The sequence below is a fragment of the Mycobacterium sp. IDUB_28 genome (assembly GCF_055419285.1).
In genome coordinates this window covers 1-55,602 of record NZ_JBVAXK010000011.1, presented here as the reverse complement: position 1 = coordinate 55,602, position 55,602 = coordinate 1, and the positions used below count along the sequence as shown (strand labels likewise).

Sequence of the window (55,602 nt, the reverse complement as noted above, 5' to 3'; positions counted from 1 at the left end):
CTCTCCGAGCGCGAGGATGTCGAAGCGCTGATCCGCGCTGTGCGGCGCACCCGCGAAATCATGGCCACCGAACCGATCGCGTCCGCCCTCGGACCGGAGCTGCTGCCGGGTCCCGGTACGGACCTCGAGTCGTGCATCAGGCAGACCGCGATCACCACCTACCATCCGGCCTGCACTGTTGCGATGGGCACGCACCCCGAGAGTCCCCTCGACGAGCATCTGCGGGTGCGCGGCGTCGACAATCTGCGGGTCGCCGATGCATCGGCGCTACCCCGGATTCCGCGCGCGAATACCAATGCTGCCGCCATCATGATCGGCGAACGCTGCGCGGACTTCCTGCTCGCCTGATCAGACGCGTCGGATCCGTCCGAGTGGTGCGCTGATTGCGGGGTTCCATTCGTTCGCGCGAGCGACCCCACAAGTACGGTTTTCGCGGCGTTTTACCGTACTTGTGGGGCCGCTCGGCAAGGGAAACTCACCGCGCGACGTCTCACCCCTCCCTCAGGGTGGCCAGCAACCGCCGGGCCGCACCGACACGGCGCACCGCGGTGCCGGTGAGCAGGTCCAGCGCGCATTCCGGATCGGCCGGCGGACCCATGTGTCCGCAGCCGCGCGGGCAGTCCTCGATGGCCTCAGCGAGATCGTTGAACGACTTCAGCACGTCGTCGGGTTTGATGTGGGCCAGGCCGAACGATCGGATGCCGGGGGTGTCGATCACCCACCCCCCGTTTTGCAGCGGCAGTGCGACCGACTGGGTCGAGGTGTGCCGGCCCCGCCCAATGTCGGTGACGTTGCCCACCGCCCGATCCGCCTCGGGCACAAGGCGATTCACCAGTGTCGACTTGCCGACTCCGGAGTGCCCGAGCAGCACTGTGATCGTGTCGTCGAGCAGGTCTGCCACCGCGAGCAGAGGGTCGTCGACGCCGGCGACGACCACGGTGAGGTCCAGGTCGACGTATTGTGCGGCGAACGGTTCGGGTGGGGCGAGGTCGGTCTTGGTCAGGCACAGGATCGGCGTCAGCCCGCCGGTGTAGGCGGCGATCAGTGCGCGATCGACCAGGCCGGTGCGGGGTGGCGGGTCGGCGAGTGCCACCACCATGAGCAGTTGGTCGGCGTTGGCCACGATCACGCGTTCGGTGGGGTCATCATCATCGGCGGTGCGCCGCAACACCGTTCGCCGCGGACCCCGCCGCACGATGCGGGCCAGGGTGTCGGTGCGCCCGGACAGGTCGCCGACGATGTCGACGTCGTCACCGACCACGATCGGGGTGCGGCCCAGTTCGCGCGCCCGCATCGCCGTGACCCTGCGATCGGGTTGCCCGCCCAGCACGCACCCCCAGCGGCCGCGGTCGACGCTGACCACCATGGCGGCCTCGGCGTCGGCGTGCTGCGGACGGGTCTTGGTCCGGGGCCGCGATCCCTTGCCGGACCGGACCTTGACGTCGGACTCGTCGTAGTCGCCAGTTCTCAAGCGCTGCTTACCATTTCGGTCCACAGTTGGGGAAACTCCGGCAGCGTCTTGGTGGTGGCGCCGATGTCGTCGACCGTCACGCCGGGGACCCGCAACCCGACGATCGCGCCGGCCATTGCCATCCGGTGATCGGCGTAGGCGTGCCAGAGCCCGGGTTGCAACGGACCGGCGGTGATCACCAGGCCGTCGTCGGTCTCCCGGCAATCACCACCCAGGCGGTTGATCTCGGTGCTCAGGGCGGCCAGCCGGTCGGTCTCGTGCCCGCGCAGATGCGCGATCCCGCTCAGATGCGACACCGATCCCGGCGCCGCCAGCGCCGCCAGCGCCGCCACCGAAGGCGCCAGTTCGCCGACGTCGCGCAGGTCGATGTCGAACCCGTCGTACCCGGGGGAACCCTGCACCTCCAGAGCCGAATCACCCTGCTCGACAACCGCATTCAGCTTGGCCAACACGTCCAGGATGTGCTCGGCGGGTTGCACGCTGGTTGCCGGCCAGCCGGTGATGCGCACGGAACCTCCGGTGACCACGGCGGCGGCCAGGAACGCGACCGCGTTGGTCAGGTCCGGCTCGACCTGCCAGTGCCGGGCCTGCACCGTGCCCGGATGCACGTGCCAACGATTGCCCACCGAGTCGTCGACGTCGACGCCGGCCTGGCGCAGCATCGCCACCGTCATCGCGATGTGCGGCGCCGAGGGCAGCGACTCACCCGTGTGCTGCACGGTCAGGCCGTCGGTGAACGACGCCCCGGACAGCAACAGGCCCGAGACGAACTGCGAGGACGCCGAGGCGTCAATGGCCACCGTCCCGCCGGCCACCGAACCACTGCCCTGCACGCGGAACGGCAACCCGGTCCCGTCGACCGGCACGCCGAGACCCCGCAGCGCATCCAGCAGGGGCGCGATGGGTCGGGAACGAGCCTGCTCGTCGCCGTCGAACGTGACCGGGGTGGCGCTGAGTGCGGCCAGCGGGGGGACGAAGCGCAGCACGGTGCCGGCCAGCCCGCAGTCGATGCGGGCATCGGGGCCGGGTTCGATGCGGCCGTCCACCGTCAGGTCGGTGCTGGTGCCGTCGACGCGCAGGCCCAGGGCTCGCAGCGCCCCGATCATCAGGTCGGTGTCACGGCTGCGCAAGGCTCCGGCAATGGTCGACGTGCCGGCGCCGAGCGCCGCCAGAATCAAGGTGCGATTCGTTTGCGACTTCGAGCCTGGGACGGTCACGGTCGCGTGCACCGGGGCCGGTGCGGACGGGGCCTGCCATGCGCTCACCGCTCCATCATCTCGTGTCGGTGGCTTCTGCCAACATGGAGATATGTGTGGACGTTTTGCAGTCACCACCGATCCGGCACTGCTGGCCGAGAAAATCAAGGTGATCGACGAAGCGACCGGTACCTCCGAGCGCAGTTCGGAGCCCAATTACAACGTGGCACCCACCACTGCCATCGCGACCGTGGTGACCCGGCACGACGAGCCGGACGACGAGGCCACCCGCCGGGTGCGGTTGATGCGCTGGGGCCTGCTGCCGCCCTGGGTGAAAGCCGGCCCGGACGGTGCGCCGGACACCAAAGGCCCCCTGCTGATCAATGCCCGCGCCGATAAGGTCGCCACGTCGCCGGCCTTCCGCGGCTCGGCAAAGAGCAAACGCTGCCTGGTCCCGATGGACGGTTGGTATGAATGGCAGCCCAATCCGGAGACCGGCAAGTCGCCCAAGACACCGTTTTTCATGCACCGCAACGACGGTGAGCCGTTGTTCATGGCTGGGCTGTGGTCGGTGTGGAAGCCAGACAAGCAGGCGGATCCGCTGCTGAGCTGCACGATCATCACCACCGACGCGGTCGGTGAACTGGCTGAGATCCACGACCGGATGCCGCTGATCCTGGCCGAGGACGGGTGGGATGCCTGGCTGGATCCGGACGCACCGCTGGACCCCGAACTGCTGGCCCGTCCGCCGGACATCGGCGGCATTGCGGTGCGCCAGGTGTCGACGCTGGTCAACAGCGTCCGCAACAACGGGCCGGAGCTGTTGCAGCCGGCCGAGTCGCAGCCTGGGCAGATGACTTTGCTGTAGGCGCGTCCTCGTGACCATGCGGCGCCTCCTGGCGGGCTCAGGATTGCCGATCAACGCAGCACCGTGCCACCGTCGATGTTGATCACCTGCCCATTGATCCACTCGCCTTCCGCGGATAACAGAAAGGCGACCAAGGCCGCGATGTCATCGGGAGCGCCGACGCGGTGTCCTCGAATCCGTTGGAGTGCACCGGCTTGCAGTTGTGACCACTGCGGGGCGGCACGGATCGCGTCGGTGGCGGTGAAGCCCGGTGCGACGGCGTTGCAGCGGATCCCCTCCTTGCCCCACCGGGCAGCGACGTGTCTGGTCAGTGCGCCGATGCCGGCTTTGGCGGTGGCATAGGCCGGACGCGCGGGCTCGCCCTGGAAGGCCGCCGCCGACGACATGTTCACGATCGCCCCGCCGCCCCGGTCCAGCATGTGCGGGATGGCGTACTTCATGGCAGCGACGTACCCACGCAGGTTGACCGCCATGACGCGATCCCACACGTCGAACTCGATGTCGACGACGTCGGTGTCGGCGCGCAAGGTCGACATGTCCGCACCCACGTTGAACAACAGGTCGACACCACCGAAAGTCGTTGTTGCGCAGTCCATCAGCGCGGCCACGGAGTCCGTGTCGGACAAGTCGAAGACAACATGCGACGCCGTACCGCCTGCCGCGACGATGCGCTCGGCGGTCTGCCGGGCGGCACCGGCGGCGACGTCACCCACCACCACCGGGCATCCTTCGTCGCCCAGCCGTGCCGCCGTCGCCGCCCCGATGCCCGTGGCGCCGCCCACCACGACAGCGACCCGGTCGGCCAGGCCGCGCAGTCCCATGGTTACCCCTCTCGGGTCTTGACTTTCACCTTCAGGACTGTAAAGGATCGCACCTCATGGCTGAGATCGATCGAGCGCGGCCCGGGTTCGGCGACTGGAGGACGACCGAGTGAATTCAGTCAAGTTCGACTTCACCGGGGCCCACGTCCTGGTCACCGGCGGCACCAGCGGGATCGGCAACGGTATCGCCGCGGCCTTTGCCCAGGCCGGCGCCTCCGTCACAGTCACCGGAACGCGCACTGCACCAACCGAATACGACGCCGACCTCAGCTCCTTCGCCTACCGGCAGTGCCGCATTCAGGAGGCCGACTCCGTCGACGCACTGGTGAACTCACTGGGCGAATTGGACATCCTGGTCAACAACGCTGGCGGCCCCTACCCGGCGGGTGACGAATACGATCCCGACGGCTACATCGCATCGGTGGCGCAGAACATGTTCGGTCCCATGCGGCTCACCATGCGTTGTCACGAAAAGCTTAAGTCCAGCAATGTGTCCGGCGGTGCCAGTGTGGTGAACATCGTATCGATGTCCGCCTTCCGTTCAGCGGTGTTCGTTCCCGGTTACGCCTCAGCGAAGATGGGCCTGCTTGCTTTGACGATGAATCTGTCCCGCCGCTGGGCCGACGACGGCATTCGCGTCAACGCGGTCGCGCCCGGGCTGATCGATACCCGGATCACGCAGCCGGCGATACAGATCCCGCAAATCCGGGACGTCGAGATCGGCTTTCACACCCCGCTCGGCCGGCCGGGGACCCCCCGGGACTGCGCAGGTGCAGCGCTGTTCCTGTGCACCGATGCCGCTTCGTACATCACCGGCAGCACCATCGCCGTCGACGGCGGATACCTGACAGTGTGAACGGCATCATTTGCTCAGATCGCCAGATCCCAGGTGATCGCGTCGGTCAATCGGAGCAGATCTGCCGGCGCGACCACCACATCCCAGCCCCGTCGGCCCGCGCTGCACAACACCCGGTCCCACTCCACAACTGAACTGTCCACTGCGGTCCGCAGCCGCCTACGCTGACCGAACGGCGAAATCCCGCCGACGACATAGCCACTCGAGCGCTCGGCCGCAGCGGGTTCGGCCATCTTGGCCTTGGCCACCCCGAAAGCGGCCGCAGCAGCCTTCAAAGACAACTTCGCCGGCACCGGCACCACCGCGACCGCCAGCTCAGCGGGCAGCGCGATGATCAGCGTCTTGAACACCTGCGCCGGCGCGATCCCGGTGCCCCGCGACAGGTCGGCAACCATCTCGAACTGCCGAACCTCATGCCGCACACCGGCTTTGACCAACGCCGCAATCGCAGGCGTGGCGGCGCTCAGCTGCCTGAGTACCCCGGCGGGTTGACCCCGTCCACCCAGAAGTCCACACCCAACTGCGAACCCGGTACGCAGTCGTAGACCGACAGGTCGCTGACGCCGGACTCGACCAGCACGTCCTCACACAGCAGCATGTTGCCGGTGTACTCCCGCGACGGCTTGTTCAGGATCACGTATGCGGCATCGGAGTACACCTCGGGCTTGCGGGACCGGGCCATCGCCTCGTCGCCGCCGAGCAGGTTCTGCACCGCGGCGGTGGCCACCATCGTGCGGGGCCACAGCGTGTTCGACGCGATGCCCTCCTCCCGCATCTCCTCGGCAATGCCCAACGCGCACAACGTCATACCGAACTTGGCCATCATGTATGCGGTCGGCTTCAGCCATTCCTTGCCCAGCAGCACCGGCGGCGACAACGTCAGCACATGCGGATTCTCACGGCCCTTCATGTGCGCCAGACACGCCTGCGAGACAGCGTAGGTGCCGCGCACCTGGATGCCGTTCATCAGGTCGAAGCGCTTCATCGGCACCTCGGTGATGGATCCGAGGTTGATGGCCGAGGCGTTGTTGACGCAGATGTCGATGCCGCCGAACTGCTCGACCGCCTTGGCCACCGCGGACTCGACGGACTCCGGGTCGCGCACGTCGCCGACGATCGGCAGCGCCTGGCCGCCGGCCTCCTCGAGTTCCTTGGCGGCGGTGTAGACGGTGCCCGGCAGCTTCGGGTGCGGGTCGGCGGTCTTGGCGATCAGCGCGATATTGGCGCCGTCCTGCGCGGCGCGCTTGGCGATCGCCAGGCCGATACCGCGGCTGGCGCCGGAAATGAACATGGTCTTCCCATTCAGCGACATGGCGTCACACTAACCTCCGCTTCGACCGGCCATTTCTCCGGTGCGTCGCTCCCGTGATGCGCGCAGCGTCACCGCGGTCCGTACCGTTCGCTGATCTCCGCGTCCAGGCGGCGTTCGTGCGTCGGCAACCCGTCGGGCACGTTGGCGCCGCGCAGGACGACGAGTTCCGCGGCGAACGGGTCCAGTTCGTTGATTTCCCGCACCGCGAGCACCGCTGCTTCGGCCTGCATCGATCGCAGCATCCGGCAGCTCCTGCTGGACATCGGCGATCACCGGATCCCGCTGCGCAACGTCGACCCACCCCCGTGCATCCACCTCCAACGCCAGGAAGCGGGCCGTTTGTTCGACCGCCTCGGCCCTTGACCATCCGCTTCGACGAGAAAAGTGGTGCTCAACGTGCCGGGAGCACCTTGCGGGCGCAGGGCGGCTGGAGTGAAGCCCTCCCAGAACTCGCGGCTGACGCTGAGCGCCCATGGCCCGCGGACCTGCCGGGAGACGGTGTGCGTGCCAACTGGCACCACTCGAGTCTTGCAGGATGGCCGGACAACTGCCGACCGGAAATACCTCGACCGATAATGCCGTTGACTGAAGCGACGTTCACATCGGCGTCAGTGAAATCCGTGCCGAGCGGTCCGAGGCAGACACTGTCGGTGGCGGCCTTTAGATTGGGAGAAAGGAACCTGGTGTCAACTGCGACGAGCCTGTTGTGCGACGCGCGGTTGGATCGCTTCCTTGCGAGTCCGGCGGCGCTGGCCGCGTTGCCCGGTCACACCGCAACCGAAGGGACCGTGGTAATCAACATGGCCGACACCGATGGCGAGACCGGACCCTCGGTCGCCGAAAACGGGCCGCCCGCGCGCCAGGAGACCGACGCCGAACTGACGGCACGCTTCGAGCGTGACGCGATTCCGCTGCTCGACCAGCTCTACGGCGGTGCGCTGCGGATGACCCGCAACCCCGCCGACGCCGAAGACCTGCTGCAGGAGACGATGGTCAAGGCCTACGCCGGGTTCCGCTCGTTCCGGGAGGGCACCAACCTCAAGGCGTGGCTGTACCGCATTCTGACCAACACTTACATCAACAGCTACCGCAAGAAGCAGCGGCAGCCGGCGGAGTACCCGACCGACGAGATCACCGACTGGCAGCTGGCCGCCAACGCCGAGCATTCCTCCACCGGGCTGCGCTCTGCCGAGGTCGAGGCACTCGAAGCACTACCGGACACCGAGATCAAGGCGGCCCTGCAGGCCTTGCCGGAAGAGTTCCGGATGGCCGTCTACTACGCCGACGTCGAAGGTTTCCCTTATAAAGAGATCGCCGAGATCATGGGCACCCCGATCGGTACCGTGATGTCTCGGCTGCACCGCGGTCGACGTCAGCTCCGCGAACTGCTGGCCGACGTCGCCAAGGACCGCGGCTTCGTCCGTGGGCAGGCGCACGAGGAGGTGTCGTCATGAGTGACCAACCCGGCGCCGCCGGTTCGTGCTCGAGTAGCCACGACTCCGACCGTCATCTGGGCTGCGCACAGGTCATCGCCCAGATCTGGACCCTGCTCGACGGCGAATGCCAGCCGGACGAGAAGGCGATTCTGCAACGGCACCTCGATGCCTGCCCCGGCTGCCTGCAGCACTACGGCATCGAAGAGCGGATCAAAGAACTGATCGCGATGAAATGCAGCGGTGAGAAGGCTCCGGACGGCCTACGGGAGCGGCTGCGGATCCAGATCAGCCGGACCACGATCGTCCAGGGCGAGTTCTGATCCTCAGGCGTTGGGCCGCTTGCCGTGGTTGGCCTTGCTGTACTTGCGGTCGCGCTTCTTCCGGCCTCGCTTGGCCATGTCTGAACCTCGTTTCGTGAAGCTTCTGGGCAGCTGCTGGGCGGCCAGCGGCCGCTCGATTACCGTCCAGTGTCTCATGCGGACACCGATGCGCTGTCCACCGCCCGCGCGCCGCGGTCGCCAACGGCCTTATGGTTCGATATACAAAGCCGAGAGCAGCATGCGCAGTTGGCCGAGACGAGTGGGGTGATGATGTCCGAGGAGGTTCGCGCCGAGATCGTGGCCAGCGTGCTCGAAGTCGTGGTCAACGAAGGCGACCAAATCGGCCAGGGCGACATCGTGGTGCTGCTGGAGTCCATGAAGATGGAGATCCCGGTCCTGGCCGAAGTCGGTGGAACCGTCAGTCAGGTGAGCGTGTCGGTCGGTGACGTGATCCAGGCCGGCGACCTGATCGCTGTCATCAGCTGACCGAAGCCCATGTCCACTCTCGGTGATCTGCTCGCCGAACACACGGTGCTGCCCGGCAACGCCGTCGATCACCTGCACGCGGTCGTAGGGGAGTGGCAGCTACTGGCCGACCTGTCGTTCGCCGACTACCTGATGTGGGTGCGTCGCGACGACGAGGTGCTGGTCTGCGTCGCGCAGTGCCGGCCCAATACCGCGCCGACGGTCCTGCAGACCGACGCGGTGGGCAGCGTCGTGCCCGCCGACCAATTGCCGCTGGTCTCCCAGACCTTCGCGGCCGGCGTCGGCGTGCAGGAGAGCGACGTGGGTGAACCACACTCGTGGCCGCTGCCGGGCCCGCACGTCGTCGCGTCGCCGGTGCGGTTTCGCGACAACGTGGTGGCCGTGCTGACTCAGCACCAAACCGACACCGCAGCCGAGCGGATGTCCGGCCACTTGGAAACGGCCTACCGGGCCTGCGCTGATGACCTGCTGCACATGATCGCCGACGGCACCTTCCCCGACGTCGGCGACGTCGCCATGTCGCGGTCCACGCCCCGCGCCGGGGACGGCTTCATCCGCCTCGACGTCGACGGCATCGTTGCGTACGCCAGTCCCAACGCGCTGTCGGCCTACCACCGGATGGGCCTGACCAGCGAGTTGGAGGGCCACAACCTGATCAAGATCACCCGGCCGCTGATTTCGGATCCGTTCGAGGCGCAGGAGGTGGCCGAGCACATCCTCAACCTGCTGGCCGGCGGATCCAGCATGCGCATGGAGGTCGACGCGGGCGGCGCCACCGTCCTGCTGCGCACGCTGCCGCTGGTGGTGCACGGGGAGAACGCCGGGGCGGCGATCCTCATCCGCGACGTCACCGAGGTCAAGCGCCGGGACCGCGCGCTGATCTCCAAGGACGCCACCATCCGTGAGATTCACCACCGGGTGAAGAACAACCTGCAGACGGTGGCGGCGCTGCTGCGGCTACAGGCCCGCCGCACCGTCAACGCCGAGGGTCGCGAAGCCCTGATCGAATCGGTGCGCCGGGTGTCGTCGATCGCGCTGGTGCACGACGCGCTGTCGATGTCGGTGGACGAGCAGGTCAACCTCGACGAGGTGATCGACCGGATCCTGCCGATCATGAACGACGTGGCCTCCGTGGACCGCCCGATCCGGATCAACCGGGTCGGCGACCTGGGAGTCCTGGACTCCGACCGGGCGACAGCGCTGATCATGGTGATCACCGAACTGGTGCAGAACGCGATCGAGCACGCGTTCGATCCGACGGCCGCGGTCGGGTCGGTGACGATCCGGGCCGAACGCTCGGCCCGCTGGCTGGACGTCGTGGTCCACGACGACGGACGCGGCCTGCCCGACGGGTTCAGTCTGGAGAAGTCCGACAGCCTGGGGCTGCAGATCGTCCGGACGCTGGTCTCCGCGGAATTGGACGGCTCCCTGGACATGCGGGAAAGCGCCGAGCGCGGCACCGACGTGGTGCTGCGGGTGCCGATCGGTCGACGGGGCCGGTTGCTGCTGTGACTGTGGTCGCACGCAGCAATGCGGCCCCGGAAATCTCCGGGGCCGCATTAGCTGTGAAGTCTGGGTTCAGACTCCGCTTCGGGCTTTCGTCCGGGCGTTGCGGCGCTTGAGTGCGCGCCGCTCGTCTTCGCTCATTCCGCCCCACACGCCCGAGTCCTGACCGGTGTTCAGAGCCCATCCGAGACATTCCGTGGTCACCGGACACCGATTACAGACCAGTTTCGCGTCAGCGATCTGCGCGAGTGCCGGGCCGCTGTTCCCAACCGGGAAGAACAGCTCCGGATCTTCGTCGCGACACACCGCCCTATGGCGCCAATCCATTAGTCTCTACTCCTCACTATGTGCGCAGCACTGCACACGGGCATTTTCTTCTTGGCTGTTAAAGCGTGCGCAAGAAAGGGATTTTCCGTACCTCTGCATATCTCTGTGCATGCAACCTTTTGATCGTTTCACAGGCTCAACAGATGTCAATAGTGTTACGCGGGCTCGTGGGCTATCTCACTTCACCGATCTCTTACCCATACCCTTAACCAGTTGTACTACACTACTCGGCGAATTTCGCCCCACATTTTCGTCGCGAGCTCGTCACAGCTTGATCTGCGCAGGTCACGGACCTGAATTCGGCGGCGGAGCAACCACCGCCAAGGCGCTCGGAACGACCCGGCACGTGATGGAATCGCGCAGACCGAGGTACTCACCGTCGCACTGGAAGGCGGCGGGCGTGGCCATCTTGGTGACGGTCACGTAACTCACATCGTCGTCGCGGATGAGTTGCTTGCCCCGCGGATCGGGACGCTTGGCGAGCAGTTGGCGCAACACCTTGATGGTCGGAATCAGCTTCATGCTGGTGAGCGCGAAGATGCCCAGGCCGGAGTCGAAGCTGCAACCCGGGTTGGTCACCATCGGCCGGTCGTCGCTGTAGGTCCATACGTTGGTGTTGCACACCCAGACGAAGTGCACGCCGGAGACGGGCTCCTTGTCGGGCAATTCCAGGATCAGGTTGGGGTCACGCCGGCTGAACCGCACCGAGACGGGCACCGCGATCCGCCAGTAGTTCATCGGCGTGACCTTGACGCCCCGCTCGCGCGCCGCTTCGACCGCCTCCAGCACCTCCGCGTCGACGCCCATCCCGGCGTTGACCAGAGCCCACATCTCGCCGCAGTCGATCAGGGAGATGCGCCGCCACTGGCGGTGCTGTTCGTACGCGTCGAGCAGGTCGATGAGCTGGTTGGTCGCCTCGGTGGGGTCGCGGTGCATGCCCAGCGCCCGGGCCAGCACGTTGGCTGAGCCGCCGGGCACGATCGCCACCGCCGGCACCGGCCCGGCCGGAGTGGAACCGGGACGGCCGAGCATGCCGTTGACCACCGCGCTCACCGTCCCATCACCGCCGTGCACGACGACCAGGTCGTACCCCTGCGCCGCTGCGGTGTGCCCGAGTTCCTCCGCGTGACCGGGGTGTTCGGTGTTGGCGATGGTGAGCTGTACGCGACTTTCCAGTGCGTGCGTCACCAGCGCCCGGGCGGCCGGAGTGATGCTGGTGGCGATCGGGTTGGCGATCAACATGGCACGCATGAGCCATGAGCTTAAGCGGTATGCGGTGCGGATCACGCTCTACGCTGGCTCTGTGCGCATCCCCGTCCCGCCCACCGTCCGTCGCGCCGGCTTCGTCGTGGCGGCCCAGGGCGCGGCAGCGCTGGTGGTGGCGGTGATCCTGGTGGTCCGTGGTCTGGCCGGGGCCGATCAGCACGTCGTCAACGGGCTGGGCACCGCGGCGTGGTTCGCCGTGGTGGGTGCCGCGGTGCTGGCCGGGGGCCGGGCCCTGGTGACCGGCAAGCGGTGGGGCCGTGGGCTGGCCGTGTTCACCCAGCTGTTGCTGCTGCCGGTGGCCTGGTATCTGGCGGTGGGATCCCACCGGCCGGTGTACGGCATCCCGTTGGGGCTGGTGGCACTGGGCACCCTGGGGTTGCTGTTCAGCCCGCCGGCGGTGCGCTGGGCCGCCGGCGACGATCAGCGGGGTCCGGCCAGCGCGGCCAACTCCGGACCGGACAACCGGTAGGTCGTCCACTCGCGCTGCGGCGCCGCCCCGATCCCGTCGTACAGGGCGATCGCGTCCGCGTTCCAGTTGAGCACCGCCCACGCCAGTCGTGTGTAGCCGTGGGTGCGGCATTCGGCGGCCAGGGTCCTCAGCAGGTCGCGGGCCAGACCGCGGCGCCGGAACGCCGGCCGCACGTAGAGGTCTTCCAGGTAGATGCCCGCCGCGCCGTCCCAGGTGGAGAAGTTGAGGAACCACAACGCCATCGCGGCGAGTTGTCCGTCGACATCGACGACGTGCGCGTGCACCGTCGGCGTGTCATCGAAAAGTGCTGCGGTTATTTGCTTTTCGGTGACGGTGCAGTGCTGGGCGGCATGTTCGAAGGCAGCGAGTTCGTGGATCATGGCGGTGATGTCGGCGACATCGCCCGGTGCGGCGCGACGGATGGTCACTGCGCGACTCCCAACGCATTGAGGATGGTGGCGAATTTCGTGGTGGTTTCCAGGACTTCGTCGTCGGGGTCGGACTCGGCCACGATGCCGCCGCCGGCGTGGGCGAGCGCGGTACGCCGGTCGGCCGAAAGTTGTGCGCACCGAATCGACACCACCCAGTCACCGTCCCCGCGGGCATCGCACCAGCCCACCGCGCCGGCGTAGAAGCCGCGGTCGCCTTCCAGCGCGGCGATCAGCTGGGCGGCCGCGTCGGCCGGCACCCCCCCGACCGCCGGGGTGGGATGCAACGCCAACGCCAAATCGATTGCAGTGGTTGAGGTATCGCGAAGCCGGCCGGTCACCGGGGTGCACAGGTGCCAGACCGCCGCGGTACGACTCAGCTGCGGCTCTGCGGCGATGGTCAGGTCGGTGCACAGCGGCTCCAGCGCCGCCCGCATCACGTCGATGACCAACCGGTGCTCGTGCCGGTCCTTGGCCGATCCGGCCAGCGCGGCGGCGTTGGCGGCATCGGTGTCCGGGTCGGGGGAGCGCGGTGCCGAGCCGGCGAAGGGCCGGCACACCACCCGCTCGCCGGAGCGCGCGACCAGCAGTTCCGGGCTGGCGCCCACCAGCGCGGACCCGACGTAGTCGCCGCCGGCTGCGCTCAGGTCGACCAGAAAACTGTAGGCGTCGGCGTCGGCGGCGACCAGCCTGCGCAGCACCGCGCGGGGGTCGAGCGGCGCGTCGGCGGACAACTGCAACGCCCGGGCCAGCACCACCTTGTGCAGCGGGTTGTCGTCGGCGGCCAGCTGCTCGCGGGCGCGGCTGATCCGGGAGCGGTGCTCGGCGGGGGGCGGCACGGCCGAGTCGATGCGAACCGTCGGCAGCGGACCCGTCGGCCAGTCGGGAAGCGCGCCGACGTGTTCCGGGACCACCAGCGCGGCCGGTCGGGTCACGTCGAATGGCAACGCGCCCAACACTATTGGTGCGGCACCGCAACGCAGGGCCGCTTGGGCCGCCCGCAGATCGTCGTAACGTGCCCGTACGCCGTCGGCAACCAGGGTCCCCCGCGGTCCGATCAGCGCGAAAGGCGGTTCCGGGTTCACGTCAGCGCATTCGGTCGGGGATGACAGCTCAACCCGAGCTGACTGAGCTGCCGGATGCCGTGCTCGAACCCGCACACGGCGATCGTCGCGGTGGGCATGCCGAAGCGGCTGCCTTCGCGCACCGGCAGTTGTACCCACCGGGTGATCACCGCGCGGGAGAAGTGGCCGTGGCTGACCAGCAATACGTCCCGGTTCTGCATGTTCTCCAGCGCCAGAGCAACGGCCCGGTCGGCCCGTTCGCTGACCTGCGCGACGCTTTCCCCGCCGGGGCATCCGTGCGTCCACACCAGCCAGTCGGGGTCCGATTCGTGGATCTGCGGGGTGGTCAGACCCTCGTACTCGCCGTAGTCCCATTCGGCGAGCAGCGGGGTGACCTGATCGATGATGAGGCCGGCCAGGTCGGCGGTGGCCAGCGCGCGGCGCCGCGGGCTGCAGATCACGAACGGGTCCGTCAGGCCGAGGTCGCCGAGTACCACCCCGGCGAACTCCGCCTGCTCCCGGCCGGCGTCGGTCAGCTCGATATCCGTGCGCCCGGTGTGCTGGCCGGATTTCGACCATTCGGTCTCGCCGTGGCGCAACAACAACAGCCGGTGGTTCTGCACGCCCATGCCAGCGATTGTGCCCGAGACACGCCGGGACCCCGCCGGGCCCGCCACCCGAACCAGACGATCTGATACATGCCAGTATGGGCACCATGAGCGACATGCGCGTGCTGGCGGTGGCCAATCAAAAGGGCGGGGTGGCCAAAACAACGACGGTCGCGTCGCTCGGTGCGGCGATGGTGGACAAAGGAAAGCGGGTATTGCTCGTCGACCTCGACCCACAGGGGTGTCTGACCTTCTCGCTGGGCCAGGACCCCGACAAGTTGCCCGTGTCGGTGCACGAGGTGTTGCTCGGCGAGGTGGAGCCCGACGCGGCGCTGGTGGCGACTTCGGAGGGCATGACGCTGCTCCCGGCCAACATCGACCTGGCGGGTGCCGAGGCGATGCTGCTGATGCGGGCCGGCCGCGAATACGCACTCAAGCGGGCGCTGACCAAACTCGCCGACGCGTTCGACGTGGTGATCATCGACTGCCCGCCGTCGCTCGGTGTGCTCACCCTCAACGGGCTCACCGCCGCCGACGAGGTGATGGTGCCGCTGCAGTGCGAGACCCTGGCGCACCGCGGCGTCGGCCAGTTCCTGCGCACCGTCGCCGACGTCCAGCAGATCACCAACCCGAATCTGCGGCTGGTCGGCGCCCTGCCGACGCTGTACGACTCGCGGACCACCCATACCCGGGACGTGCTGCTCGACGTGGCCGACCGCTACGAGTTGCCGGTGCTGGCACCGCCGATCCCGCGCACGGTGCGCTTCGCCGAAGCCAGTGCGTCGGGCTGCTCGGTGCTGGCCGGGCGCAAGAACAAAGGGGCGATGGCCTACCGCGAGCTGGCCGAGGCGCTGCTCAAGCACTGGAAGACCGGTAAGCCGCTGCCCACCTTCAGCGTGGAGTATTAGCCCAGCGCGACCACGGTGTCACCGCGCTGCTCGATCACCCGCGAACCGGACACCACCGGGATCACCGCGGCACTGCTGGGCGATCGCTGCACGTCGATATAGCGACTGGGCTGCCCGCTGACCGGGTCGTAGACGCCGATCGCACCGGTGATCGGCACCAGCAGCCGGCCCGCCATCATCACCCCGGGCCCCACCGGAACCGCCGAATCTCCTGCGGCGATGGTGTAGCGCAGGGTCAGGTCGCCGGCTTCGAACACCAGCAGCGCATCTCCGGTCCACCAGGTGACCAGGCTGCCGGTCGTGGACACCACCGACGACGCCGACGGCGGACCGTCCAGCGGCAGGCTTACCACCCTGGCGCCCGTCTCATCGACCACGTCGACGTGCGGCTGCGGGGTCGGCAGGTACACCGCGGTGCGGTTCTGCGAGACCACCAGCACCCGCGCCCCGGTGCCCGGCCGCACGCCGGCTTCCTGCACCACCTGCTGCTGGGGTTCGTCGTCGTCCTTGCCGGGACGCAGCAGCAGCAGGCGCAGGTCGGCCTGGTCGGCGCACGATTCGAGGACCGACACCGCCGATGAACTCGCCGCGGCGGATTCCAGCGTGCAGCCCGAGTGCAAACCCCGCGCCGACGGTTTGACCCGGGCGTCGGTCTCGCCGTACGCCAGCATCCGGACCATGTCCGAGCGCCACATCTCCAGCCGGGTGCTGCCCGCCGACAGGATGGCGGTGCCGTCGGAGGACAGCCGCACCTGCGGATCGGCATAGCTGCTGCGGGCAGGTCCGCGGCGGCCGGTCGATCCGTCGATGGTGCTGACCTGACCGCAGCCGCGGTCGTCCCGGTAGACCGCGACGGCGTAGCGATAGATCCAGGTCACCCCGCACAGGTCGGTATCGCGCGAGTAGCTCCACAGTGGCTGACCGGTGGTCAGGTCGCGCCCTTCCACCAGGCGTCCAGCGGCGGTGGTCACCGTTCCACCCACCACCACCGGAACCCGGGTCGCCGCACTGGGTGCGCTCCAGAGCTCATGCAGCGTGGTAGGAACCTCACGGACGGGCGTGGGCGCGGTTGCGGGGGTGGCCGCCGGCCGGCTGACGGTGGCCCGCGCGTCGCTGGTCCACCAGATCAGCCCCGCCGCGACCGCGACGACGATCGCAATGGTCGCGGCAGCCACGATGTCGGCCTTGGTTCGGCGCTCAGGTCGGACCATGCGCTGAGTATGGCTGTGCTGGTCGGCTAGATCGTCGAAGGGGCGGCATCGGCCGGCTTGCGACGACGCCGCCGCCGCCGGGCCGGCGAGCTGGACGTGGCACCGGAGGTCGTCCCGGGTGCCGCGGGCGCGCCCGGGTCGTCAGCAGCGTCACCGCTCGCGACGGGATGCCCGGTGACCGGCTTGCCGCCGCGGGTGCGCTTGCGTTTGGTGGTGCGACGGGGGGGACGGCTGGAACTCTCGTCGCCGGCTTCGCGGCGCTTGACCGGGGCCTTGCGCGGTTCGCCGACGGCGCCGCCCGTCTCGGCCGGGATGGACAGCTCGGTGTACAGGTGCGGGGAGTTGGAGTAGGTCTCGGCCGGGTCGGGCGAGCCCAGGCCCAGTGCCCGGTCGATCGCGGACCAGCGTTCGAGCTCGTCCCAATCCACCAGGGTGACCGCCACGCCGGTGCGTCCGGCGCGGCCGGTGCGTCCGATCCGGTGGACGTACATCTTCTCGTCCTCGGGGCACTGGTAGTTGATGACGTGCGTGACGTCGTCGATGTCGATACCGCGGGCCGCGACGTCGGTGGCGACCAGCACGTTGATGTCGCCGGAGCGGAATGCCTTGAGGGCCTTCTCGCGCGCGATCTGTCCGAGGTCACCGTGCACGGCGCCGACGGCGAAACCGCGCTCCTGCAACTCGTCGGACACCTTCTGGGCGGTGCGCTTGGTCCGGGTGAAGATCATGGTCGCGCCGCGGCCGCCGGCCTGCAGGATGCGGCTGACGAGTTCGATCTTGTCCAGCGCGTGGGCGCGGTAGACGAACTGCTCGGTGGTGTCGTGCACGGCCAGCGAGTGCGGCGCCTCGGCGCGGATGTGGGTGGGCTGGACCATGAAGGTGCGGGCCAGCGTGATGATCGGATCCGGCATGGTCGCCGAGAACAGCATCGACTGCCGGTCGGCCGGGATCTGCCGCAGAATGCGTTCGATGTCGGGCAGAAAGCCCAGGTCAAGCATCTCGTCGGCTTCGTCGAGCACCAGGACGGACAGTCCGCCCAGCTGCAGGTGGCCCTGCTGGCACAGGTCGAGCAGCCGGCCCGGCGTGCCCACCACGACGTCGGCGCCCTTGTGCAGCGCTTCGATCTGCGGCTCGTAGGCCCGGCCGCCGTAGATGGAGACCACCGCCAGCGGGCGCTGCGCCCCGTCGGCGACCTCGGGGTCTTTCGGCGCGGTCAGATACTTGGCCGCGGTCGCCAGGTCGTTGGTGACCTGCAGGCACAGCTCGCGGGTGGGCACGACCACCAGGGCGCGCGGGGCGCCGGTCAGTGGTCGCGTCGCGGTTTCGGAGGTGACGCGCTGCAGCAGCGGCACGCCGAACCCGAAGGTCTTGCCCATGCCGGTACGGGCCTGGCCGATCACGTCTTCGCCGTCGAGCGCGAGCGGCAGGGTCAGTTCCTGGATGGCAAAGGGCGTCTCGATGCCTTTCTCGGCGAGTGCGCGAACTATTTCGTCGCGCACTCCGAGCTGGGCAAAGGTGAGTTCAGGGGCATTTTTGAGTGCGGTCATACGCGGGTTGAAACCTTCCGGTGAAGTAATCGAACTGGTTCGGATTAGTTCGTGCTCTGTCTGTGTCGCGGTTCACGCGCGCACGAAATCCGATTCCGACTACTTCGCCGGGCCCGCGCTCCTGGTCGATCTTTGGGCGGGCGGCTACGTGCACGCACATTTCCTCGGCGGTGGCAGCACAGATTCAGCCACTACCAGTTATCCATGATACCTGCTCATCCGGCGTGACCCGTACTCTTCGGAGCCGGCCTATTAGAGTGTTGCCATGCCTCCACCTTCATCTGCCGACGAGGTGGCGGATTCGCCCGGATCTCAGCTCTCCGCCGATCATCCCGGCGTCAACGAGCTGTTCGCGCTGCTCGCATACGGCGAGGTGGCGGCGTTCTACCGGTTGACCGACGAGGCGCGGATGGCGCCGAATCTGCAGGGCCGCATCTCGATGGCCAGCATGGCTGCCGCCGAAATGGGGCATTACGAACTGCTGCGCGACGCGCTGGAGAGCCGTGGTGTCGACGTAGTCCGGGCGATGTCGAAGTACGTGTCCGCGCTGGAGAACTACCACCGGCTGACCACTCCGAGTACGTGGCTGGAAGCTCTGGTGAAGACCTATGTCGGGGATGCGCTGGCCGCCGATCTGTATCTGGAGATCGCGGGCGGCCTGCCCGACGAGATCGCCGACGTGGTCCGCGCGACGTTGTCCGAGACCGGGCATTCCCAGTTCGTGGTGGCCGAAGTGCGCGCCGCGGTGACCTCCAGCGGCAAACAACGCAGTCGGCTGGCGCTGTGGTCCCGCCGGTTGCTCGGCGAGGCGATCACCCAGGCTCAGTACCTGCTGGCCGACCACGATGAGCTGGTTGACCTGGTACTTTCCGGCGGAGGCGGGCTGGGTCAGCTCGGCGCGTTCTTCGATCGGCTGCAGAAGACGCACGATCAGCGGATGCACGAACTCGGCCTGAGCTGAGCGGGTTCAGCGGGTGCAGGTGGCCAGCGCCGAGTTGTTGGCCGAAGCTTTGACCAACTGACCCTGGGCGTTGACGATCGAGCAGTTCAGCTGGCCGTAGATGCTGGTCGCGATCACCGATTCGGTCTGCACGCCCGGGTTGAGCACGACCATCTTGGACCAGGGCAGGGCCACGTTGAACTCGGTGACCGGGAATCCGCGCGCGTCGGTATAGACGATGTTCACCAGGTCGAACATCTGCTTGGTGCCGGTGACGCTGTAGATGACGGTGCGCGGACTCAGGGCGGCTCCCGGCGGGGTGGTGGTCGGCAGCGGCGCCGCGGTGGGCAGCCTGGTCGGCCCGATGCTGGGCGGCGCCAAGGTGGTGACGGTCTCCGGCGGCAGTTGTCGCGTCGTCGGCGGGTTGGTCGGTGCCGGGGACATGGTGGGCGGGGAGGGCCGGGATGTGGTGGAAATCACCGACTTCGGTGTCGGGGCCCCGACGGTGGCCTTGGTGGTCGCGCTGTCGCCGCTGTTGATGATGACCGCGGTGGCCACGGCGCCGACAGCTGCCACCGCGCCGACCAACAGAGCGGCCGGACGCCACCGGTTGTCGGCCGGCCAGGCCCACTCGTCGTCCCCGTCGTCCCAGGTCTCGTCGGCGTCCTCGTCTTCGACGTATCCGTCGCCGTCTTCGACGTAACCGTCGTCGTCGGCTGGGTAGCCTTCCTCGTCCGGGAAGTCTTCGAGGTCCCGGAAGAAATCGTGGAGGGTGTTACGTATGGTACTGATGTTGCCGATGGTATCGATGTGATTCGGGTGCGGCCCGGATCCGGGGGCGGTTAGACCGAATCGTGACGGGTTCGTTCGCTTACCGCGAACTGCGAGTCGGGGGGCGCGGGGCGGGGTAGGTCAGACCCGTCCACTAGCCTGCTGCAGAGAGACGCCTGCGACGGATACGCCAACGGAAGGGGCCTGCGTGGAGGTCAAGATCGGAATCACGGACAGTCCGCGCGAGCTGGTGTTCTCCAGCGCGCAGACGCCGGCTGAGGTGGAAGAACTGGTCGGCGCGGCGGTGCGCGACGAAGCGGGTGTACTGGCCCTCAACGACGAGCGCGGACGCCGGTTCCTGGTCACCGCGGCCAAGATTGCCTACGTGGAGATCGGGGTCGCCGATGCGCGGCGGGTCGGCTTCGGCGTCGGCGCGGAGGTCGCGGCCAAGGCGGACAGCGGGGCCAAATCCTAGGAGCGGGTGAGCGGCACGTGCGACAGACCACCCCAGGCGAACTGCACGGTCCCGTCCACGGCAGCTGACTTCGAAATCGGTCGATCGGAGTCCAGCCAGTACCGCGCGCTGTCCACGCTCATGCCGACCAGGCCGACGGCGATCATCCGGGCGCGGTGCGGGTCCAGTCCCGAGTCCTCAGCGATCAGCGCGAATACCGCGTCGATGCACGACTCGGTCGCCACCCGCACCTGCGCGGCCACCTCGGGCTCGGTGACGTAGTCGTTCTCGAAAATCAGTCGATAACCCTGACTGTCGTGTTCGATGAAGTCGAAGAACGCCTGCACCGCTGAATGCAGCCGCTGCCGGTTGTCGGTGGTCCGGTCCAGCGCCTGCTGCACGCCGGACACCAGATTGTCCACGTGCCGGTTCAGCACCGCCAGATACAACTCGAGCTTGCTGGAAAAGTGCTGGTAAAGAACCGGTTTGCTGACGCCGGCGCGGTCGGCGATCTCGTCCATCCCGGCGGCGTGGTAGCCGCGGTCGACAAACACGTCGCTGGCGACGATCAGCAGCTGACCGCGACGTTCGTCGCGCGGCAGCCGGCTGCCCCGCCGGTTGGAGGGGGCTGCGCCTTCGCCCGGCCGGACACCGTCGGCCGATCGGACAGCGCGTCGCGGCGCCGCCTTGGCGAGATCGCTCATCACTCCCTCAATCCATTGGTGGTGCGCCCATTTTGCCATCCCCGAAGGCGCGCAGTGTTTCGCAAGAAGACTACTACCTGCGGCGTCCGGCCGATCCGAACCGGTGTCACAGTGCGTCCCAGCACCTGACCGAGGGCGGTTTTCGGGCGCGCCAGGGCCGGATGCCACCGGCAGCTGTGCCATTCTGGGGAAATGACGTCGCCGCGGCCAGATCGCAATACCGGTCGGGTGCCGGTGCTGCGTGACGACTGGCGCGAGCCGCTGCGGGCTCAGCGCGACCCGCTGGGTCAGAGCGCCGGACGGGTCCGCGCCGACCGCGACCGTCCGCGCCAATGGCGCAAGCAATCCTGGCTGGGGCGGTTCGTATCGACCTACGGTTGGCGCGCCTACGCGCTGCCGTTTCTCACGGTGCTCACCCTGGTGGTGGCCTACCAGACGGTGACGGGTACCAATACGCCGCGGCCGTCGGCCAGTTCGATCCACAAAGACCCGCCGACCATCGGCGCGGTCGGCACCTCGATTCTGGACATGCCGCCGCGGGGCCTGGCCGCTTTCGACGCGAACCTGCCGACCGGCACGCTGCCCGAGGGTGGTGCGTTCACCCAGGCCGGCGACAAGACCTGGCGGGTGATTCCCGGCGCCACGCCGCAGATCGGGCAAGGCACCGCCAAAGTCTTCCGCTACACCGTCGAGGTGGAGAACGGTCTGGACCCCACCATGTACGGCGGGGACGACGCGTTCGCCCAGATGGTCGACCGGACGCTGGACAACCCTAAGGGCTGGACACACAACCCGCAGTTCGCGTTCATCCGAATCGACAGCGGCAAGCCGGACTTCCGGATCTCGTTGGTCTCGCCGATGACGGTGCGGGTGGGCTGCGGATACGAATTTCCGCTGGAAACGTCGTGTTACAACCCGTCATTCGGTTCAGACCGCGAATCGCGCGTCTTCATCAACGAAGCCCGCTGGGTGCGCGGGGCGCTGCCGTTCGAGGGTGATGTGGGTTCCTACCGGCAGTACGTGGTCAACCACGAAGTCGGTCACGCCATCGGATACGTGCGGCACGAGCCGTGCGACCAACAGGGCGGTCTGGCGCCGGTGATGATGCAGCAGACGTTCTCCACCGCCAATAACGACGGGGCCAAGTTCGATCCCGATCAGGTCAAGGCCGACGGCAAAACCTGCCGGTTCAACCCCTGGCCGTTCCCCATCGCTTGAGTCGTTTTCCATCGTCGGCCATGGGGACGCGCCTAATCTGAGTCATGTGTCGTCATCGCTGCCGCCATTGGTCGAACCCGCCGCTGAGCTGACCCGCGAGGAGGTGGCCCGCTACAGCCGCCACCTCATCATTCCCGAGCTAGGGGTGGACGGACAGAAGCGGCTCAAGAACGCCCGGGTGCTGGTGATCGGCGCCGGCGGGCTTGGGTCGCCCACGCTGCTCTACCTGGCCGCGGCCGGCGTCGGCACCATCGGCATCGTCGACTTCGACGTGGTCGACGAATCCAATCTGCAACGCCAGGTCATTCACGGCACCGCCGATGTCGGGCGCCCCAAGGCGCAGTCGGCCCGCGAATCGATCGCCACCATCAACCCACTGATCGACGTGCGGCTGCACGAATTCCGGCTGGAGGCCGACAACGCGCTCGAGCTCTTCGCCCAGTACGACCTCATCCTGGACGGTTCGGACAACTTCGCCACCCGGTATCTGGTGAACGACGCCGCCGTGCTGGCGGGCAAACCCTACGTCTGGGGGTCGATCTACAGGTTCGAAGGCCAGGCGTCGGTGTTCTGGGAGGACGCGCCGAACGGACTGGGCCTGAACTACCGCGACCTGTATCCGGAGCCGCCACCACCGGGGATGGTGCCGTCCTGCGCCGAAGGCGGTGTGCTGGGCATCATCTGCGCATCGATCGCATCGGTGATGGGGACCGAAGCGGTCAAGCTGATCACCGGGATCGGTGAGACGCTACTGGGCCGGTTGATGATCTACGACGCGCTGGAGATGAGCTATCGCACGATCAGGATCCGCAAGGACCCGTCGACGCCGACGATCACCGAGCTGATCGACTACGAGTACTTCTGCGGCGCGGTGTCCGACGACGGCGCTGCCGCCGTCGCGGGCTCGACCATCACCCCGGCCGAGCTGCGCACGATGCTGGACTCCGGCACCTCGCTGGCCCTGATCGATGTGCGCGAACAGGTCGAGTGGGACATCAACCACATCGACGGCGCCACGCTGATCCCGAAGTCGCTGATCATGTCCGGGGAGGGCTTGTCGCAGCTGCCGCAGGATCGCAAGGCGGTGCTGTACTGCAAGAGCGGCGTGCGGTCGGCCGAAGCGCTGGCCGCGGTGAAGCGGGCCGGTTTCTCCGACGCGGTGCATCTGCAGGGCGGAATCATGGCCTGGGCGAAGCAGATGCAGCCGGACATGGTCATGTACTAGGGCCAGAGTTCGTGCTCACTGAGACGGAGGCCAGGAATGACAGACACATCGCCAGCGCCGGACGCGGGCTCCTCTGACGAGTTCTGCGAAGAATTCGGGTACGAGCCAGAACTCAAACGAACGCTGGGCTCTTTCCAGGTGTTCGCGGTGTCTTTCGCGTTCATCTCGGTGGCGGTGGGCATCTTCGGTACCTACGACGACCTTCTCCGTAATGCCGGGCCGGTGGGAATCTGGACATGGATCGTCGCTGCGGTCGGCCAGTTGCTCATTGCGCTGGTGGTCGCGCAGTTCGCTGCCCGCATCCCACTCAGCGGCTCGTCCTACCAATGGGGTTCGCGGCTGGCCAACCCCAAGATCGGCTGGTTCTTCGGCTGGCTCACCTTTTGCTACCTGATCACCGGGCTGATGGCGATCGACAGTGCGATGTCCAGCACCTGCCTGATGCCGTTGTTCAACATGGCGCCCGACGAGCACACGGCGCGATTGATCGCCGCAGTGGTGATGGTGATCCAGGCCGTGCTTGCGATTGTCTCGACAAAGATTGTCGCGCTGATCAATTCGGCGGCGGTTGCCGTCGAGCTGACGATCGTTGTGGTCCTCGTGGTCGCGCTCCTGGTGGCGGTGGCCGTGACCGGAGACGGCTCGGTCGGCAATCTCACTTCACGAGGCATCACCGCGAACACGACGGACTACTTCGCCTTCGGAGGAGGGTTGATGGCGGTCATGATCGTGGGACTGGGAACGTTGGTGGGCTTCGACTCGGCAGCGAACATGGCCGAGGAGGCCAAGGACCCCTTCCGAAGCGTGCCGCGCGCGATCGTGGGATCGGTGTTGGCGGCCAGTGTGCTGGGCATGCTGTTTCTGATCGCACTGACCATTGCCATCGACAACATTCCCAGGGTCTCGGCCGCAGACTCGCCCGTCGCGATGATCATGCACGACCAACTGGGAGCGGCGACCGAGCGAATATTTCTGTCCGCCATAGCGATTGCCTTCTTCGGCGGGGGGATGGTCACGCTGACCAGTTGCTCGCGCATGATCTTCGCGATGGCGCGCGATGACCGGTTTCCCGCACACCGACTGATGCGACGGGTGAATCCCCGCACGCAGACGCCGATACCAGCCACCATCGTGCCCGTCGTCATCGGGATTGCGGTACTTGCCGTCCTGCCGGGCAACGCTCTGCTGGAGTTGATCACCTCCGGGACGGTTTTCCCGGCGCTGACGTACGGCATGATCGTTGTTCTCTACCTCGTGGTGCGCAACAAATTGGGCCGGCAGGAAGGGGCATTCGACATCGGCCGGTTCGAGCTGCCGGTGGCGATCTTCGCGCTGATCTGGTCGATATGCGCGCTGGTCATACTGCTCTCGCCCGCCGACGCGGTGGTGCCGCTGATTATCGTGACGAGCCTGCTCGGGGTGGGCGGGTTGTACTTCGGTTACCTGATGATCTTCAACCGCCGGGTTCTCGACCACGAACCCGGTGAAGCCACCGTTTTCTCACACTGATCTGCCGGCGGACCCGCCGGCAGATCCGTCCTTCTTGCCGGCGGCCAGAATCCGCTCGGGTGCATTCGGGTGTTAGCTGTGGTAGCTGTGCCAGGCTCTACTAGGCTGACCGGCGTGAGTGTCGAGCCGCCGCCGGAGCACGTGCTCGCGGCGTTCGGCTTGACCGGTACGGAGCCCGCGGCGCTGGGTGCCGCCTGGGAGGGCGGCTGGCGGTGCGGCGAGGTGGTGTTATCCATGGTTGCCGACAACGCCCGTGCGGCGTGGTCGGCCCGGGTGCGCGAGACCTTGTTCGTCGACGGGGTGCGCCTGGCCCGCCCGGTCCGGTCCACCGACGGGCGCTACGTGGTGTCTGGCTGGCGGGCGGACACCTTCGTCGCCGGCACCCCCGAAGCCCGCCATGACGAGGTCGTCTCTGCGGCGGTCCGGCTGCACGAGGCCACCGGCAAACTGGAGCGGCCCCGCTTTCTGACCCAGGGTCCCACCGCCCCCTGGGCTGACGTCGACGTCTTCATCGCCGCCGATCGCGCCGCCTGGGAGGAACGTCCGCTGCAGTCGGTGCCGCCGGGTGCGCGGACCGCCCCGCCCTCGGCGGACGCCGAACGATCGGTCGAGCTGATCAACCAACTCGCGACGTTGCGCAAGCCGACCCGCAGCCCCAACCAGCTGGTACACGGCGACCTGTACGGCACAGTGCTGTTCGCCGGCACCGCCCCGCCCGGCGTCACCGACATCACCCCGTACTGGCGTCCCGCCTCCTGGGCGGCCGGGGTCGTCGTCGTCGATGCATTGTCGTGGGGGGAGGCCGACGACGGTCTCATCGAACGGTGGAACGCACTGCCCGAGTGGTCGCAGATGTTGTTGCGCGCGTTGATATTCCGTTTGGCCGTTCATGCGCTGCACCCGCGTTCCACCGCCGAGGCGTTTCCCGGGCTGGCCCGCACTGCGGCACTGGTCCGGATGAATCTCTAAGTCCTGGAATCGAACTCGTAGCGGACCTCGCTCAGCGCGATCCGTCCCTCGACCGACAACACCCCTTCGGCACGCAGCAGTTCCAGCTGCCGAGACGTCAGATGCCGGGCCGGTCGCCCGGACGCGGTGATCACCCGGTGCCAGGGTAAGTCCGCGGAGTCGGTGCGCATGATCCAACCGACAATGCGTGGACTGGAAAGCCTTGCGGCAGCGGCAATATCACCATAGGTGGCGACCCGGCCCGGGGGGATGGCAGCGACCAGCGAGCGCACCCGCTCGATCTGCTTGTCGGTGATCTGCGTCATCGCTACCGCGTTGTCAACAGCCTGCGCACCAGCGCGGCGACCGCATCGGGCTTGGCGTGCGGCACCATGTGATCGCATTCGTAGTCCACCAATTCGAACTCGCCGCCCAGCCGGTCACGCAATGCGGCGATCAACCCGTCGCTGACGTAGGGCGGTGCGGTCCACGTGGCCCGCACCAGAGTCGTGGGAATCCCGGCGGGTGGCAACACGACGTCGCGAGCCAACTCGCTCCAGTAGGACATCATTGCCGGCAGGCTGATCCGCCAGCCGTATCGTCCGTTGGGTAGTCGGATCGAGTGCTCGGCCAGGTCGGCTTCGAGTACGGCCGGGTCCACGTCGGCCCAGGAACCGCCGGCCTTCTCCTGGCGGGCCTCATCGCGGTCCGGGTAATCGGGGGCGGCCAGCATCGCCTCGGCGATCTGCGACATCCAGTGGCCGTCCAACCCGATCGCCGGGTCGAGCAACAACAGGGCGCCCACCAGATCCGGGCGCGCCGCAGCCAGATGCATCGCCACCGCGCCGCCGAAAGAGTGGCCCACCACCAGCACCGGCGCGTCGGCTTCGGCGTCCAGCAATGCGGCCACCGCCGCGACGTTGGCCTCGATCGTCCACGGCGCGGCCCACGACGACCTGCCGTGCCCGATCAGATCGGGTGCGGCCACGGCGATCTCGGGCACGTAGTTGGCAAAGTGTCGCCAGCGTTCGCCGTGACCGGTCAGCCCGTGCAGCGCCAGCAGCCGGACCGGGCCGGGCGGTCCGAACCGGTGCGCATGAAGGACGGTGGTCACGCGTCGATGATGCCAGGCGGTCTCATCCCGGCATCCGGGCTGGTCAGCGCTACTTGTCGGACCTGCGTGGTTGCATGCCGGTATGTCATACAGCTGGGGCGCGGCGCAGCAACTGGTGCACCCGGATTGGCGCGGCCTGGTGCGCGTGCTGGGTGGCCCCGGAACCGGCAAGAGCTGCCTGCTGGTTGAGGCGGCCGTCACCCGGATCTCCGCAGGCGTGGATCCGGAAGCTGTTCTGCTGCTTACCGGTTCGGGCCGGCTCGGCACGCGGGAACGCAGCGCGGTGACCTCCGCCTTGCTGCGCTCGAGCCACGGTCGGCCCGTCGTGGGCGAGCCGTTGGTACGCACCGTGCACAGCTACGCCTACTCCGTGCTGCGGCGGGCGGCCGAACGTAGCGGCGGGCCACCGCCGCGGTTGCTGACCGGCGCCGAGCAGGACGCTATCGTCCGCGAACTGCTGGCCGGTGACCTCCAGGACGGCGCGTCCTGGCCCGCTCATCTGCTGCCCGCGCTGCCCACCGCGGGATTCGCCAACGAACTGCGAAACCTGCTGGCGCGCTGCGCTGAACGCGGGGTCGAGCCACTCGAGCTCGAACGGTTGGGTGGCTCCTGCGGCCGGCCGGAGTGGGTCGCGGCCGGTCGATTCGCCCGGCAGTACGAGCAGGTGATGTTGTTGCGCGCGGCGGTCGGGACGGCCGCCCCGCAGGCCACCGCACCTGCACTGGCCGCCGCCGAACTGGTCGGGGCGGCACTGGAGGCGTTTGCGGTCGATCCTGAGCTGCTGGCCGCTGAACGTGCCCGGCTCCGAGTGCTTCTGGTCGACGATGCCCAGCAACTCGATCCGCAGGCCGCGCAGCTGGTGCGCGCGTTGGCTGTCGGTGCCGATGTCGCGCTGATCGCGGGTGACCCGAACCAGGCGGTGTTCGGGTTCCGGGGCGGTGATCCGGGGCTGCTGCTGGGCGGTGACCACCCAGCGGTGACGCTGAGCGCCTCACATCGGTGCGCGCCGGGCGTCGCCCGCGCGGTGAGCGGCATCGCGAGTCGGTTGCCCGGTGCTTGCCCCGGCCGGCGCATCGACGGCACCGGGGACGATGGGCGCTTCGGTGGAGTGAGCGTCCGCTTGGCCGCTTCGGCGCATGCCGAAGGCGCGCTGATCGCCGATACCCTGCGACGTGCGCACCTCGTCGACGGTGTGCCGTGGTCGCAGATGGCGGTGATCGTCCGGTCGGTGCCACGCGCCGGCGGGCGGTTGCCTCGAGCGCTCGCCGCCGCCGGTGTTCCGGTCGCGATCCCCGCGACAGGCGGGCCGCTGGCTGAGAAACCCGCGGTGCGCGCGCTGCTCACCGTCCTTCTCGCCGCCGCCGACGGACTCGACGGCGACGACGCGCTGGCACTGCTCACCGGACCGATCGGCCGGGTCGACCCCGTCTCGCTTCGCCAGTTGCGCAGGACGTTGCAGCGCAGGCAGGACGGCACGTTCGCCGAGCTGTTGGTGCAGACGCTCACCGGGGACAAACCACCCGCTCCCGGAGCGCAAGCCGCTGCGCTGCGGCGAGTGCGCGCCGTGCTGGACGCGGCAGTCGATTGCCACCGCAACGGCCAGGATCCGCGCTACACGCTGTGGGCGGCCTGGCACCGGTCGGGTCTGCAGCGGCGCTGGCTGACGGCAATCGAGCGCGGTGGGCCGGCGGGGGAGCAGGCCGCGCGGGACCTCGCAGCGGTGACGGCGCTATTCGACATCACCGACGACTTCGTGTCCCGCACGTCGGGGGCGTCGCTGCGCGGACTCGTCGAGCATGTCGCGGCGTTGCAGCTGCCGCAATCCACCGCCGACCTCACGTCGCCGTCCGAACAGGTCAAGGTGCTCAGCGCGCACGCCGCCCTGGGTCACGAATGGGACCTGGTGGTGATAGCCGGACTGCAGGACGGATTGTGGCCCAACATGATTCCGCGGGGTGGCGTGTTGGCCACCCAGCGACTGCTCGATGAACTCGACGGGGTGGGTGACCATGCGTCGGTACGGGCGCCGCTGCTGGCCGAGGAGCGCCGGCTGCTGGTGGCCGCGATGGGCCGGGCGCGGCGTCACCTGGTGCTGACCGCCGTGGACAGCGCCGACGGCGGTGGACACGAAGCCGCGTTGCCGTCACCGTTCTTTTTCGAGGCCGCTCAGTGGGCGCACGGTGAAGTCGAGGAGCCGCAACCTGTTTCGGCGCCGCGCGTGCTGTCGACGCCCGCGGTGGTGGGCCGGTTGCGGGCAGTGGTGTGTGCACCCGACGGCACGGTCGGCGAGGCCGCACGGGCCTGCGCGGCAACCCAATTGGCGCGCCTGGCGAAAGCTGGCGTGCCGGGCGCGAATCCGGCGGACTGGCACGGTCTAACCACGGTCAGCACCGACGCGCCGCTGTCCAAACCCGACGACACCGTGACGTTGACGCCGTCGACCCTGCAGACGCTCAACGACTGTCCGCTGCGCTGGCTGGTTGAGCGGCACGGCGGGACCAACCCGCGGGAGCTGCGCTCCACTGTCGGCTCGGTGATGCATGCGCTGGTCGCCGAGTCCGGCCGCACCGAGTCGCAGCTGCTGGCGGAGCTGGACCGCGTCTGGCAACACCTTCCGTTCGAGGCGCCCTGGCATTCGGCCAACGAGCTGGCCCGCCACCGCGCCATGATCCAGGCGTTCGTCCAGTGGCGTGCGCAAACACGCGGCGAGCTGACCGAGGTCGGTGTCGAGGTCGGTGTCGACGGGATGCTCGACAAGGAGCACGGTGGGGGCCGCGAGATCCGACTGCGCGGCCGCATCGACCGGCTCGAGCGTGACGCCGCCGGTCGGCTGGTGATCGTCGACGTCAAGACCGGCAAGTCGCCGGTCAGCAAAGACGATGCGCAGCAGCACGCGCAGTTGGCGATGTATCAGCTGGCCGTGGCCGAAGGCATGATGTCCGACGGCGACGAGCCCGGCGGCGCCCGGTTGGTCTATCCCGGTAAGACCGGGGCCTCGGGCGCCACTCAACGCGAGCAGGATCCGCTGACGCCGCAGGCTCGGGAGAACTGGCGCGACCTGATCGGCCGCGCCGCCGAAGCGACGGTCGGGCCGCATTTCGTCGCCCGGCGCAACGACGGCTGTTCGCATTGCCCGGTCCGACCCTCCTGCCCCGCACACGCCGACGGGCCGGCGCAGTGACTCCGCGCTACAGCCCCGCCGAATTAGCTGGTGCGCTGGGCGTTTTACCACCCACCGACGAGCAGGCCGCAGTGATCGCGGCACCGCCGGGGCCGCTAGTGGTGATCGCCGGCGCCGGCGCCGGCAAGACCGAGACCATGGCTGCCCGCGTGGTGTGGCTGGTCGCCAACGGGTATGCCGAACCCGGCCAGGTGCTCGGCCTGACGTTCACCCGCAAGGCTGCCGGTCAGCTGCTGCGCCGCGTCCGGACCCGGCTGGCCCGCCTGTCGAGCCTCAACGCCGACTCGGGGCAAACGCCCCAACCCGCAGCCACCCCGACGGTCAGCACGTACCACGCGTTCGCCGGTTCGCTGTTGCGCGAATACGGGCTGTTGCTGCCGATCGAACCCGACACCCGGTTGCTCACCGAAACCGAGATGTGGCAGCTGGCGTTCGACGTGGTCAACCGATACCGCGGCGAACTGCACACGGAGAAGACGCCGGCCGCGGTCACCTCCCTGGTCTTGCGGCTGTGGGGTCAGCTCGCCGAACACCTCGTCGACACCGGTCAGCTCCGTGATACCCACATGGAGCTGGAGCGGCTGGTGCACACGCTGCCGCCCGGTCCGCGCCAGCGGGACAGCGGCCCCAACCAGTCGTTGCTGCGGATGCTGGCCACGCAGACCGACCGCGCCGAGCTGGTACCGCTGCTGGACGCGCTCCAGGACCGCCTGCGGGCCGACAAGGTCATGGACTTCGGCATGCAGATGGCCTCCGCTGCGCAGCTGGCGGCCGAGTTCCCGCAGGTGGGTCAGGAGTTGCGCAGCCGCTACCGGGTGGTGTTGCTGGACGAGTACCAGGACACCGGCCATTCCCAACGCATCGCGCTGTCGTCGCTGTTCGGTGGCGGCTGTGATGACGGACTGGCGCTCACGGCGGTCGGCGACCCGATCCAGTCGATCTACGGGTGGCGCGGCGCCTCGGCGACCAACCTGCCGCGGTTCACCACCGACTTCCCGCTCGCCGACGGGTCGCCGGCGCCGACCCTGGAACTGCGCACCAGCTGGCGCAACCCGCCCAGCACGCTGCATCTCGCCAACGCCATATCGGCCGAGGCCCGACGCCGGTCGGTCGCGGTACGGCCACTGCGCCCGCGCCCGGATGCCCCGCCCGGAACTGTCCGCTGTGCCCTGCTTGCCGACGTGCAAACCGAGCGCGACTGGATCGCCGACCACATAGCGCAGCGGTACCGGCAGGCCCGCGACGACGGCAGCGCACCACCCACCGCGGCGGTGCTGGTCCGCCGCAACGCCGACGCCGCCCCGATCGCCGACGCGCTGCGCGTTCGCGGAATCCCGACCGAGGTCGTCGGCCTGGCCGGTCTGCTGTCGGTCCCTGAGGTCGCCGACCTGGTGGCCATGCTGCGCCTGGTTGCCGACCCGACCGCCGGCGCGGCCGCCATGCGGGTGCTGTCCGGTCCGCGCTGGCGTCTGGGCGGACGGGATATCGCCGCGCTGTGGCGCAGGGCGCAGGAGTTGGGCGACGCGCCCACCGCACCGGTGAATGCGACCGAACCTGCCTGCGCCGAAGCCATCGCGATGACGGCCGGCTCAGCTGCCGACTCGCCCTGCCTGGCCGACGCCATCTGCGATCCGGGTCCGGCCGCCGGTTACTCCCCGGCCGGCTACGAGCGCATCAACGCCCTCGCCGGCGAGCTGACCGGGCTACGCGGCCACCTCGGATACTCCCTGCCCGATCTGGTCGCCGAGGTGCGCCGGGTATTGGGGCTCGACTGTGAGGTTCGTGCCCGGGCCGCTCTGCCGTGGTCGGGCACCGAGCACCTGGACGCCTTCGCCGACGAGGTCGCCGGCTACGCCGAGCGCACCGGCAACTCGAACACCGCGTCGGTCGCCGGCCTGCTGGCCTACCTCGACGTGGCCGGCGAGGTAGAGAACGGTTTGGCGCCGGCTCAACCCGCCGTCACCCGCGACCGGGTCCAAGTGCTCACCGTGCACGCCGCGAAGGGCCTGGAATGGCAGCTGGTGGCGGTGGCACACCTGTCGGGCGGCACCTTCCCGTCGACCGCGTCGCGCAGCAGCTGGCTCACCGACTCCGGTGAGCTGCCGCCGCTGTTGCGCGGTGACCGCTCCCGAGCCGGCGCACTCGGCATCCCGGTACTGGACACATCGGCGGTGACCAATCGAAAGCAGTTGTCGGACAAGATCGCCGAGCATCGCGCCGCACTCGACCAGCGACGCATCGACGAGGAGCGCCGCCTGCTGTATGTCGCTGTCACCCGCGCCGAAGACACTCTGTTGGTGTCCGGTCACCAGTGGGGTGCCACGGGAATCAAGCCTCGGGGGCCTTCGGAATTCCTCTGCGAGGCCAGGGAGATCATCGATCGTTCCGCCCAGCACGGCCAACCCTGCGGCACGGTCGAACAGTGGTCGCCCGCGCCCGCGGACGGGGAGCGAAACCCGTTGCGGGACAACGTCATCGAGGCAGTATGGCCAGTCGACCCGCTGGCTTCGCGCCGCAGTGACGTCGAACGCGGCGCGGCACTGGTGTCCGCCGCCATCTCCGCCGGGAACCTCCGGACCGGACCGGCCGATGCTGAGGGCTGGGCCGCCGACGTCGATGCACTGCTGGCCGAGCGGGCCCGCGCCGCACAACCCCCCAGCCATCGGCTGCCGAACCAGGTCTCGGTCAGCGGACTGGTGGAACTCGCGCGCGACCCCGATGGCGCCGTGTTGCGGCTGATTCACCGGCTGCCCACCCGCCCTGACCGGCATGCATTGTTGGGCAACGCATTTCACGCCTGGGTGCAGCGTTTCTACGGTACCGAGCTGCTGTTCGACCTCGGAGATCTGCCGGGGGCTGCTGATTCCGACGTCGGCGAACCCGCCGAGCTGGCCGCCCTGCAGACCGCGTTCGCCGCGTCACCATGGGCGGCCCGCACCCCGATCGCGATCGAGGTGCCCTTCGAGATGCCGATCGCCGACACCGTGGTCCGCGGCCGCATCGACGCGGTGTTCGCCGACGACGACGGCGGCACCACCGTGGTGGACTGGAAGACCGGGGAACCACCGCGCGGCCCGGAAGCCAAACGCCAGGCCGCTGTCCAGCTCGCCGTCTACCGGATGGCGTGGGCGGCCCTGCACGGTTGTCCGCAAGAGTCGGTACGTACCGCATTCCACTACGTGCGCAGCGGAACCACCGTCGTCCCGGACGAGCAACCCGGCGCCGACGAACTGGCGGTTCTGCTGACCGACTCCAGTCGCCCCCGCAGCCCCTGATCGTGGTTTCATGATGGACGTGCGGGTGACGTGCGCTGGGACCAGTACGGGTTTCCGTGGCGAAAGGTAGCTGGCGGCGGCTGAGGCGTCTCGACGAAAGGTTGACCGCCCAGCCCAGTTACGCCCTGGTCGGTGTACTGCGTATTCCGCAGGGTCGATCCAGCCCTGCCCGCATCATCTCCCGCCGCATCGCCATCGCCCTGGCGGCATTGTTCGTCGGCGCCACGACTGTCTACCTCGACCGCGACGGCTACCACGACGTGCAGGGCGATCGCCTGACCTTCCTGGACTGCCTCTACTACTCGGCGGTGACACTGTCGACGACCGGATACGGCGACATCACGCCGATCTCGGAGTTCGCGCGCGCGGCGAACGTGCTGATCATCACGCCGCTTCGCATCGCGTTCCTGATCCTGTTGGTCGGCACCACGCTCGAGGTCGTCACCGAAACGTCGCGGCAGGCATTCAAAATCCAGCGTTGGAGGAGCAGAGTGCGCAACCACACCGTCGTCATCGGATACGGGACCAAGGGCAAGACCGCGATCGCAGCGATGCTCGGCGACGACGTGGCACCCGGCGAAATCGTCGTCGTCGACACCGACCGCACCGCCCTGGACCGCGCCGCGTCCGCCGGCCTGGTGACCGTGCACGGCGACGCCACCAAATCCGACGTGCTGCGGCTGGCCGGCACCCAGCACGCGGCCTCGATCGTGGTGGCCACCAGCCGCGACGACACCGCGGTCCTGGTGACGTTGACGGCGCGCGAGCTCTCGCCGAAGGCCAAGATCGTGGCGTCCATCCGGGAGACCGAAAACCAGCACCTGCTGCAGCAGTCCGGAGCGGATTCGGTGGTGGTGTCCTCCGAGACCGCCGGCCGGTTGCTCGGCCTGGCCACCACCACCCCCAGCGTCGTACAGATGATCGAAGACCTGCTGACCCCGGAAGGCGGATTGGCGATCGCCGAACGCGAGGTGGAGCAGGCCGAGGTTGGCGGCTCGCCGCGGCACCTGCGCGACATCGTGCTCGGCGTGGTCCGGGACGGAAGGTTGCTGCGCATCGACGCACCCGAGGTCGACGCGGTCGAGGCCAGCGACCGATTGCTGTACATCCGCCACGGGGGGCATTGATGCCCCTCGATTTCCAGCTGCGCGACGTCCCGCTGTTGTCCCGCATCGGTGCCGACCGCGCCGACCAGCTGCGCACCGACATCGACGCGGCAACGGCGGGGTGGGCCGAGGCCGCCCTGCTTCGGGTCGACAACCGCAACCAGGTGTTGGCCGCCGACGGCAAAGTGGTGTTGGGTGCTGCCGCCGCACTCGGCGACAAACCACCCGCTGAGGCGGTCTTCCTGGGCCGCGTCGAGGGCGGCCGCCACGTCTGGGCCATCCGCGCCGCACTTGAGCCGCCCGATGACGCCCCCGACGACGTCGAAGTGCTCGACCTACGCAGGCTCGGTCGCATCATCGATGACACCAGCAGCCAACTGGTCTCCGCCGCACTGGCATTGCTGAACTGGCATGACAGCGCCCGCTTCAGCCCGCTGGACGGCACGCCCACCAAGCCGGCCCGGGCCGGGTGGTCGCGGGTCAATCCGCTCACCGGGCACGAGGAGTTCCCCCGGGTCGACCCCGCGGTCATCTGTCTGGTGCACGACGGCGGCGACCGGGCCGTCCTGGCCCGCCAGGCGAACTGGCCGCCACGCATGTTCTCGCTGCTGGCCGGTTTCGTCGAGGCCGGCGAGTCGTTCGAAGTGTGTGTAGCGCGGGAGATCCGGGAGGAGATCGGGCTCACCGTCCGCGACGTCCGCTACCTCGGCAGCCAACCGTGGCCGTTTCCCCGCTCCCTGATGGTCGGGTTCCACGCGCTGGCCGACGCCGACGAGCCGTTCTCCTTCAACGACGGCGAGATCGCCGAGGCGGCCTGGTTCACCCGCGACGAGGTGCGCGCGGCGCTCGACGCCGGCGACTGGACCAGTGCGTCGGACTCCAAACTGCTGCTGCCCGGGTCGATTTCGATTGCCCGGGTGATCATCGAATCATGGGCCGCTATGTGATGCGATCGGTGATGTTGTCCAGGATGGCGGACGCGATCCGTTCGGCGGGCTCGATGCCCAGCACGCCGACCGACATCAACACCGCGTTCTTGACCCGGTACTGATGGCTCCACCCGTTGTCGGTGATCCGCAGTGACGATGTGTCCGGTTTGTCCAGCTTGAAGTCGTATTTCGGGTCGTGCAGGGCCACGCACGCGTTCAGCGAGGCGTGCAGCTGGTCCAGTGCGCTGCGCGCGGCATGCGCGTCCGGATAGATCGCTACGGCCTGATTGACCGAGTCGACCATGGCCAGCCCGCCCGGGTCGATGTCATCGGTGACCCCGCTGTAGCCGGCGCTACGGAATTCCGTCCAGCCGCCGGCGAACGTCAGGTCACTGGTTCCGGCTGCCCGGCACGGCCCCGGGGCATTGACGTCGCCGACCGGCGGATGCCGAAGATCGGCGTGCGCATGGGCGGTCAGTTCCTCGTAATTGGCGATGCGCCGCACGTCGTCGATGCTCACGATCAACGCGTCGGCTCCGGTCGCGGCGGAAGTCGGCGTGGCCGAGGTGTTGCTGTCGGAGCATCCGGCGACCAGGGTCATCGCGCAACACACAGCCAGAACCGCTCGTTGGAGCAGCGCTGACGCCATGGTCCTCATCGTAAAGCCCGGTACTACCGGGCCTGCGCATCAACGACGCCGGAAACCGCTGTGTCTAGCCGGCGGCCAGCTTCGCCTTGACCTCACCCGCACTCGGGTTGGTCAGGGTGGACCCGTCGGCGAACTTCACCGTGGGAACCGTGCGGTTGCCGCCGTTGACGGAACTGACGAACTCCGCTGCTGCCGCGTCGCGTTCGATGTCCACCTCGTCGTAGGGGATGCCCTGGGCCTTGAGCGCGGTCTTCAGCCGGAAGCAGTACCCACACCAGGTGGTCGAATAGACGGTGAGCGCAGCGTTGGTCATGACTCGTTAACGTAACGAAGCGATGAACCATTCCGAACGTGGCCCCGCCGAAAACCGCGACACGCCAGGTTTGTCGGCCCGCGCTGCGAAGATGGACGCCATGTCTGTGGTGACCGACCCGTTGACCGCGGGCCTGGACGACGAGCAGCGCGAAGCGGTGCTGGCCGCGCGCGGGCCGGTCTGTGTGCTGGCCGGTGCCGGAACCGGCAAGACGCGCACCATCACCCACCGCATCGCTCACCTCGTCGCCGACGGGCATGTCGCCCCCGGCCAGGTGCTGGCGGTGACGTTCACCCAGCGCGCGGCCGGTGAGATGCGGTCCCGACTGCGCTCGCTGGATGCCGCCGCCCAGCTGGGTGCCGGTGTCGGCTCGGTGCAGGCACTGACTTTCCACGCTGCGGCGCGTCGCCAGTTGCGCTATTTCTGGCCGCGGGTGGTCGGCAACACCCGCTGGGAGTTGCTGGATACCAAATTCGCCGTGGTGGCCCGTGCGGCCAGCCGGTCCCGGCTCAACGTCAGCACCGACGACGTGCGCGACCTGGCCGGCGAGATCGAGTGGGCCAAGGCGTCATTGATCGGCCCCGAGGAATACCCGGGTGCGGTGGCCGCCGCCGGCCGCGACACCCCGCTGGACGCCGAGCAGGTCGCGGCCGTCTACACCGCCTATGAGGCGCTCAAGGTTCGCGACGAGGACGTCACGTTGCTCGACTTCGACGACCTGCTGCTGCACACCGCTGCGGCGATCGAAAACGACGCCGCGGTGGCCGGCGAATTCCGGGACCGTTATCGCTGCTTCGTCGTCGACGAATACCAGGACGTCACGCCGCTGCAGCAACGGGTGCTCTCGGCGTGGCTGGGCGACCGGGACGATCTGACCGTGGTCGGCGACGCCAACCAGACCATCTACTCGTTCACCGGCGCCTCACCGCGCTTCCTGCTGGACTTCTCCCGCCGATTCCCGGGTGCCACCGTGGTGCGGCTGGAACGCGACTACCGGTCCACCCCGCAGGTGGTGTCGCTGGCCAACCAGGTCATCGCCGCCGCCCGGGGCCGCGTCGCGGGCAGCCGACTGCAGCTGATCGGCCAGCGCCCACCGGGTCCGGCGCCGTCCTTCCGGGAACACCCCGACGAGGCCACCGAGGCTGCCGCGGTGGCCGCCAAGATCGCGGGCCTCATCGAATCCGGCACCGCGCCAAGCGAAATCGCGATTCTGTACCGGGTCAACGCGCAGTCTGAGGTGTATGAGGAAGCGCTGACCGAAGCCGGTATCGCCTATCAGGTCCGCGGGGGTGAGGGGTTCTTCAACCGTCAGGAAATCAAGCAGGCGCTGCTGGCCCTGCACCGCAGCGCCGAACGCGGTGCCGATGGTCCGCTGCCCGAATTGGTCCGCGCCGTCCTCGAGCCGCTGGGATTGACGGCCGGCGAGCCCGCCGGTACCAAAGCCCGCGAACGCTGGGAGGCCCTCACCGCGCTGGCCGAGTTGGTCGACGACGAAGTCGCCCTGCGTCCAGAGCTGCAACTGCCGGAGTTGGTGGCCGAGCTGCGCAAGCGTGCGGACGCCCGGCACCCACCGGTGGTGCAAGGTGTCACGCTGGCGTCGCTGCACGCCGCGAAGGGCCTGGAGTGGGATGCGGTGTTTCTGGTCGGGCTGGCCGACGGCACGCTGCCCATCTCGCACGCGCTGGCGCGCGGCCCCGACAGCGAGCCGGTCGAAGAAGAGCGCCGTCTGTTCTACGTCGGAATCACAAGGGCACGTGTGCATTTGGCGTTGAGCTGGGCGCTGTCGCGGACCCAGGGCGGACGTCAGACGCGTAAGCCGTCGCGGTTCCTCAACGGCATCGCGCCTGAGCTGCGCGGCGATCCGGCGCCGGCCAGGTCGCGGCGCAACCGCGGCCCGTCGCGCTGCCGGATCTGCAACAAGGACCTCACCACGCCGGCGGCCATCATGCTGCGGCGCTGCACCACCTGCGCCGGTGACGTGGACGAAGACCTGCTGCTCAAACTCAAGGCGTGGCGCTCGGACCGGGCCAAGGAACACAAGATCGCCCCGTTCATGGTTTTCAGCGACAACACCCTGGTCGCGATCGCCGAGATGCTGCCGACCGACGACGAGGGCCTGATCGCCATCCCCGGCATCGGCGCCACCAAACTCGCGCAGTACGGGCCGGATCTGCTCGAAATGGTCCGGCACCCGCGCTGACCGGTAAACCCGCAGGTCAGAAAATCGGTTGTCGCAACAGGCTGGGACGCATTACCCTCGAAACGCATTCTGCCGGCCGGTATCGAAGGCTGGTGCGCAGAGCAACCTGGAAGGAGGGTGGCCCGCGATGTTCAACACGATCGACGTAACTGCGTCCGGCGTAGGCGTGGCTGCCCGCATGCTCTCGAGCACCATTGCCGCCGCCGCTGCGGCGGCCGCGGGTAAGCACCGCGTCGCCGCCGCGACTGAAGCGTCCATGGATTGGGGCTGCATATAACGACGTAGCAAGCCCAGTTTCGCCAAATGGCCACGGACCCGAAGTCACCAGGATCCGTGGCCATAGCTTTCGGGAAGCCCGATTCCCGACCTGGCCCGGATCGCCGAGAAGACAGCCAAACCGACCAGGAAGCAGGTGAACAGGACATGTCGGCTCTGACAGTCCCCAGACAGACGCTGCCGTGTCACGGCGGCGATCCCGACCTGTGGTTCGCCGAGACACCGGCGGACCTTGAGCGCGCCAAGACGCTGTGCACGGACTGCCCGGTCCGGCGGCAGTGCCTGACCGCCGCACTCGACCGGGCCGAACCGTGGGGGGTGTGGGGCGGCGAGATATTCGAGCGGGGCTCGATCGTCAGCCGCAAGCGCCCGCGCGGACGTCCGCGCAAGCAGGCCGCGTAGGCAACGTCAACTCAGACGGGTACCGCGTCCGGTTCGCTGAAGCCCGGGATCAGCTCCTCCGAGAGCGCCTTGATCGGCACCCGGGCGTCCAGCTGACACAGGATCGCGGCCACCGACGCGATCACCCGCATCGGGATCGCCAGCTTGGGCGGCAGGTCCATCTGCCGTGCCGTCTTGATCTGCGCGACGGACCGGTCGAACTGGCTGACCGTCATCCGCTGCAGCCACTTACGGGTGTAGTGGAAGACCTCGACCTCGATGGGTTCGACGTACTGGCGCAGCATCTCGTCGATCTCGCGGACCGACACGTCCTGGCCCCGCTGGATGAACCCGACCTTCTCCATGGTGGGCAGCAGCAGGTCGTAGTTCTTGTCGCGGGCCAGCCGGATGGTCATCCCGAGTTCGATGGGATAGCCGCCCGGCAGCGGTGCCACCGCGCCGAAGTCGATGACGCCGAGACGCCCGTCGGGCAGCAGCATGAAGTTGCCGGGGTGGGCGTCGCCGTGCAGCATCTCCAACCGGCGTGGCGCGTCGAAGGTGAGTTCGAGCAGCCGGACGCCGATCAGGTCGCGTTGCTCGGTGGTGCCGTGCCGGATGATCTCGGCCATGTGCAGGCCGTCGATCCACTCCTGGATCACCACCTTCGGCGCGCTGGCCACCACATGCGGCACCAGGAAGTGCGGGTGACCCTCGTAGGCCTTGGCGAAGGCCCGCTGATTGTCGGCTTCCAGGCGGTAGTCCAGTTCCATCTCGGTGCGTTCGATCAACTCGTCCACCACGCCCTGGACGTCGGCGCCGGGGGCGAGTTGCTTGAACACGCCGACCAGCCGCTGCATGGTCTTGAGGTCGGCGCGCAGGGCTTCGTCGGCACCCGGGTACTGGATCTTGACGGCGACTTCGCGACCGTCGTTCCAGATCGCCTTGTGCACCTGGCCGATGCTGGCCGACGCCACCGGGGTGTCGTTGAATTCACGGAAACGTTCGCGCCATTTGGTGCCGAGCTGGGCGTCGAGGACCCGGTGCACCTTGGCGGCCGGCAACGGGGGGGCGTCTTTCTGCAGTTTGGTCAGCGCTTCGCGGTAGGGCTCACCGAACTGCTCGGGGATGGCGGCTTCCATCACCGACAGCGCCTGGCCGACTTTCATCGCGCCGCCCTTGAGCTCGCCGAGCACGGTGAACAGCTGGTTCGCCGCCTTTTCCATCAGCTCGGCGTTGACTTCGTCCCGCGACTTGCCGGTTAACCGCTTGCCGAAGCCCAGAGCGGCCCGGCCGGCCATGCCGACCGGCAGGCTGGCGAGTTTTGCATTGCGGGCCGCACGGCCACGCTTGATTTCTGACACTCCACCATCATCCATCACGGCCAGGGCATCCGTTGCATCGATTCCGCACAGTCAGCGGTGGTTCGTCAGCGATATGTAGTCTCTTCGGGTCGCACTCGAACACTTCCCCAGATTCCCTGTCCCGGAGGGTGGACCGACCGTATGTCAGCCAAACAAACCCAGCACGACGCCGCCGACGCCTTGTTCCGGGCCATCATCGAAACCCTGGACAAGCACCGCAATGAGCGGACCCTGACCGAAGACGTGCTGGACTCCCTGGCCCGGGCCTACGCGTCGATCTCGACGAACGTCCCCGAGCAGGGCCGGTTGGGCTAACACTGGCACAGCGGGTGCCGGGTCCACTGGCGCGCGACGATGGCGCTGCTGTTCAGGTCGAATTCCAGCGTCGCGTTCAGGGCCGACGGGGGAGCGGGCCGCTGGCCGCGGACCGCAGCGATGACCTGGTTCACCTGGCCGAGCGCCAGCGCCGCAGTCGCCAGCAGGGTGGCCCGGTCCGCGACGCCGACGGTGTCGCGCAGTTGCGCGGCGATGGCGGGCCACGCCGCGTCGCGGTCGCGGCGGTGCAAGTCCGCGCAGCTCAAGCAGCTGGTGACGCCCGGGATGACGAGCGGTCCGACCAGCCCGGTGCCGTCGCGTACCCGTACCGCCAGGTGTGGGACACCCGTGCTGTGCAGATCGCGCAGGATCCGCGGATCGGCAACCAAATAATCGGCCAACACCACCAGGTCGACGGTGCTGGACACCGTCGCGTGCGGTTGGCTGCTGTGCCCGATCCGGACCCCCGAGCTGCGCAGGGCCGGCACCAGTAGGTCAGACAGCGGACCCCGTCCGTGCACCCTGATCGACGCCGCGCGGGCGGCGGTGGGTCGCGAACCTCGGGTCGCGACCCCGTGGTTGACCAGCTGGGTGACCAGGTCGGTCAGGTCCTCGCCGTCGGCCTGGCGCTGCAGCTCGGTCATCGGCGTCGGTGACCGCATGGACCGCAACACGGCGGCCAGTTTCGTCGCGGTCAATTCACCGGGCGGGCGGACCAGCACGGCCCGGCGCGGATCCCAGCCCACCTGGACCGCGCCGTCGGGTCGCAGCAGCACCGGCATGGCCGGGTCCAGGCAGTACAAGCAAGGTGCGGGCCGCGCCATGACGTGTCACGCTGCCACGCCTGCGGGGACCGTCGTACTCAGTTATCCACAGGACCGGTGTCGTGGCCGTCGTCGTCGAGCTTGGCCTGCAGGTCCGAAAGCGCCTTGTCGATCCCGCTGGTGTCGCCGCCGATCACCGCGTCGATGAAGGCCGCTGGGTCGTCCAGGTCGTCCGCGCCGGGCAGTAGGTCAGGGTGTTGCCAGACCGCGTCGCGCACATCCATGCCCGCAGCCTGCGTCAGGCGCTCCCACAACGCCCCGGCCTCGCGCAGTTTGCGCGGGCGCAGTTCCAGCCCGACCAGCGTGGCGAACGTCTGTTCGGCGGGTCCGCTGCTGGCCCGGCGTCGGCGCAACGTCTCGCTCAGCGCAGCTTCGCCGGGCAGGCGGTCACCGACGGCGGCGGTCACCACCGTCTGCACCCATCCCTCGATCAACGCGAGCAGCGTCTCCAGCCGTTCCAGCGCCTGAGTCTGCGCCGGGGTGGCCTTGGGCTCGAACACCCCCTGGCTTAACAGCTGTTCCATGGCGGCCGGGTCGGCCAGCGACGCCGGGTTGAAGTCGCGGGCCAGCTCCTCGATTCCGCTCATGTCGATCTGCATGCCCTGGGCGTAGGCCTCGACGGCGCCGAGCAGCTGGCTGGACAACCAGGGCACGTGACTGAACAACCGGTGATGGGCGGCCTCGCGGGCGGCCAGAAACGTCATGATCTCGCTGCGCGGCTGCTCGAGCCCGGCGGCGAAGGCCTCCACCGCGTCGGGCATGATCGCGGCAATTCCTTTGGGCCCTAACGGTAGACCGATGTCGGTGGAGGTCAGCACTTCCTTGGACAGCCGGCCCAGGGCTTGGCCGAGCTGAGAGCCGAATGCGATGCCGCCCATCTGCGACATGACCTGCAGCAGTGGCCCCGCCATACCCTTGGCTTCCTCCGGCAGCGAGGACACCCACACCGACGAAATCTGTTGCGCCATCGGGTCGCACAGCCGTTTCCAGGTGTGCAGGGTGTTGTCGACCCAATCGGTGGGGCTCCAGCCCGTGGCCCTGGTGGTGCCGGCCGGCAGTGCCGTGGCGCCGTTCAGCCACGTCTCGGCCAGGTGCACCGCGTCGGAGATCGCCGAATTGGTGGTGGCCGGAATGGGAGCGACGAACCCGAGCGAACCGGACGCCACCTGGCGGGCCAGGTCGTAGTTGACCGGGCCGCTGTCCTTTCCCGATGCCCCCGACGCCATCGCGCTGCCGACACCGCCGAACATCTCACCCAGCCGGGTGAACAGCTGGCCGAGGTTGGCCATGTCGAAGTCGCCGCCCAAACCGAACGGGTTCGCGCCCGATCCGGAGTTGGGATCGTTCTTCCCGCGCTTCTCGTGCTCGGGGTCGTCTCCCGAGGAGAAGCCGAAGGGCAGGTCAGCCATGGGGCCAACGGTACCCACCGGGGAAACAGAAAGCGCGGTGCGCCGTCACGCTCGCAGCTGAATCGGTCGTGGACGGCGCCGATTAGTGTGTTCTGCGTGAACAGGCGGATTTTGACGTTGATGGTCGCGCTGGTGCCGATTGTGGTGTTCGGCGTGCTGCTGGCGGTGGTGACGGTTCCGTTTGTGTCACTGGGCCCGGGACCCACCTTCGACACCCTGGGGGAGGTCGACGGCAAGCAGGTGGTCCAGATCGAGGGGACCCAGACCCACCCCACGACCGGTCACCTCAACATGACGACGGTGTCCCAGCGCGACGACCTGACCCTGGGTGAAGCCATCACGCTGTGGATCTCGGGTCAGGAACAGCTGGTTCCGCGCGATCTGGTCTACCCGCCGGGAAAGTCGCGCGACGAGGTCGACAAAGCCAACAACGCCGACTTCAAGAACTCCGAGGACAGCGCCGAGTACGCCGCCCTGGGGTATCTGAAGTACCCCGAGGCGGTGACGGTGGCCACGGTCACCGGGGACGGGCCGTCCGCGGGCAAGCTCAAGCCGGGCGACGCCCTCGATGCCGTCGACCGCACGCCGGTGGCCACGGTCGAGCAGTTCACGGCGCTGTTGAAGAACACCAAGCCGGGCCAGGTGGTCACCATCGACTTCCGGCGCAAGAACGAGCCACCCGGCGTCGCGGAGATCACCCTAGGCAGCAACAAGGACCGCGACTACGGGTTCATGGGGGTCGGCGTGGTGGACGCGCCGTGGGCGTCGTTCAGCGTGAACTTCAACCTGGCCAATATCGGCGGCCCGTCGGCCGGGCTGATGTTCAGCCTGGCTGTCGTCGACAAACTCACCACCGACGACCTGGCCGGTTCGACGTTCGTGGCGGGCACGGGAACCATCAGCGTCGACGGCAAGGTCGGGCCGATCGGGGGCATCACGCACAAGATGGCGGCCGCCCGCGCGGCCGGCGCCACCGTCTTCCTGGTGCCGGCGAAGAATTGCGTCGAAGCGGTCTCCGAGATCCCGTCCGGGTTGCGGCTGGTGAAGGTCGAAACGCTGAGCTCGGCAGTCGACGCGCTGCGCGCGATGAAGGCGGGGGCGGCCACCCCGAGTTGCTAGCCCCGCGGGCAGGCCGGGCCGGTCGGCGCGATGCGTACAGTTGTGACCGTCGGGAAACTAGAGCAGGGAGCGTAGCCAGTGGGAATGCGGCCCGCCGCAAGGATGCCGAAGCTGACTCGGCGTAGCCGGATTCTGATCCTGATCGCACTCGCGGTGATCGTGTTGCTGCTGGCCGGCCCGCGCCTGATCGACGCCTACGTGGACTGGCTGTGGTTCGGCGAACTCGGCTTCCGATCGGTGTTCACCACCGTGCTGGTCACGCGCATCGTGGTGTTTTTGGTGGCCGGGCTGCTGGTCGGCGGCATCGTGTTCGCCGGTCTGGCGACGGCTTACCGCACCCGCCCGGTGTTCGTCCCGAGCAACGAAAACGACCCGGTGGCGCGGTACCGCGCGGTGGTGATGAGCCGGCTGCGGTCGGTGGGCATCGGTGTTCCGGCGTCGTTCGGCGTGCTGGCCGGCATGGTGGCGCAGAGTTACTGGGTGCGGGTGCAGCTGTTTCTGCACGGCGGCGACTTCGGCATCACCGATCCGCAGTTCGGCAAGGACCTCGGGTTCTACGCATTCGAGCTGCCGTTCTACCGGTTGGTACTCAGCTACCTGTTCGTCGCGGTCTTCCTGGCGCTGCTGGCCAATGTGGTCGCGCATTACCTGTTCGGCGGCATCCGGCTGTCGGGGCGCGCGGGGGTGCTGAGCCGCTCGGCACGGATCCAGTTGGTCACCCTGGTCGGTGTCCTGGTCGTGCTCAAAGCGGTGGCCTACTGGCTGGACCGGTACGAGCTGCTGTCGCACACCCGCGGCGGCAAGCCGTTCACCGGCGCCGGTTACACCGATATCAACGCCGTACTGCCGGCGAAACTAATCCTGATGGCGATCGCGCTGATCTGTGCGGCCGCGGTGTTCTCCGCGATTACGCTGCGCGACTTGCGGATTCCGGCCATCGGCTTGGTGCTGCTGTTGCTGTCCTCGCTCATCGTGGGTGCCGGGTGGCCGCTGATCGTCGAGCAGATCAGCGTCAAACCCAATGCCGCGCAGAAGGAAAGCGAATACATCAGCCGAAGTATCACGGCGACCCGGCAGGCGTACGGTCTCACGTCAGATGTGGTGACTTACCGCAACTACACCGGCGACAGTCAGGCGACCGCGCAACAGGTCGCGGCCGACCGCGCCACCACCTCCAACATCCGGTTGCTCGATCCCACGATCGTCAGCCCGGCGTTCACCCAGTTCCAACGCGGCAAGAACTTCTACTTCTTCCCCGAGCAGCTGTCCATCGACCGCTACAAGGACCGCACCGGTGCGCTGCGCGACTTCGTCGTCGCCGCCCGCGAACTGAACCCGGACCGGTTGATCGACAACCAGCGCGACTGGATCAACCGGCATACGGTGTACACCCACGGCAACGGGTTCATCGCGTCACCGGCCAACACCGTGCGCGGCATCGCCAACGACCCGAACCAGAACGGCGGCTACCCGCAGTTCCTGGTCAACGTCGTCGGCGCCAACGGCAGCATCGTGTCCGACGGTCCGGCCCCGCTGGACCAGCCCCGGGTCTACTTCGGACCGGTCATCGCCAGCGCGACCGCCGACTACGCGATCGTCGGTAAGACCGGGGCGGACCGCGAGTACGACTACGAGACCAGCAACGAAACCAAGAACTACACCTACACCGGCGGTGGTGGGGTGCCGATCGGCAGCTGGCTGACCCGGTCGGTGTTCGCGGCGAAGTTCGCCGAGCGAAACTTCCTGTTCTCCAACGTGATCGGCTCGAACAGCCGGATCCTGTTCAACCGCGACCCGGCGCAGCGGGTGGAGGCGGTGGCGCCGTGGCTGACCACCGACAGCGCGGTCTACCCGGCCATCGTCAACAAACGGCTGGTGTGGATCATCGACGGATACACCACCCTGGACAACTATCCGTACTCCGAACTCACGTCGTTGTCGTCGGCGACGGCGGACTCGGCCGAGGTGGCGTTCAACCGGCTGGCCCCCGACAAGCGGGTCTCCTACATCCGTAATTCCGTCAAGGCAACCGTGGACGCCTACGACGGAACCGTCTCGCTTTACCAGCAGGACGAGAACGATCCGGTGCTCAAGGCTTGGATGCGGGTGTTCCCGGGCACCGTGAAGGCCAAGAGTGAGATCTCCGCCGAACTGGCCGATCATCTGCGGTACCCCGAGGACCTGTTCAAGGTGCAACGCATGCTGCTGGCCAAGTATCACGTCAACGACCCGGTGACGTTCTTCTCCACCTCGGACTTCTGGGACGTGCCACTGGACCCCAACCCGACCGCCAGCAGCTATCAGCCGCCGTACTACATCGTCGCCAAAAACCTTGCCAAGAACGACAATTCGCCGTCATATCAGTTGACCAGCGCAATGAACAGGTTCAAACAGGACTTCCTGGCCGCCTACATCAGCGCCAGTTCGGACCCCGCGACGTACGGCAAGCTCACGGTGCTCACGATTCCGGGCAACGTCAACGGACCGAAGCTGGCCAACAACGCCATCACCACCGACCCGGCGGTGTCCCAGGACCTCGGGGTGATCGGGCGCGACAACCAGAACCGCATCAAGTGGGGCAATCTGCTCACGTTGCCGGTGGGGGAGAACGGTCTGCTCTACGTCGAACCGGTCTATGCATCGCCGGGGGCCAGCGACGCCGCGTCGTCGTATCCGCGGTTGATCCGGGTGGCGATGATGTACAACGACAAGATCGGTTACGGGCCGACGGTCGGCGACGCGCTCACCGGGTTGTTCGGGCCGGGTGCGGGTGCCGCGGCGACCGGAATTCAGCCCACCGATGCGGGCTTGCCGGCCAACTCGCCAGGCACGCCACCGCCGGCGTCCGGACCGGGCGCGCCGCCGCCGACGGCCGCGATCCCGTCACCCCCCGATGGTGCGAGCACCTTGTCTCCGGCCAAAGCCGCTGTGCTGCAAGAGATTCAGGCTGCGATCGGAGCGGCCCGGGATGCGCAGAAGAAGGGTGACTTCGCTGCGTACGGGTCGGCGCTGCAGCGGCTCGACGAAGCCATCACCAAGTTCAACAGCACGAAGTAGGGAGGCGGGTCGTCCGACCCGCCCGCACCGCTCCGCGGGCGTCGTGCCCCGCCCTGCTCGCCGCCGCCGCCCAGCTCCGCCCCGCTCCGCTCCGCTCCGCCTCGCTCCGCTCCGCTCCGCTCCGCTCCGCGAGCGTCGTGCCCGCCGCGAGCGCCCTCATATGTGCGCTGAACGGCCACTTTCTGCGGCATTATGGGGACGCTCGCCGCGGTCTCAAGCATCCTTCGCGTCGGCCATACACTCGGCGCGACACGTAACACTCAGTAAGAAGAAGGCGACCATGCCCGAACCTGCGGTCCTCGTCGAACGTGACGGCCACGTATTGACGCTCACTCTCAACCGTCCCGAGAAGCGCAACGCCTTCAACCCGGAGATGTTGTGTCGCTTGGCCGATGCCTGGGATCTGCTCGACAGCGACCCGGAACTCAGAGTCGCCATCATGACGGGGGCGGGCGGAAACTTCTCTGCCGGTGCCGATCTCGACCGTTTAGTCGGTGCGCTGCTGTCCGGTGAACCTGCTCAGAATGAGTACGAAGAGCGTGTGCGGCAGGACTTTTCGTTGATCTACAAGGGTTTCCTGAAGGACCACTACGTCAAGAAGCCCATTGTCGCCGCGGTGGAAGGCTACTGCTACGCGGGCGGCATGGAGATCCTGCAGGCGTTCGACATTCGGGTCGCTGCCGAGGACGCGCAGCTCGCGGTCAGTGAGGTGCAGCGCGGACTGTTCCCGATGAGCGCGTCGACGGTGCGGCTGCCGCGTCAGATCCCGTACACGGTCGCCATGGACATGCTGATCGTCGGCGACCCGATCACCGGTCGACGGGCTTATGAAGTGGGGTTGGTCGGGCACGTGACCCCGAGCGGCGGTGCGCTGGTGCGGGCCCGCGAACTGGCCGAGAGGTTGGCCGCCAACGGCCCTCTGGCGGTGCGCAACATCAAGGCGTCGGTGGTCGAGAACCTGACCAAGGCCGAAGCCGACGCGTTTCCCCGGGAATTGGAGTTGGGGATGGAGGTGATGGGCTCGCACGACGCCAAGGAGGGCCCGCGCGCCTTCCTGGAGAAACGCCCGCCGAACTTCACCGGAGCCTAGGGTTCGCCGAGTCTGCCAGGCGATTTGGTGGGCTTCCCGACGTTGGGTAACCTTGCGTTTACCGACGCGGGGTGGAGCAGCTCGGTAGCTCGCTGGGCTCATAACCCAGAGGTCGCAGGTTCGAATCCTGTCCCCGCTACCAACGTGAATGGCCCTCAGGCGCAAGCCTGGGGGCCATTTTCATGCCTGTTGGGAACACTTTTTGGGAACATTGGGCTGCTAATGAATGTGTCCGCGCTGTCCACAACTCGGTTCTGCCCACCGGGGGCAGTGGGGCGGCTTTCAAGCGATCTGCAGCCGGGCTGAACGTTCGGCTGCGTCGCGGTCGTCGTTGCCCGTCACGTGGGCGTACGTCTTGAGAAGGAGCCCAACGCTGGCACTGAGCGGGCGCCAAGTGCGCGCCGGAGTACTTGCAACGCTACGGGTAGCGTATTGTTGTTGCCGAGTGCAGGAGGTAGGCGATTCCACGGATTGCGAGTGAGGAATCAATCAGGTCCGCGGCTTTGAAGCTGCTTCGAACAAGCGGACCCCAAGCCGTGACTATCGAGGCCGTCGCTCATCTCTCCGGGGTGGCCAAAACGACGATCTACCGTCGCTACCGAAATAGCCAAGAACTCTTAATGGCGGCTCTTACATCGGTCGCAGAACCATCCCCGCCCCCTGAGGGGGCCGGTTTGTCGGTCGTCCTCGAGTGGGTCATAGCTCAAAGTCATCACGCTGTGGCAGATGGTATTGGTGTCGGTGGGCTAGCTGCCCTCCTGACCGATTCGGGTCTCGCCATCACCGCCGTGATCAGAGCCGTGGTGGACCGTCACCGCCGCGCGCTGACTGACGCAATTCGCGTACAAATGGCCGCGGGCCAGACCCGCGAGGGTATTGATCCCGATACCTTGGTCGACTGCATCGTGGGGGCCTATATGTCCGAGCGCGCGCGCAGCGGGTCGGTCGAACCCGGTTGGGCCGACCGGGTACTGCGGACGATCGAACCGGCGGTGGCTCGGGCTGCTGACTAATTCTCGCCCGACAACACGCGCCTCGCGGAGCGCCGCCGTGGCGGTCTGCGAGTGTCGGCTATCGGGGGCGTGCATGTCTCACACGCTTGAATCTATGAACGTAGGCCCCTCTACGTGATCTGCCGGGTGAGATGCGGATCTTTCGACGGTCCGGCACACCTTGCGGATCCGATACGCTACGCGTAGCGTTGTATATGAAGACGAACGAAGGAATCGCAATGGCTATCTTTAGCAAGACAGCGGTGGGTTGGATCACGATCGGTATCGGCGTGGCCATTTCGCTCACACCCACTTGGGCTGAATCGAGCGCAGCTGGGAGCGGCCTAACGCTGGGGTTAGGCGCAATGGCCATCATGTATGGGGTTTGGTCACTGGTCGCCCGTGATGCGACCCGCGACCACTGGTCTCTATCGGTAGTGGAACTGATGCTGTTTATCTCCCCGTGGATCGCACGTTATGCCGGTGACGCAGCGAGTTGGGTGGCGTGGACCGGCGGTGTGACGCTAATGACGGTGTGCGGCGCTGCCTATGTCGCTGACGAAGCGCAGAACGTTGCCGAAGTTGAGCGAGTCGAGGCAGTGGCGACCTATCAGCGTCACTACGACCACGCTCCGGGGACCGAAGACGAGACAGCGGGTGGGACGCAACAGCGTGCTGCGAATCCGGTGATGCACGGCTACTTCGACTCCCGGGCGGTGACCCTATGAACCGCCAGCATTCGGGTACCCACGTCACAACGGTCAAGGGCTCGGAGGAAAAGGCGTCCAGGACACCGCACCTAACCTTTGGCGATCATCAGAGAGGGGAGCAGTTGACAACAGGCGACGTCCACACTTCGACGTTGGGCATGGTGGTCACTGATCGAGCCGAACGCTACGGCAAACAATTGGTGTCCCACCTTGGCCGGCGCAACGGCGGCGAGTGGTCAGAGCACTACCGCAATGGGTGGATAGACCTGGGCGTAGGCAAAGCGGACTTGACTGTCAGCGGCGAAGCGTTGCGGGTGACCGTGACCGCGCCAGCCGAGGAACTGCCACGCTTGCAGGACGTCGTCGCCAGGCACCTCATCCGTTTCGGTGAACGCGATGAACTCAGCATCACGTGGACATCCGCCTCGCCGATGCACACCCGAACCCCGGCGACCGATTATCACACCCGAACCCCGGCGACCGATTGTTCGGACGGAAGCATTTCATGACCGAAAACGCATGCGACGAACCGATCGTCGACCTTCGATCGGCACTCGACAGACTCACTAGGCATTCGGGTCAATTCATTCAAACCGACCATCCCGTCGACCCGATCGGGGAATTGGCCGGCGTGTATCGGCGTATCGGGGCCGGCGGGACGGTGGAACGACCTACCCGCATTGGCCCGGCGATGATGTTCAATACCGTCACAGGATTCCCGGGATGGCGCGTCCTGGTGGGCTTGATGGCCAGCCGTAAAAGGGTTGGCTTCCTGCTCGAGTCGCCACCGGACCGGCTCACCCACCGCATGGCCCGCGCATACCAGGACGCCCAAGGCCCAGTCGAGTTCACCGGTAAGACGGCGCCCTGTCAGGAAGTGATCCACCGCGCCGACGATGCCGACTTCGATCTTCGGACTCTGCTACCAGCGCCGACCAACACTGACCAGGACGCCGGTCCCTACTTCTGTTTGGGCCTGGTATTAGGCAGCGATCCCGAACTCGGCACCGACGTCACCATTCACCGCCTGTGCGTGCAGAGCCGCGACGAAATGACGATCTTCTTTGCTCCGGGCAGACACATCGATGCCTTCCGCCAACGCGCGGAAGCTGCGGGCCGTAGGTTCGAGATCACCGTAAACATGGGTTTGGACCCGGCCATCCCCCTCGGCGCCGAATTCGAAGCTCCCACAACGCCTTTGGGCTACAACGAATTGGCGATCGCCGGGGGTCTGCGGGGCAGGCCGGTCGAATTGGTGCGCGGTGTCACCGTGAACGAGAAAGCCATTGCCGCCGCTGAAGTCGTCATCGAGGGCTACATCCTGCCCGGTGAACGTCAAGCCGAAGATCAGAACACACACACCGGTCACGCCATGCCGGAGTTCCCAGGCTACGACGGACCCGCCAACCCATCATTGCCGGTGATCAAAGTGACCGGGGTGACTACCCGCATCGAGCCGATCCTGCAGACTCTGGTCGGGCCCGGTGAGGAGCACGTCAGTTTGGCCGGGATCCCCACGGAGGCCAGCATTTATCACGCCTTAGACAACGCTATGCCCGGATTCGTCACCGACGTATATGCACATAGCGCCGGCGGCGGGAAGTTCCTAGCAATTCTCAAGTGCAACAAAGGTTCTGCCTTCGACGACGGTCGCGCCCGCCAAGCCGCCCTGCTCGCGTTCGGGGTCTACTCCGAGTTGAAAAACGTGATCCTTGTCGACGCCGACGTCGACATCTTCGACACCGACGACGTCTTGTGGGCGATGCAGACGCGCATGCAAGGCAACCGTGACATCATTACCATTCCTGCTGTCGCCGGCCATGTGTTGGACCCCAGCCAGCAACCCGAATATGACCCGACGCTGCCGGCCAAGGGCACCACGTCCAAGACCATCTTCGACGCGACCGCACCGTTTCATCTCAAGGCCCAGTTCGAGCGCGCGCACTTCCGCGATGTCGATCCTCGCCCCTTCGCCCCGGACCTCGGCTTGGAGTATCCCTGATGAGCCAGCGTCACCCACCCGACCGACTCATCGTCGGCATTACCGGCGCCACCGGCATCGTCTACGGCGTACGCGCGCTGGACATCCTGCGCAGTATTGGCGTGGAAACGCATCTGGTGGTGAGTCGAGCAGCAGGACTGACCCGCGCGTATGAAACCGATCTCAGCCGCCACGACCTCGACGCCCGCGCCGATCACGTCTACAACGTCAACGATGTGGGTGCTCCCATGGCCTCGGGTTCCTTCCTCACCCGCGGCATGCTGATTGCACCGGCATCGATGCGTACCGTCGCCGAAATAGCCAGCGGTGTGAGCTCATCGCTGCTCTCGCGGGCCGCAGACGTCATTCTCAAGGAGCGCCGCCCGCTGGTGCTCATGGTGCGAGAAGCGCCGTTCAACCTCATTCACCTACGCAACATGGCTTCCGTCACCGAGGCCGGCGGCACGATTTTCCCGCCAGTACCTGCGTTTTACTTCCGGCCCACCACCATCGAGGAGATCGTTGACCACTCCGTCGGTCGCGCCTTAGACCAGTTCGGCATCCACACCGACCTTTTCCCACGCTGGGACGACGATCTGCGCCACACCGTCAGAAACCGCCAAGCTCCGCACGACGCCGACGAGCAGTCGGTGGGCACCATCGATGTCGCAACTGTGTCGGATCGACGCGAGGCGTCGCCGCACCTCTCCCACCAGGCGGGCACGGCCTCGGTGAACGGGCAACCCGCCATCTGACCAAGCATCAGACGAACAGGAGATGGAACCGACATGAACGATTCAACGAACTTGCATGAGCCCCCGGCGACGGGTACCAAACCGCCCGCAAGTGTCGTCGCGTTCCTCGATGGTGCCGATCTGGAAACCAAAACCGGCACGGCTATCGGTGCCATTACCGCCGACTCGGACGGGTGGCCGCATCCTGCTCAACTCAGTGCCGGCGAGATTCTCCTTTCCGCCGAGGGCGATATCCGGCTGGCTGTACACCCCCATGCGTCTATGGCGGACAACTTGCGCCGCGACGGCCGGATCGTGCTCATGCTCGCCTCGGACGGCGCGAACAACGAGCTTCGCTTTCAGGTCACCGAAGGACCGCCGCTCGACGAGCCGCCCCTGGCGACGTTCACCGGATCGATGATCCAGGCGCGCGCACACCGCTCCCCATATGCCGACGTGGTCGACGGAGTGCGCTACACCCTGCACGACCCCGCCGGCACGGTCGACCGTTGGCGTCGCCAAATCGACGGCCTGCGCAACCTAAACGTGGCTGCTGGCGAAGCAACGGCACCTGACTAGACGAACTTGAAGGAGTGCTGATGACCTTCCACCGCCGAAACTTCCTCAGCGGCATAGCTTTTACGGCCGCGGGACTGGCGGGATGCACGGCCACTAGGCCAGTGTCGGCCACGCTTGGTGCTTTGGAATTCGACCCCAACGCCTACGTCGAGAAGACCGTCACCGTCTCTACCGACAGCGGAGACAAGGTCGTGAACTACCGCTACTACGGCCCCATCAACTACGTCAGAAAGCCTGTCGACACTGACTATCAGAGCTTGGTGATCAGCGTGCCGACCGCCATCGATGGAAAGACGGTCGACGCCAGCACCGCTCCCATCGTGTTCGCCAACGGTGTCGGCGGCTACATGCCGGCATCTGTCAAAGGCGCAGCCGGCGTCGGGCAAGCGGCCATGCGAATAGATGTCAACCCCAAACCCGGCAGCCCTTCGTCACCAAGCGGCGAAGTCGCCTCGGGCGGCAACGCCATGCTTGACCCGAGGGGCGAGATGGTCAATCTCGCGCAACTGGCGTTGGCGGCAGGCTATGTGTCCGTAGAACCGGGCTGTCGGGGAAGGAGTCTCGTTAACGCCAGTGGTACCTACTACGGGACCGCGCCGGCGGCCATCGTGGACCTTAAGGCGGCCATCCGTTACCTCCATGCCAACAAAGGGCGGGTCCCAGGCAACACCGACCGCATCGTTTCCACCGGTACGAGCGCCGGCGGGTCGCTCTCGGCGCTGCTGGGCGCATCCGGAGACGATCCCCGATTCGGAAGCTATCTAAGCGACCTCGGCGCCGCCGACGCCAGCGATGCCGTTTTCGCCAGCGGTGCCTGGTGCCCGATCACCGACCTTGGACATGCCGACGCAGCTTACGAATGGAACTGGGGCACCAACCCTACGAGTAGCGGGCTGGTCGATCAGGCTCTGTCACGCAACCTGCAAAACTCATTCGCCGAATATCAAGCCTCATTGAAGCTCAACGGACTGAACAACTTCGGCCCGATCGGCGCGAACAACTACGCCGACTATCTGTTGAATATCTACCTGCGACCATCGGCGACGCGCTACCTTGCGGCACTGTCGGAGCCGGACCGCCGCACCTATCTCGAACAGCACCCCACCATCCGGTGGGAGAACAGCGCGGCCGCCTTTTCCTGGCAGGACTATCTCACCCACGTCGGCAGCCGCAAGAAGAGTCTCCCCGCGTTCGACGCCTTTGATCTGTCTGCGGCGGAGAACAATCTATTCGGTGCCGGCACCACCAAGGCGCGTCACTTTACCGATTTCAGCAATGCACACTCCGACGCAGGCATGCTCGATCCCGACATACCTACGTTGCGGGACTTGATGAACCCGATGATCTTCCTCGCGGAGAATAATCCAAATCGTGCCAAGCACTGGTGGATTCGTCTGGGATCCAAGGATTCCGACACCGCGCTGACTGTATCGAGCAACCTTGCCGCTAGTGCCGCCGGTTTCGGCGACGACGTCAATCACGTCATCTATTGGGACGAGGGCCACGACGCGAACATCGACGCCTCATCCTTCATCAATTGGGTCGCAGCTAGCTGCATATAGGAATGCTGCGAGGTGGCCGCAATTAGCCAACATCGGGTCGTGGTCCTTGATAGCGCGGCTGGCGTGATGCCGCCGGGCGTCTCAGCGTTCTGCCATCAGGCGTGCAATTGCTCGCATGATCGACAGCCTGATACCGAAGCGGTAGCCCTGTGTGGGCGATGCCCGCGGCGGTAGCTGTGCGCTGCGCAGGCCGCGGACGCGATCGGTGCGCAGGGCTTATGGGCGGGGGTGGTGGTACCGGAGTCCGGGCGTGGGCGTGAGTTCGCGTTTCGCCGCTTGCAGGTGCTGGCTGAGCGCGGCGTTATCAGGTCCGCTCGCGCGGTCGTGGCCGGCCCCGCGGTTCGAAGAACTGACCCACGAACACGCGTGTTGATATCGTGGCTGGACGCGGGTGTATTGCCAGGGGGTTCAGGGATTTGCCGTCGCGGGATGTCTTGCAGCTAGAGCTTGACTCGCTGGGTCGATTGGGTCCGGGGTTACGTGCTTTAGCAGCGAAGATGGTTGCGTCCAGCAGAGTGGTGTACGAGTCGGACCTGATCAGCGGTACCGGCGTGTCGTAGCCGAGTGATTGAAGGT

At 67.3% G+C, this 55,602-nt stretch carries 56 protein-coding genes and 1 tRNA gene (1 of these 57 only partly in view); 34 read left to right on the top strand and 23 right to left on the bottom strand.

Annotated features, from left to right (window positions below; all coding sequences use genetic code 11):
- Positions 1-348: the 3' end of a GMC family oxidoreductase gene (locus ACZYZ9_RS21275; RefSeq protein WP_463828252.1), read on the top strand. 1,164 nt of this gene lie to the left of the window's left edge; 348 of the gene's 1,512 nt are visible here — the last part of the coding sequence; the start codon falls outside the window, past its left edge; the stop codon is at positions 346-348.
- A gap of 142 nt (positions 349-490) precedes the next feature.
- Here ACZYZ9_RS21275 and rsgA read toward each other — a convergent pair whose 3' ends face one another.
- Together rsgA and aroA are read right to left on the bottom strand one after the other, a co-directional pair.
- Positions 491-1,471 (bottom strand): ribosome small subunit-dependent GTPase A, encoded by a 981-nt coding sequence (rsgA, locus tag ACZYZ9_RS21270; protein WP_463828251.1) that lies wholly within the window; start codon positions 1,469-1,471, stop codon positions 491-493.
- Entirely contained in the window at positions 1,468-2,736 is a 1,269-nt protein-coding gene (gene aroA / locus ACZYZ9_RS21265; protein WP_463828250.1) for a 3-phosphoshikimate 1-carboxyvinyltransferase, read from the bottom strand. Before aroA ends, rsgA begins: the two co-directional genes overlap by 4 nt.
- Positions 2,737-2,779: 43 nt before the next feature.
- Between aroA and ACZYZ9_RS21260 the strand changes: the two genes are divergently transcribed.
- Positions 2,780-3,535 (top strand): SOS response-associated peptidase, encoded by a 756-nt coding sequence (locus tag ACZYZ9_RS21260; RefSeq protein ID WP_463828249.1) that lies wholly within the window; start codon positions 2,780-2,782, stop codon positions 3,533-3,535.
- Between the two features lie 50 nt (positions 3,536-3,585).
- On the opposite strand, the gene ACZYZ9_RS21255 is transcribed toward ACZYZ9_RS21260, so the two are convergent.
- A complete protein-coding gene (locus tag ACZYZ9_RS21255; protein ID WP_463828248.1) occupies positions 3,586-4,356 on the bottom strand; it encodes an SDR family NAD(P)-dependent oxidoreductase in 771 nt (256 codons plus the stop codon).
- A 109-nt stretch (positions 4,357-4,465) separates the two neighbouring features.
- Between ACZYZ9_RS21255 and ACZYZ9_RS21250 the strand changes: the two genes are divergently transcribed.
- The gene (locus ACZYZ9_RS21250; protein ID WP_463828247.1) at positions 4,466-5,212 is read left to right on the top strand and encodes an SDR family NAD(P)-dependent oxidoreductase; all 747 of its coding nucleotides are present in this window, start codon (positions 4,466-4,468) and stop codon (positions 5,210-5,212) included.
- A 14-nt stretch (positions 5,213-5,226) separates the two neighbouring features.
- Here ACZYZ9_RS21250 and ACZYZ9_RS21245 read toward each other — a convergent pair whose 3' ends face one another.
- The 3 genes from ACZYZ9_RS21245 to ACZYZ9_RS21235 form a co-directional block, all read right to left on the bottom strand.
- Positions 5,227-5,649, bottom strand: a complete 423-nt coding sequence (locus tag ACZYZ9_RS21245) for a YbaK/EbsC family protein (protein WP_463828246.1) — start codon at positions 5,647-5,649, stop codon at positions 5,227-5,229.
- 26 nt (positions 5,650-5,675) lie between these two features.
- Entirely contained in the window at positions 5,676-6,524 is an 849-nt protein-coding gene (locus ACZYZ9_RS21240) for an SDR family oxidoreductase (protein WP_463828245.1), read from the bottom strand.
- Between the two features lie 68 nt (positions 6,525-6,592).
- Positions 6,593-6,766, bottom strand: a complete 174-nt coding sequence (locus tag ACZYZ9_RS21235) for a hypothetical protein (protein WP_463828244.1) — start codon at positions 6,764-6,766, stop codon at positions 6,593-6,595.
- A gap of 558 nt (positions 6,767-7,324) precedes the next feature.
- Between ACZYZ9_RS21235 and ACZYZ9_RS21230 the strand changes: the two genes are divergently transcribed.
- Entirely contained in the window at positions 7,325-7,978 is a 654-nt protein-coding gene (locus ACZYZ9_RS21230; RefSeq protein WP_463828351.1) for a sigma-70 family RNA polymerase sigma factor, read from the top strand.
- The gene (gene rsrA / locus ACZYZ9_RS21225; RefSeq protein WP_463828243.1) at positions 7,975-8,280 is read left to right on the top strand and encodes a mycothiol system anti-sigma-R factor; all 306 of its coding nucleotides are present in this window, start codon (positions 7,975-7,977) and stop codon (positions 8,278-8,280) included. Before ACZYZ9_RS21230 ends, rsrA begins: the two co-directional genes overlap by 4 nt.
- A gap of 3 nt (positions 8,281-8,283) precedes the next feature.
- On the opposite strand, the gene ACZYZ9_RS21220 is transcribed toward rsrA, so the two are convergent.
- Positions 8,284-8,358 (bottom strand): 50S ribosomal protein bL37, encoded by a 75-nt coding sequence (locus tag ACZYZ9_RS21220; protein WP_089025046.1) that lies wholly within the window; start codon positions 8,356-8,358, stop codon positions 8,284-8,286.
- Positions 8,359-8,550: 192 nt separating this feature from the next.
- On the opposite strand from ACZYZ9_RS21220, the gene ACZYZ9_RS21215 reads away from it, so the two are divergent.
- Both ACZYZ9_RS21215 and ACZYZ9_RS21210 read left to right on the top strand, forming a co-directional pair.
- Complete coding sequence (locus ACZYZ9_RS21215; RefSeq protein ID WP_463828350.1) at positions 8,551-8,766, top strand: biotin/lipoyl-binding carrier protein; 216 nt, start codon at positions 8,551-8,553, stop codon at positions 8,764-8,766.
- Between the two features lie 9 nt (positions 8,767-8,775).
- On the top strand, positions 8,776-10,278 hold the full coding sequence (locus tag ACZYZ9_RS21210; RefSeq protein ID WP_463828242.1) for a sensor histidine kinase: 1,503 nt from the start codon (positions 8,776-8,778) through the stop codon (positions 10,276-10,278).
- Between the two features lie 66 nt (positions 10,279-10,344).
- Here ACZYZ9_RS21210 and whiB1 read toward each other — a convergent pair whose 3' ends face one another.
- Positions 10,345-10,599 (bottom strand): transcriptional regulator WhiB1, encoded by a 255-nt coding sequence (whiB1, locus tag ACZYZ9_RS21205; protein WP_036353357.1) that lies wholly within the window; start codon positions 10,597-10,599, stop codon positions 10,345-10,347.
- Between the two features lie 285 nt (positions 10,600-10,884).
- Positions 10,885-11,850: a diacylglycerol/lipid kinase family protein gene (locus tag ACZYZ9_RS21200; RefSeq protein ID WP_463828241.1), complete on the bottom strand. Its 966-nt coding sequence runs from the start codon at positions 11,848-11,850 to the stop codon at positions 10,885-10,887.
- Here ACZYZ9_RS21200 and ACZYZ9_RS21195 point away from each other — a divergent pair.
- Complete coding sequence (locus ACZYZ9_RS21195) at positions 11,849-12,334, top strand: hypothetical protein (RefSeq protein WP_463828240.1); 486 nt, start codon at positions 11,849-11,851, stop codon at positions 12,332-12,334. The two genes, ACZYZ9_RS21200 and ACZYZ9_RS21195, sit on opposite strands and share 2 nt — an antisense overlap.
- Here the strand turns inward: ACZYZ9_RS21195 and ACZYZ9_RS21190 are convergent.
- From ACZYZ9_RS21190 to ACZYZ9_RS21180, 3 genes are read right to left on the bottom strand one after another with little or no spacing between them, the layout of a single operon-like run.
- Complete coding sequence (locus ACZYZ9_RS21190; protein WP_463828349.1) at positions 12,286-12,714, bottom strand: N-acetyltransferase family protein; 429 nt, start codon at positions 12,712-12,714, stop codon at positions 12,286-12,288. The two genes, ACZYZ9_RS21195 and ACZYZ9_RS21190, sit on opposite strands and share 49 nt — an antisense overlap.
- Before the next feature lie 44 nt (positions 12,715-12,758).
- On the bottom strand, positions 12,759-13,874 hold the full coding sequence (locus tag ACZYZ9_RS21185; protein WP_463828348.1) for an isochorismate synthase: 1,116 nt from the start codon (positions 13,872-13,874) through the stop codon (positions 12,759-12,761).
- Positions 13,844-14,455: an acid phosphatase gene (locus ACZYZ9_RS21180; RefSeq protein WP_463828239.1), complete on the bottom strand. Its 612-nt coding sequence runs from the start codon at positions 14,453-14,455 to the stop codon at positions 13,844-13,846. Before ACZYZ9_RS21180 ends, ACZYZ9_RS21185 begins: the two co-directional genes overlap by 31 nt.
- A gap of 86 nt (positions 14,456-14,541) precedes the next feature.
- Here ACZYZ9_RS21180 and ACZYZ9_RS21175 point away from each other — a divergent pair, with 86 nt between their 5' ends.
- On the top strand, positions 14,542-15,342 hold the full coding sequence (locus ACZYZ9_RS21175; protein WP_463828238.1) for a ParA family protein: 801 nt from the start codon (positions 14,542-14,544) through the stop codon (positions 15,340-15,342).
- On the opposite strand, the gene ACZYZ9_RS21170 is transcribed toward ACZYZ9_RS21175, so the two are convergent.
- Together ACZYZ9_RS21170 and ACZYZ9_RS21165 are read right to left on the bottom strand one after the other, a co-directional pair.
- Positions 15,339-16,553: an Rv3212 family protein gene (locus ACZYZ9_RS21170; RefSeq protein ID WP_463828237.1), complete on the bottom strand. Its 1,215-nt coding sequence runs from the start codon at positions 16,551-16,553 to the stop codon at positions 15,339-15,341. The two genes, ACZYZ9_RS21175 and ACZYZ9_RS21170, sit on opposite strands and share 4 nt — an antisense overlap.
- Positions 16,554-16,579: 26 nt before the next feature.
- Positions 16,580-18,100, bottom strand: a complete 1,521-nt coding sequence (locus ACZYZ9_RS21165) for a DEAD/DEAH box helicase (RefSeq protein WP_463828236.1) — start codon at positions 18,098-18,100, stop codon at positions 16,580-16,582.
- Between the two features lie 265 nt (positions 18,101-18,365).
- On the opposite strand from ACZYZ9_RS21165, the gene ACZYZ9_RS21160 reads away from it, so the two are divergent.
- Positions 18,366-19,061 (top strand): ferritin-like fold-containing protein, encoded by a 696-nt coding sequence (locus ACZYZ9_RS21160; protein WP_463828235.1) that lies wholly within the window; start codon positions 18,366-18,368, stop codon positions 19,059-19,061.
- Between the two features lie 6 nt (positions 19,062-19,067).
- On the opposite strand, the gene ACZYZ9_RS21155 is transcribed toward ACZYZ9_RS21160, so the two are convergent.
- On the bottom strand, positions 19,068-19,823 hold the full coding sequence (locus ACZYZ9_RS21155; RefSeq protein ID WP_463828347.1) for an MmpS family transport accessory protein: 756 nt from the start codon (positions 19,821-19,823) through the stop codon (positions 19,068-19,070).
- 196 nt (positions 19,824-20,019) lie between these two features.
- Between ACZYZ9_RS21155 and ACZYZ9_RS21150 the strand changes: the two genes are divergently transcribed.
- A complete protein-coding gene (locus ACZYZ9_RS21150) occupies positions 20,020-20,286 on the top strand; it encodes a DUF3107 domain-containing protein (RefSeq protein WP_463828234.1) in 267 nt (88 codons plus the stop codon).
- On the opposite strand, the gene ACZYZ9_RS21145 is transcribed toward ACZYZ9_RS21150, so the two are convergent.
- Positions 20,283-20,969, bottom strand: coding sequence for a TetR/AcrR family transcriptional regulator (locus tag ACZYZ9_RS21145; protein WP_463828233.1), 687 nt, complete (start codon positions 20,967-20,969; stop codon positions 20,283-20,285). The two genes, ACZYZ9_RS21150 and ACZYZ9_RS21145, sit on opposite strands and share 4 nt — an antisense overlap.
- Before the next feature lie 192 nt (positions 20,970-21,161).
- Here ACZYZ9_RS21145 and ACZYZ9_RS21140 point away from each other — a divergent pair, with 192 nt between their 5' ends.
- From ACZYZ9_RS21140 to ACZYZ9_RS21125, 4 genes are all read left to right on the top strand, one after another.
- Positions 21,162-22,187, top strand: a complete 1,026-nt coding sequence (locus ACZYZ9_RS21140; protein ID WP_463828232.1) for a DUF3152 domain-containing protein — start codon at positions 21,162-21,164, stop codon at positions 22,185-22,187.
- 46 nt (positions 22,188-22,233) lie between these two features.
- Complete coding sequence (gene moeZ / locus ACZYZ9_RS21135) at positions 22,234-23,412, top strand: adenylyltransferase/sulfurtransferase MoeZ (RefSeq protein ID WP_463828231.1); 1,179 nt, start codon at positions 22,234-22,236, stop codon at positions 23,410-23,412.
- A 36-nt stretch (positions 23,413-23,448) separates the two neighbouring features.
- Positions 23,449-24,921, top strand: coding sequence for an APC family permease (locus ACZYZ9_RS21130; protein ID WP_463828230.1), 1,473 nt, complete (start codon positions 23,449-23,451; stop codon positions 24,919-24,921).
- Between the two features lie 114 nt (positions 24,922-25,035).
- Positions 25,036-25,890, top strand: coding sequence for a TIGR02569 family protein (locus ACZYZ9_RS21125; RefSeq protein ID WP_463828229.1), 855 nt, complete (start codon positions 25,036-25,038; stop codon positions 25,888-25,890).
- Here ACZYZ9_RS21125 and ACZYZ9_RS21120 read toward each other — a convergent pair.
- Complete coding sequence (locus tag ACZYZ9_RS21120) at positions 25,887-26,195, bottom strand: MGMT family protein (protein WP_463828228.1); 309 nt, start codon at positions 26,193-26,195, stop codon at positions 25,887-25,889. The genes ACZYZ9_RS21125 and ACZYZ9_RS21120 overlap by 4 nt on opposite strands.
- 2 nt (positions 26,196-26,197) lie before the next feature.
- Positions 26,198-26,983 carry an alpha/beta fold hydrolase gene (locus ACZYZ9_RS21115; RefSeq protein ID WP_463828227.1) on the bottom strand — a complete coding sequence of 262 codons (786 nt, stop codon included), beginning with the start codon at positions 26,981-26,983 and terminating at the stop codon, positions 26,198-26,200.
- 82 nt (positions 26,984-27,065) lie between these two features.
- Between ACZYZ9_RS21115 and ACZYZ9_RS21110 the strand changes: the two genes are divergently transcribed.
- The 4 genes from ACZYZ9_RS21110 to nudC are packed head-to-tail and all read left to right on the top strand — an operon-like array spanning position 27,066 to position 35,492.
- A complete protein-coding gene (locus tag ACZYZ9_RS21110) occupies positions 27,066-30,164 on the top strand; it encodes an ATP-dependent helicase (protein WP_463828226.1) in 3,099 nt (1,032 codons plus the stop codon).
- Positions 30,131-33,439 (top strand): ATP-dependent helicase, encoded by a 3,309-nt coding sequence (locus ACZYZ9_RS21105; RefSeq protein WP_463828346.1) that lies wholly within the window; start codon positions 30,131-30,133, stop codon positions 33,437-33,439. The genes ACZYZ9_RS21110 and ACZYZ9_RS21105 overlap by 34 nt, the downstream gene beginning before the upstream one ends.
- Before the next feature lie 56 nt (positions 33,440-33,495).
- The gene (locus tag ACZYZ9_RS21100; protein WP_463828225.1) at positions 33,496-34,566 is read left to right on the top strand and encodes a potassium channel family protein; all 1,071 of its coding nucleotides are present in this window, start codon (positions 33,496-33,498) and stop codon (positions 34,564-34,566) included.
- Positions 34,566-35,492: an NAD(+) diphosphatase gene (gene nudC / locus ACZYZ9_RS21095; protein ID WP_463828224.1), complete on the top strand. Its 927-nt coding sequence runs from the start codon at positions 34,566-34,568 to the stop codon at positions 35,490-35,492. The genes ACZYZ9_RS21100 and nudC overlap by 1 nt, the downstream gene beginning before the upstream one ends.
- Here nudC and ACZYZ9_RS21090 read toward each other — a convergent pair.
- Both ACZYZ9_RS21090 and mrx1 read right to left on the bottom strand, forming a co-directional pair.
- Positions 35,485-36,123, bottom strand: coding sequence for a sensor domain-containing protein (locus tag ACZYZ9_RS21090; protein ID WP_463828223.1), 639 nt, complete (start codon positions 36,121-36,123; stop codon positions 35,485-35,487). The two genes, nudC and ACZYZ9_RS21090, sit on opposite strands and share 8 nt — an antisense overlap.
- A 64-nt stretch (positions 36,124-36,187) precedes the next feature.
- The gene (gene mrx1, locus ACZYZ9_RS21085; RefSeq protein ID WP_463828222.1) at positions 36,188-36,436 is read right to left on the bottom strand and encodes a mycoredoxin Mrx1; all 249 of its coding nucleotides are present in this window, start codon (positions 36,434-36,436) and stop codon (positions 36,188-36,190) included.
- Positions 36,437-36,536: 100 nt separating this feature from the next.
- On the opposite strand from mrx1, the gene ACZYZ9_RS21080 reads away from it, so the two are divergent.
- From ACZYZ9_RS21080 to ACZYZ9_RS21070, 3 genes are all read left to right on the top strand, one after another.
- Positions 36,537-38,636 (top strand): ATP-dependent DNA helicase UvrD2, encoded by a 2,100-nt coding sequence (locus tag ACZYZ9_RS21080; RefSeq protein ID WP_463828221.1) that lies wholly within the window; start codon positions 36,537-36,539, stop codon positions 38,634-38,636.
- A gap of 127 nt (positions 38,637-38,763) precedes the next feature.
- Complete coding sequence (locus ACZYZ9_RS21075) at positions 38,764-38,913, top strand: hypothetical protein (protein ID WP_463828220.1); 150 nt, start codon at positions 38,764-38,766, stop codon at positions 38,911-38,913.
- 146 nt (positions 38,914-39,059) lie between these two features.
- The gene (locus tag ACZYZ9_RS21070; protein WP_463828219.1) at positions 39,060-39,314 is read left to right on the top strand and encodes a WhiB family transcriptional regulator; all 255 of its coding nucleotides are present in this window, start codon (positions 39,060-39,062) and stop codon (positions 39,312-39,314) included.
- An 11-nt stretch (positions 39,315-39,325) separates the two neighbouring features.
- Here the strand turns inward: ACZYZ9_RS21070 and ACZYZ9_RS21065 are convergent, their stop codons facing one another.
- Entirely contained in the window at positions 39,326-40,669 is a 1,344-nt protein-coding gene (locus ACZYZ9_RS21065) for a macrolide-binding ATPase MABP-1 (protein ID WP_463828218.1), read from the bottom strand.
- Between the two features lie 126 nt (positions 40,670-40,795).
- Between ACZYZ9_RS21065 and ACZYZ9_RS21060 the strand changes: the two genes are divergently transcribed.
- Positions 40,796-40,969: a hypothetical protein gene (locus ACZYZ9_RS21060; protein WP_463828217.1), complete on the top strand. Its 174-nt coding sequence runs from the start codon at positions 40,796-40,798 to the stop codon at positions 40,967-40,969.
- Here ACZYZ9_RS21060 and ACZYZ9_RS21055 read toward each other — a convergent pair.
- Both ACZYZ9_RS21055 and ACZYZ9_RS21050 read right to left on the bottom strand, forming a co-directional pair.
- Positions 40,966-41,793, bottom strand: coding sequence for a cyclodehydratase (locus ACZYZ9_RS21055; RefSeq protein ID WP_463828216.1), 828 nt, complete (start codon positions 41,791-41,793; stop codon positions 40,966-40,968). The two genes, ACZYZ9_RS21060 and ACZYZ9_RS21055, sit on opposite strands and share 4 nt — an antisense overlap.
- Before the next feature lie 38 nt (positions 41,794-41,831).
- Positions 41,832-43,202, bottom strand: a complete 1,371-nt coding sequence (locus tag ACZYZ9_RS21050; protein ID WP_463828215.1) for a zinc-dependent metalloprotease — start codon at positions 43,200-43,202, stop codon at positions 41,832-41,834.
- 96 nt (positions 43,203-43,298) lie between these two features.
- On the opposite strand from ACZYZ9_RS21050, the gene ACZYZ9_RS21045 reads away from it, so the two are divergent.
- From ACZYZ9_RS21045 to ACZYZ9_RS20995, 11 genes are all read left to right on the top strand, one after another.
- The gene (locus tag ACZYZ9_RS21045; protein WP_463828214.1) at positions 43,299-44,321 is read left to right on the top strand and encodes a YlbL family protein; all 1,023 of its coding nucleotides are present in this window, start codon (positions 43,299-43,301) and stop codon (positions 44,319-44,321) included.
- Between the two features lie 78 nt (positions 44,322-44,399).
- Positions 44,400-47,378, top strand: coding sequence for a UPF0182 family protein (locus tag ACZYZ9_RS21040; RefSeq protein WP_463828213.1), 2,979 nt, complete (start codon positions 44,400-44,402; stop codon positions 47,376-47,378).
- Between the two features lie 280 nt (positions 47,379-47,658).
- On the top strand, positions 47,659-48,468 hold the full coding sequence (locus tag ACZYZ9_RS21035) for a crotonase/enoyl-CoA hydratase family protein (protein WP_463828212.1): 810 nt from the start codon (positions 47,659-47,661) through the stop codon (positions 48,466-48,468).
- Between the two features lie 65 nt (positions 48,469-48,533).
- Positions 48,534-48,610 (top strand) — tRNA-Met (locus tag ACZYZ9_RS21030).
- 319 nt (positions 48,611-48,929) lie between these two features.
- Positions 48,930-49,481, top strand: a complete 552-nt coding sequence (locus tag ACZYZ9_RS21025) for a TetR/AcrR family transcriptional regulator (RefSeq protein WP_463828345.1) — start codon at positions 48,930-48,932, stop codon at positions 49,479-49,481.
- 194 nt (positions 49,482-49,675) lie between these two features.
- Entirely contained in the window at positions 49,676-50,188 is a 513-nt protein-coding gene (locus tag ACZYZ9_RS21020; RefSeq protein ID WP_463828211.1) for a hypothetical protein, read from the top strand.
- Positions 50,185-50,679 carry a DUF2218 domain-containing protein gene (locus ACZYZ9_RS21015; protein WP_463828210.1) on the top strand — a complete coding sequence of 165 codons (495 nt, stop codon included), beginning with the start codon at positions 50,185-50,187 and terminating at the stop codon, positions 50,677-50,679. Before ACZYZ9_RS21020 ends, ACZYZ9_RS21015 begins: the two co-directional genes overlap by 4 nt.
- Complete coding sequence (locus tag ACZYZ9_RS21010) at positions 50,676-52,172, top strand: UbiD family decarboxylase (RefSeq protein WP_463828209.1); 1,497 nt, start codon at positions 50,676-50,678, stop codon at positions 52,170-52,172. Before ACZYZ9_RS21015 ends, ACZYZ9_RS21010 begins: the two co-directional genes overlap by 4 nt.
- Positions 52,172-52,906: a UbiX family flavin prenyltransferase gene (locus tag ACZYZ9_RS21005; protein ID WP_463828208.1), complete on the top strand. Its 735-nt coding sequence runs from the start codon at positions 52,172-52,174 to the stop codon at positions 52,904-52,906. Before ACZYZ9_RS21010 ends, ACZYZ9_RS21005 begins: the two co-directional genes overlap by 1 nt.
- Positions 52,907-52,939: 33 nt before the next feature.
- Positions 52,940-53,464 carry a hypothetical protein gene (locus ACZYZ9_RS21000; RefSeq protein WP_463828207.1) on the top strand — a complete coding sequence of 175 codons (525 nt, stop codon included), beginning with the start codon at positions 52,940-52,942 and terminating at the stop codon, positions 53,462-53,464.
- 20 nt (positions 53,465-53,484) lie between these two features.
- A complete protein-coding gene (locus ACZYZ9_RS20995) occupies positions 53,485-55,026 on the top strand; it encodes a subtype B tannase (protein WP_463828206.1) in 1,542 nt (513 codons plus the stop codon).
- Positions 55,027-55,602 lie beyond the last annotated feature (576 nt).

Excerpts from the sequence above, each read along its gene's own strand:
- ACZYZ9_RS21170 (WP_463828237.1), bottom strand. The coding sequence starts at position 16,553 with ATGGTCCGACCTGAGCGCCGAACCAAGGCCGACATCGTGGCTGCCGCG.
- ACZYZ9_RS21200 (WP_463828241.1), bottom strand. The coding sequence starts at position 11,850 with ATGCGTGCCATGTTGATCGCCAACCCGATCGCCACCAGCATCACTCCG.
- ACZYZ9_RS21055 (WP_463828216.1), bottom strand. The coding sequence starts at position 41,793 with ATGGCGCGGCCCGCACCTTGCTTGTACTGCCTGGACCCGGCCATGCCG.
- ACZYZ9_RS21140 (WP_463828232.1), top strand. The coding sequence starts at position 21,162 with ATGACGTCGCCGCGGCCAGATCGCAATACCGGTCGGGTGCCGGTGCTG.
- ACZYZ9_RS21070 (WP_463828219.1), top strand. The coding sequence starts at position 39,060 with ATGTCGGCTCTGACAGTCCCCAGACAGACGCTGCCGTGTCACGGCGGC.
- ACZYZ9_RS21190 (WP_463828349.1), bottom strand. The coding sequence starts at position 12,714 with ATGATCCACGAACTCGCTGCCTTCGAACATGCCGCCCAGCACTGCACC.
- ACZYZ9_RS21210 (WP_463828242.1), top strand. The coding sequence starts at position 8,776 with ATGTCCACTCTCGGTGATCTGCTCGCCGAACACACGGTGCTGCCCGGC.
- mrx1 (WP_463828222.1), bottom strand. The coding sequence starts at position 36,436 with ATGACCAACGCTGCGCTCACCGTCTATTCGACCACCTGGTGTGGGTAC.
- ACZYZ9_RS21060 (WP_463828217.1), top strand. The coding sequence starts at position 40,796 with ATGTCAGCCAAACAAACCCAGCACGACGCCGCCGACGCCTTGTTCCGG.
- ACZYZ9_RS20995 (WP_463828206.1), top strand. The coding sequence starts at position 53,485 with ATGACCTTCCACCGCCGAAACTTCCTCAGCGGCATAGCTTTTACGGCC.
- ACZYZ9_RS21035 (WP_463828212.1), top strand. The coding sequence starts at position 47,659 with ATGCCCGAACCTGCGGTCCTCGTCGAACGTGACGGCCACGTATTGACG.
- ACZYZ9_RS21080 (WP_463828221.1), top strand. The coding sequence starts at position 36,537 with ATGTCTGTGGTGACCGACCCGTTGACCGCGGGCCTGGACGACGAGCAG.
- nudC (WP_463828224.1), top strand. The coding sequence starts at position 34,566 with ATGCCCCTCGATTTCCAGCTGCGCGACGTCCCGCTGTTGTCCCGCATC.
- ACZYZ9_RS21160 (WP_463828235.1), top strand. The coding sequence starts at position 18,366 with ATGCCTCCACCTTCATCTGCCGACGAGGTGGCGGATTCGCCCGGATCT.
- ACZYZ9_RS21015 (WP_463828210.1), top strand. The coding sequence starts at position 50,185 with ATGAACCGCCAGCATTCGGGTACCCACGTCACAACGGTCAAGGGCTCG.
- ACZYZ9_RS21215 (WP_463828350.1), top strand. The coding sequence starts at position 8,551 with ATGTCCGAGGAGGTTCGCGCCGAGATCGTGGCCAGCGTGCTCGAAGTC.
- ACZYZ9_RS21175 (WP_463828238.1), top strand. The coding sequence starts at position 14,542 with ATGAGCGACATGCGCGTGCTGGCGGTGGCCAATCAAAAGGGCGGGGTG.
- ACZYZ9_RS21020 (WP_463828211.1), top strand. The coding sequence starts at position 49,676 with ATGAAGACGAACGAAGGAATCGCAATGGCTATCTTTAGCAAGACAGCG.
- ACZYZ9_RS21130 (WP_463828230.1), top strand. The coding sequence starts at position 23,449 with ATGACAGACACATCGCCAGCGCCGGACGCGGGCTCCTCTGACGAGTTC.
- ACZYZ9_RS21090 (WP_463828223.1), bottom strand. The coding sequence starts at position 36,123 with ATGGCGTCAGCGCTGCTCCAACGAGCGGTTCTGGCTGTGTGTTGCGCG.
- ACZYZ9_RS21005 (WP_463828208.1), top strand. The coding sequence starts at position 52,172 with ATGAGCCAGCGTCACCCACCCGACCGACTCATCGTCGGCATTACCGGC.
- ACZYZ9_RS21075 (WP_463828220.1), top strand. The coding sequence starts at position 38,764 with ATGTTCAACACGATCGACGTAACTGCGTCCGGCGTAGGCGTGGCTGCC.
- ACZYZ9_RS21235 (WP_463828244.1), bottom strand. The coding sequence starts at position 6,766 with ATGCTGCGATCGATGCAGGCCGAAGCAGCGGTGCTCGCGGTGCGGGAA.
- ACZYZ9_RS21065 (WP_463828218.1), bottom strand. The coding sequence starts at position 40,669 with ATGGATGATGGTGGAGTGTCAGAAATCAAGCGTGGCCGTGCGGCCCGC.
- ACZYZ9_RS21145 (WP_463828233.1), bottom strand. The coding sequence starts at position 20,969 with ATGAGCGATCTCGCCAAGGCGGCGCCGCGACGCGCTGTCCGATCGGCC.
- ACZYZ9_RS21000 (WP_463828207.1), top strand. The coding sequence starts at position 52,940 with ATGAACGATTCAACGAACTTGCATGAGCCCCCGGCGACGGGTACCAAA.
- ACZYZ9_RS21230 (WP_463828351.1), top strand. The coding sequence starts at position 7,325 with ATGGCCGACACCGATGGCGAGACCGGACCCTCGGTCGCCGAAAACGGG.
- ACZYZ9_RS21010 (WP_463828209.1), top strand. The coding sequence starts at position 50,676 with ATGACCGAAAACGCATGCGACGAACCGATCGTCGACCTTCGATCGGCA.
- ACZYZ9_RS21240 (WP_463828245.1), bottom strand. The coding sequence starts at position 6,524 with ATGTCGCTGAATGGGAAGACCATGTTCATTTCCGGCGCCAGCCGCGGT.
- rsrA (WP_463828243.1), top strand. The coding sequence starts at position 7,975 with ATGAGTGACCAACCCGGCGCCGCCGGTTCGTGCTCGAGTAGCCACGAC.
- ACZYZ9_RS21260 (WP_463828249.1), top strand. The coding sequence starts at position 2,780 with ATGTGTGGACGTTTTGCAGTCACCACCGATCCGGCACTGCTGGCCGAG.
- ACZYZ9_RS21110 (WP_463828226.1), top strand. The coding sequence starts at position 27,066 with ATGTCATACAGCTGGGGCGCGGCGCAGCAACTGGTGCACCCGGATTGG.
- ACZYZ9_RS21050 (WP_463828215.1), bottom strand. The coding sequence starts at position 43,202 with ATGGCTGACCTGCCCTTCGGCTTCTCCTCGGGAGACGACCCCGAGCAC.
- ACZYZ9_RS21180 (WP_463828239.1), bottom strand. The coding sequence starts at position 14,455 with ATGGGCGTGCAGAACCACCGGCTGTTGTTGTTGCGCCACGGCGAGACC.
- ACZYZ9_RS21120 (WP_463828228.1), bottom strand. The coding sequence starts at position 26,195 with ATGACGCAGATCACCGACAAGCAGATCGAGCGGGTGCGCTCGCTGGTC.
- ACZYZ9_RS21165 (WP_463828236.1), bottom strand. The coding sequence starts at position 18,100 with ATGACCGCACTCAAAAATGCCCCTGAACTCACCTTTGCCCAGCTCGGA.
- ACZYZ9_RS21255 (WP_463828248.1), bottom strand. The coding sequence starts at position 4,356 with ATGGGACTGCGCGGCCTGGCCGACCGGGTCGCTGTCGTGGTGGGCGGC.
- ACZYZ9_RS21195 (WP_463828240.1), top strand. The coding sequence starts at position 11,849 with ATGAGCCATGAGCTTAAGCGGTATGCGGTGCGGATCACGCTCTACGCT.
- whiB1 (WP_036353357.1), bottom strand. The coding sequence starts at position 10,599 with ATGGATTGGCGCCATAGGGCGGTGTGTCGCGACGAAGATCCGGAGCTG.